Consider the following 57,671-nt stretch of genomic DNA (forward strand, 5'->3'; position numbering starts at 1 on the left):
ATTTCATTTTGAATGTGATTTAAATGCTTTTCTAAGCCTTTCGCTTGTTCTTCTGTTATTTTAGCAAGAGGAGAAATGCCTCCAATCGCCTTATATCGTTCTTTTAAATCTTCCAGACTTTCTGGATCAGGCTTTCTTCCATGGCGAATGTGGGTGTAATAGCGTTCAATATCCTCTTCTTTATATGGTGTACCATATGCCATCACTAACAAACCCATTTTTTTCTTCGACATTACGTGCACCTCCAAAATTCAAGTTGATCATTTATTTCGATCTATTTTTGCGTATAATCATGAATAAATTCCGTTAATTTTTTTAATGTTTCCGGTTTTACTTGTGGAAAGACGCCATGTCCAAGATTAAAAATAAAACCTGGCTGTTTCATTCCTTCATCTAAAATAGCCTCTACCCGTTCTTTTACAAAATCCCACGGCGCAAGCAAAACTGCCGGATCAAGATTTCCCTGCAATGTTTTGGAAATCCCCATTTCTCTGGCAGCAGAAATCGACAGACGCCAATCTAAACCGATCACGTCTAAAGGCAAATCATTCCATTCTTCTACTAAATGTCCTGCACCCACTCCAAACATAATAAGCGGCGCCTCTTTTTCCTTTAATTCCGAAAAGATGCGGTTCATCACCGGCTTAATATAATATCGATAATCAGAAGCATTTAATGCTCCGACCCATGAATCAAAAATTTGCACCGCTTTAACCCCTGCGTCAATTTGCGCTTTCACGTAAGCAATGGTCATATCGGCAAGCTTTTCCATTAAAAGAAACCAAGCTTCTGGTTCAGCATACATGAATGCCTTTGTTTTGTTATAATTTTTGGAAGGGCCTCCCTCAATCATGTAGCTGGCAAGTGTGAATGGTGCTCCGGCAAATCCAATCAACGGAACGTTCAGTTGCTCATTGACTAAAAGCTTAATCGTATCTAAAACATATGGAACATCTTCCTCAGGATGAATTTCACCAAGTTTTTTTACATCCTCCAGCGACCTGATCGGATTTTCAATAACAGGCCCTGTTCCCGCTTTAATTTCAACTTGAACTCCAATGGCAGGCAGCGGCGTCATAATATCTTTATATAAAATTGCGGCATCAACCCCGTACTGCTCGACAGGAAGTCTAGTGACATATGCACAAAGCTCTGGTTGATGAGTAATTTCAAATAAGCTGTATTTTTCTTTTAACGCCCGGTATTCAGGCTGGGATCTCCCGGCTTGTCTCATATACCAAACAGGAACATAGTCCGTCGCTTCGCCTCTGCACGCTTTTAAAAAAGTATCATTAAAGCTTTTCTTCCTATCCATGTAAATCCCCCTTTAAAAACGATTCCTTTCTAATACTCTTTTTAAACTATACCTCTTCCCGTGCCCGATTGTATAGGAATATAAGGGAAATGTCATAAAATCGACGAAAGATCTTTCCAGCATTTTGTTATTCCCAGCGCGGGCTGACAAAATCAGTACCTTCCCCTTCCTGATGGGTTTGCGGATTATAAGGGACAACTTGATAAAAATGCTCTGAAAAAATGTTAATATACGGTATTTCATATTCTCCTTTTCCCTTTACAGATCCGACCAATTTCTTGCTTTCTCCGCTTCGTTCATAAATTCGGTATACGACCCGGTCATCATCTTGGGCAGGCCATTTTAATGTCACTTTAAATAATTGAAGTGCGTGAAATTGATATGTGGCGGAAAGCGAAGGGATTCGTGAAAGCCTGATTGGTTTTTCTAAATCTTTCACTTTTTTCGGAATCGTAAAGGATGTTTTTTCCTCAAATTTCAAACCGCTTAAAATATTTTTAAACATTTTCGTTGGATAATCGCTCCCACCCTTTAAAAAATGTTCTTCATCTGTCTGGTCATATCCGATCCACACTGCCCCCGTCACGTCAGGAGTATATCCGACAAACCATGCATCCATCACGGCGCCCTTTTTTCCAGGAAATGATGTCGTACCCGTTTTTCCAGCTAAAGCTCCTTCATATTGTCCCGCTTTGGCAGTTCCTTCTTTAACAACCTGCTCCAGCATCCTCGTCATATTCCACGAGGTTTGCGGAGAAAAAACTTGATATTTTTGTTTTTTTACTTCTGCCACTACATCGCCGTTGGCATTCACAATTTTTTGTATGAAATACGGCTTGCTGTATTGACCATTATTGGCAAAAGTTCTGTATGCATTTGCCAAATCAAACGGCGACACGCCGTACTTTAGTCCTCCTAAAGCAATCGCCAGTCCTTTATCCTCAATATAAATCCCGTTTTTCTCTAAATACTCTTTGCTTTTATCGATTCCAAGCTTATCGAGCACCCATACAGAAGGAGCATTTTTTGAATGAATGAGCGCATCAAACATGGTTACATGTCCATCATAACGTCCATCGTAATTGCTTGGAGAGTATCCTTTATAATCCAATTTCTCATCTTTTAGAAGAGAATAAGGCTGAAAAAGTCCTTCCTCCATTGCCGGAGCATATACAGCTATCGGCTTAAACGTTGACCCCGGCTGGCGCTTCGCTGTCAATCGATTAAATCCTTTGGAAACATAATTTCGCCCGCCGATCGCAGCAAGCACACCGCCTGTTTTATTATCTAATAAAATAAAAGCGCCTTGAGCATCATCTTTCGTACCTTGAAAATAAGCCTTTTCTTTAAAAACTTTGAATGCTTTTTCCTGAACATCGATATTGATCGGAACGGTAATTTTATATCCGCCTTTTAGGAGTTCTTCATTTGAAAGATGATACTTATTTTCCGCTTCCTCAAATACCATGTCAATATAGGCGGACAGCCAAGGCTTATCTTCCGTTTTATGAATATTCAGACCTAATGTTTTCCCCTGGCTTCTGACAGCTTGCTCCGGAGAAATATAGTTTTCGCGCTCCATTAAGGTTAATATCGCATTTCTTCTTTCTAAGCTTTTTTCTGGGTGCAAAATCGGAGAATAGGCTGCTGGAGCCTTCGGCAGGCCGGCTAGCAGCGCCCCTTCTTCAATAGTCAGTTCAGAGGCATCTTTATTGAAAAAAAATTTTGATGCAGACTGGATGCCGTATACGCCATGTCCAAAATAGATTTGATTCAAATACATCTCTAAAATTTTTCTTTTGCTATATTTCTGTTCAAGATAAATGGCAATGATAGCTTCTGTCATTTTTCTCAAAACCGTTTTATCGTTTGTTAAAAAAACATTTTTGGCGAGCTGTTGGGTGATTGTACTGCCGCCCTCTACTTTTTTGAAAGCAGCAATGTCCTTGAACAGCGCCCTTGAAATTGCCCGAAAATCAATGCCGTGATGCTCATAAAACCTTTTATCTTCAACAGCGATGAAAGCATTTTGTACATGCTTCGGAACTTTATCAATATCGATGATCTCTCTGTTTTCTAAATATAATTTCGTAATGGGCCGTCCTTCTTGATCGATCAAAGAGGTCGCAGAATGCAAAACAAGCTTTTTTTCATCCACAACGATAGCGCCTATCCAAATCATGGCAAAGTATGCGATAATACTTAACACAGCAGCAGATAAAACGATTCCCGAGATCATCTTTATTTTTTTCAACAATGTTTTCACCTCTGTTTAACTCCCATAATTAGTATTGTATAATTTTGGATACAGTATGTAACATGTTTAACTTTTTTCGCAAATTGTCAAGTGATTTTCGTGCGAGGTGACTGTTATGAATGTTTATATAGCTTTCGGCACTATTGAATATTTAAGCAAAATCAAAAAAAATAATCTAGCAGAATGCATGTTATTCATGCATGACGGTGAAAGCGCCGTCCTTATGCATGAAACAAAAGGAACAACAATTTTTAAAGAACCCAAAAAATATGAAATTATTGATAAAAGAGGAAGCATCTGCAGCGATGAAGGGTTTGCCGTGTTTACCTATATATCTGTTACAGATGAAGGAAAACCTCTATTTGAACAGCAATTTAAAGAGCTATCTCGATTCATTGAAAGCCATTCGGGCTTTGTTGCCTTAAGAGTTCTCCGCCCTCTTTTCAAAAACACTTATATCATTTTCACTTTATGGGAGACAGAACAAGATTTTAACAAATGGGATCAAAACGAAGCTTTTGCTAACCACTTTAAAAAAGCTTTAGGGATGAGCGATAAACTCATTTTTCCTTCTCCACCCCGAGTAAAGAAATATTATATTGTAAAAGATGAGAAGGAATGATTTAAAATGGAAAGAGAGAAGAATGGATCAAAACATGCAAAAATCGTTGAAACGGCTAAATACATCAAGCCTCATTTAATTTTAAAAAAATAAAGGGGAGAGGCGGAAAATATGACTTTATTATCAGTAGATCAGATTACCGGCGGGTACACAAATAAGTCTGTTTTAAAAAATGTTTCATTCACTGTAAACGAAAATGAAATGGTCGGTTTAATTGGATTAAACGGTGCGGGGAAAAGCACAACGATCAAGCATATCATCGGTTTGATGGAGCCAAGTGACGGGACTATTAAAATTAACGGCAAAACATTTCAGGAAGATCCGGTGCAATATCGAAAGCAATTTAGTTTTGTTCCTGAAACCCCTATTTTATACGAAGAAATGACGTTATTTGAGCATTTGCAATTGATGGCTATGGCGCACGGGATCAGTGAAGAGACATTTAACGAGCGGCTCGATCCTCTTTTAAAAACATTTCGAATGGAAAAGCAGTTGAAATGGTTTCCGGCACATTTTTCTAAAGGGATGAAACAAAAGGTCATGATTATGTGCGCTTTTTTAGTTCAGCCATCCCTTTACATAATTGATGAACCGTTTGTCGGGCTGGATCCGTTAGCCATTCACGCCCTGCTTGATCTCATGAATCAGGCGAAAAAACAAGGTGCTGGCATTTTAATGTCAACCCACATTTTAGCAAATGCAGAACGGTTTTGTGACACTTTTGTGATTTTGCACAACGGAACCGTCCGGGCTCAAGGAACTAAACTTGAGCTGCAGGAGCAATTCAATATGCCTGGTGCAACATTGGACGATCTTTATATTCGGCTGACAAAGGAGCAAGACGATGAGATCAATCAATGATATTTGGCCTGCCCGTTTGGCAGCACATATAAAAGAAACACAAACATACTTGCGTTATATGCTGAACGATCATCTGCTTTTAGTGATTATGTTTTTATTAGGCGGAGGAGCCTATGCGTATCAGCAATGGCTTGATCAACTCCCACCTCATTTTCCATCAGCATTCTTAATGGCACTCTTGTTAGCATTAACGGTAACTTTTTCGCAAGTACGCACGTTGTTAAAAGAACCTGACATCATCTTTTTACTGCCTATGGAAAAAGGATTAAACCATTATTTTCAGCGTGCTTTTATATACAGCTATATCCTTCAGACTGTCCAAATGATCGTATGCCTAATCATTCTTGCACCTTTATATTTTCAAAGCGGTGAAGGTGAAGGCATCAACTATTTATTCCTTATCTTCCAGCTTACGGTTATTAAATATTGGAATTTGTGGATTCAATGGAAAATGACGCATTTTCCAGAGCGGTTATCCCAGATAATGGATAAGTTTGTCCGATATGCTGTCAATTTCACGGTAATTTATTTGGCTGTTAAGGAAAGCATGCTGTCCCTGTTTATTTACGGCATGATGGCATTGGTAACCATTTATTTCTTCAAGATAACGAGGAACAAAACGCTGCAGTGGGAATTTTTAATTTTGCAGGAAAATCGCAAATTGCAATCATTTTATAGATTGGCCAATATGTTTACTGATGTGCCGAAACTGAAGGCTGAAGCAAAAAGACGGAAATGGATGGACTGGATTTTGTCTTTCATCCCTTACAAGCAATCAAATGTATTTTTATATATGTTTTCCAGATCCTTCATTCGTTCAGGAGATTATTTCGGATTGTTTATCCGCTTATTGATGATCGGCGTTATTGTCAGCATCTTTTTGCCTTTGTCACTTGTATCTTGCATCATTTTGCCGGCAGCTGTTCTCTTCCTAACCGGAATTCAATTAACGAGCTTATACAAGCATTATGATGCTCTTTTTATCGCTGACTTATATCCAGTTCCACAAAATGTAAAGAAAAAAAGCTTTTTACGCCTTCTTTTTACCATTCTTTTCATTGAGCTAGCCGTTCTTACCATTGTTTTATTAACGCAAACGAATATTTTATTTGTCGGCGTCCAGCTGGCAGTCAATGCGTTATTTGCATATATTTTTGTTTATATGTACTTTTCGGGAAAGTTTTTGGCACGATAAAGGAATGGATCGGAACGGAAGAACCTTCTTGGACATCTGTTTTTTATCGTTTTTCATGGACGGTTTGAATAAACTTTATGACATTTAAGGAAGCGTCCTAATTTATTTTCAACAGGAAGCTCTTTTTCATTTGGACCGTGAGGAAAAGCGTTCATTTTCCAAGCAACCTGTTTTGGCAGATGGCTGCGAATGCTAAAAACATTTCACAAAGCCAAATTTCTCTTACGGCGCCGGATTGTTTTTTTAAGAGCGAGCGGTTTTTTGGACTTAACGCTTTTTGCTTATGTCGCCAATTTTTTTCCCGAGGCGTTAAACGCCTTTTGATATTTATCATCAAAAAACGCTCAATTTTTTTATTTTACACAACATAAAAAATAAATTAGTGGGTATGCTATTGACTGAAGAGGGTGACAACACACTTAAACAGATGTTTGTCATTAAAATTTTTTCATGTCGTGTTCTAACAAAAGTTTAAAGTGTCAAAAAGGAATACCATTCATTATTTGAAAATGGGGTGTTGACGAAAGACACTTTTAAATCGCTTTTTTAACATGTGCATTGAAACCCCTCTTCAAAGGAACGGACTTATGTTCGTTCCTTTTTATGTTTTCTTTCATTTTCAACACGTGGTAAAATAAAGAAAAAAATTGCGGGGAGTGTCATTATGAGCGATTGCATTTTTTGTAAAATTATTAACGGAGAAATTCCTTGTGCAAAAGTATACGAGGATGAACACGTTTTAGCTTTTATGGATATTATGCAGGTAACGAAAGGACATACACTCGTCATCCCAAAAGTACATAAAGAAAACGTTTTCGAGCTCACACCTGACATCTCAAGAAACTTTTTTGAAGCTGTTACGAAGGTTGCAAAGGCGGTAAAAAAACAATTGAATCCAAAAGGATTAAATTTAATCAATAACAATGGCGAAGAAGCCGGTCAAACAGTGTTTCATTACCATATGCACATAATTCCTCGACACGGAAAAGAAGATGGTTTAGGCATAGTATGGAAATCCCATCAAAATGATTATACTCCAGAAGATCTTGCACAGCTTGCTGAAACAATAAAAGGCGGATTGCAATAAAAAATAAACGGCTAAAGGATCCTAACAACAGGATCCTTACTGTTTTCTAACCGACACAAAATTTTTTATTTCCCCTCTCCTTTTTTCATGATAGGATGTTTTTATAAATGTGTTAAAAGGAGGACGAATCGTGGATCGAGTATACAATTTTAATGCAGGACCAGCAGCTATACCAGTCGAAGTATTACAAAAAGCTCAAGGCGAGCTGTTGAATTTCAATCATACAGGCATGTCCGTCATGGAGCTGAGCCATCGGAGCCAGGCGTATGATGAGGTTCACAATAATGCCAAAAGCTTATTGAAAGAATTGCTTAATATCCCTGATTCGTATGATGTGTTATTTTTACAAGGCGGGGCAAGTCTGCAATTTGCCATGATCCCGATGAATTTTTTGAATAATGAAAATATCGCCTATTATATTTTAAGCGGAGCATGGTCTGAAAAAGCGTTAAGCGAAGCAAAAAAATTTGGTGAAACAAATGTGTTGGCATCAAGCAAAGAGTCAAATTACACACACATCCCAAAACAATTCGAGGCAAATTCGCTCCAAAATGCTGCGTATTTGCATATTACGTCAAACAACACAATTTTTGGGACGCAATGGCATGAGTTCCCAAGCACGAATGCACCGCTGATTGCGGATATGTCCAGCGATATTTTGAGCAGAGAGCTGAATATCGAACAGTTCGATCTCATTTACGCAGGGGCGCAAAAAAATCTAGGACCTTCCGGAGTCACTGTTGTCATCATTAAAAAAGATCTAATTGAAAAAGCAAATAAAAATGTACCAACTATTTTGAGCTATCAAACACATGCAAGCAAAAACTCTTTATATAACACTCCACCGACCTTTGCCATTTACATGCTTTCACTAGTGTTGGAATGGGTAAAAGAACAAGGCGGAGTAGCTGAAATTGAACGCAGAAACAAACAAAAAGCTCAAATATTATATAACGCTATAGACGAAAGCGATGGCTTTTACAAAGGACATGCAGAAAAAGAAAGCCGCTCATTCATGAACGTAACATTTACGCTGCCGTCTGATGAATTGACAAAAGCGTTTGTTCAAGAGGCAAAAGAAAATCGATTAATAGGTCTATCCGGTCATCGTTCTGTCGGTGGCTGCCGTGCATCCATTTATAATGCGGTAACGATTGAAGCATGTGAAAAGCTCGCCCAGTTTATGAAAGAATTCAGAAAAAAACATTAAAAGCCTATCCTAACTTTAACGATCATACGCTATAATAGTGGAAAGTTTATTAAAGATGAGAACAGAAGAGGAGAGTTTAGAGATGAGAACGAAAGAATTAGTCATTTTATCTTTATTTGTCGCCATCGGCGTTGCTCTTCATGCGATTGTGCCGCCCATATTTAACGGGATGAAGCCGGATATGATGCTGTTGATGATGTTTTTAGGAATTTTCTTGTTTCCTGGGATGACAAACGCCGGTCTGCTGGGCATTGCAACTGGCATATTATCCGGATTGACAACCAGTTTTCCCGGCGGACTCGTTCCGAATATTATTGATAAAATTTTGACGGCATTTTTAATATATTTTCTATTTCTAGCCTTAAAACCACTCAAACAAGCAATAGCAAGGGCGGGAATTTTAACAGTCATAGGAACATTAATTTCCGGCACAGTGTTTCTTTTAGCAGCGCTCTTACTTGTAGGTCTCCCAGGAGGCGCCGGATTTACTGCATTGTTCCTTGCGGTTGTATTGCCGGCAACAGTTATCAATACAATTGCAATGGTGATTATTTATCCCATTGTTGAAAGCATTCTTAAACGTTCTAACGTTCTATCAGAAAATAAATAAAACAGATTGACCCGATCTATGATCGGGTTTTATTATTGTATATAATAAAGAAGAAAAGCTATTAAAAGTGACGTTAATCCGCCAATCGCTAAAACTGACGCCCTCTTTTTCAGAAGATGTTTTGGAGGATATGAACTCGCAGAATTGGCTAACTTCAAATTATAAAAAGCTCCTACAAGAAACAACATGCTAATGATAAAAAATAAAAAAATAACACCCGCCATAATTTCCCTCCCTTACTTTTAGTTTATGCATCTTCAACTAAGGCTATGTTTTTATTGACGGATTTTGAAAACAAGGAACTATAGGAGTGGTAAAAATGTCAAAAGGCAAATCTTTTCTATATGGATTTTTCGTCGGCGGTGTTGTTGCCGGAGCAGCTGCACTGATTACGGCTCAAGCGAGGAACGGCAATGTTTTAAAAAAGACCAGATGCAATTTGCATAAGCTTGAAAACATATTTGGAGACTTGAAATCTGATGGGAAATCGTTAAAAAAGCAAATCGCACAATCAGCGAAAGAAGGCTTGCAAATTGCTAAAGAAGTCGCTGCAGATGTCAATCGGTCCATTCAAGCATGGCAGATGGAAATTGATCCGAATAAAAAAAATTTGGAGCTGCATGTAAAAGAGATTAAAGATAAATTAACAGAGCTAGAAGATCAAATCAAAAAAGAAAGAAACTGACGCTTCAAGTTTGCGGAAGCCTTTTACAATTAAAAATATTAAGCATGTCAAAGAATTGGCAGGGTGTCAATTCTTTTTTGCTATAATTTATAATCATGAAAAATTGTTACAGTATAGAAAATCTTGATCGTTCTCATCATTCTTCGCAAAATTTATTACCGCTTCTATGTGTACTATTTTTAGTGTTTCACTATTTATTTAAAAATTTCGTAAATTACATCTTTATAAATCTTTATTTTATTGGCATAATAGAAGATATTAAAAATGTTAGTATTATACAAAGTAGGTGGAAAAATTGAAGAGATCGCTCGACAGCTATACGATAAAAGATGCACTTCTGTTCAGCCAGCGTGTCGCTCAGCTAAGCAAAGCGCTTTGGAAATCCATTGAAAAGGATTGGCAGCGCTGGATTAAACCATATGATTTAAACATCAATGAACATCATATATTATGGATCGCCTATCATTTAAAAGGAGCCTCGATCTCAGAAATCGCAAAATTTGGGGTCATGCACGTATCGACGGCATTCAACTTTTCGAAAAAGTTAGAAGAACGCGGTTATTTAAAATTTTCCAAAAAAGAAAATGATAAAAGAAATACTTACATACAATTAACAGAAAAAGGAGAGGAAGTGCTGCTTAAGCTTCTTGAAGATTATGATCCATCCAAAAACACCGTTCTGAAAGGCGCACTTCCGCTGCAAAATCTATACGGAAAATTTCCTGAAATGATCGAAATTACAGCAATTATCCGAAACATTTACGGAGACGATTTCATGACAATTTTTGAACGCTCATTCAATAATATCGAAAATGACTTTGTCATTGAAGACGGAAAAATCAAGAAAAAGAAAGATGTGGAGGAACATTCTTATTTAAAAACTACAGTGAATCAATAGTTCGTTTTAAGTCTTTCATTAATTCAGTATACAGCCCTTGTAAATAAAGGGCATCGATCGTTTCATTGACATCCAGCTTTGGCGTCAGCTGTCCGGCAAAAAGCGTAAGAAGATTTTCAAAATATACAAATCCTTGCGCTTTTTGCTCCTTATGCTCCTTTGCTAATTCATCGCATATGCGAAAAACCTCTTCTATTTCCTCCTTCATAAGCCCTTTTTCCATCACGAGCTTGTAGAAAGGATACATTTCAATATTCATCATTTTCATAAACAAAGACATATAATATTCTAGAGTTTCCAGTCTTCTTTCTAAATCTTTCATTCCATCACATCTTTCTTCGGTTCATAATGGGGGCTGAAAACTCCCCAAAAATTTCCCATAACCCTATCTTTTTTGTCATTATTTTGATATTGTAATAGGTATGAATGGAAGGGGGGATTTCAAATGCTATTATATTTTATCATTTTTGCCGTCTTCATTCTATTTTATATAAACAAACTGACAACTGCTCTTTGTTCCATTCGTGAACTCCCTGAAGAAAAACAGTCAAACGTATTCCGCACCATTAATGTCTTAATTACCATTTTACTAATTTCATCATACATAGAAATTTCCTTTACTTAAAAGTTTTTTTACTTCATTAAAAAAGCCGGCAGAAAACCTCTTCTGCCGACTTTTTTGAAACCATTAATAGATCCAAGCAGCACCAACAATAATTAGTAAGATGAACAATACAACGATTAACGCAAAGCCTCCACCATATCCTCCGCTCATCACGACACCCCCTTTTTGTGTCTTTACGTTATCGTATGCACTGTTCTTTTTTTCGCATAGGCATTTGTCCTTTTTACTGGAATTTTCTTAACCCAAATTCAAAATTCGAAACGATTTTTCCATTGCTTGGACAAACAGTTGCAAATCATATAGTTTCATGTCAAAATGTGAGTATATTTGTTTTAGATAGACAAAAAAAGGTAGGAGTTGTAAATTATGAAAAAATTTGCATTAGCGGTTGTCGCAACGGCCAGCTTATTCGCTTTGAATGCATGTTCAAACGGTGCAAATGATGCGGTCGTTGAAACAAAAGCCGGAGATATTACGAAGGACGAATTTTATGAAGCATTGAAAAACCGTTTTGGTAAAGATGTTTTACAAGAACTTGTGCATGAAAAAGTATTAAGCGAAAAATTTAAAGTCTCCGACAAAGAAATTGATGAAGAGCTCGAAAAAATGAAACAGCAGTACGGCCCCCAATACGATTTAATTGCTCAGCAATACGGAGACAAGGTTTTGAGACAAATCGTGAAGGTCGACTTGCTCCGCAAGAAGGCAACAGAAGCGAATATTAAAATTACAGATAAAGATTTAAAAGAATATTATGATTCATTGAAAGGAAAAGTACGCGCCAGCCACATTTTAGTGGAAGATGAAAAAACAGCGAAAGAAGTAAAAGAAAAACTTGATAAAGGCGAAAAATTTGAGGATTTAGCAAAAGAATATTCGATCGACGGATCTGCCTCCAACGGCGGAGATCTTGGATGGTTTGGCAAAGACCAGATGGTGAAAGAATTTGAAAATGTGGCATTTAAATTAAAAGAAGGAGAAATCAGCGACCCTGTTAAAACAGAATACGGGTACCACATTATTAAAATCACTCAGACAGTAAAACCATTCGAAGAAATGAAAGACAGCCTGAAAGAAGATGTCAAAAAACAGAAAATATCTGATCCGTCTTTGATGCAGGAAGCTATTGACAAAGTAATTAAAAACGCAGATGTAAAAGTAAACGACAAAGATCTAAAAGATTTGTTTGAAACCCAAAATTAACATATGGCATATAGAAGAAAGGGGGACTCAAAGCAAAGCTTCGTCCCCCCTTTTTAGCATTCAAAACATGTGAGCGTATATAAATGTTTTTTTATCAACCTGCACCAGCTTTGCCGGGTTGACAATGGATCTTTTTATCCGGATTAAAGCGGCTCACGTTTTGTCTGATGTCTTTTGAATGTTTGATGATGTTTTTCCGAAAATCGTCGCGCTCCCGCTGGTCGGATAGATGAAATTGAAAGCATAGTAGAAAAGCCGACACAATTTAGTTTCTAATTTGCAGATGTCATCTTTTCTTTCGCTCGCTTTTCTTTTTCTTTTTTCATTCTTTCGATATATACATTTCCTTCCCGCTCAATAAAAATTTCTTCTATTTCTTTGTCTTTTTTAGCTGTTTTATATGCCATATATGCACTAAAAATAATTCCAACAATACATAAATATACCCACCACGGCAGAAACGTCATTCCATCTCCTCCTTGCATAGACAAGCTTTTTTTATTTCATTTTATGCAAGGGGCTCTATATTATGATTCTCTATCGATGAAATGACGGTTTATAGAATGAGCGATTGTCCAGAGCGAAAATCCGTTCCGTAAATTCTCCCGGCTTGACTCGTTCAAGCGCCCGGTCCAGCATGTTCATTTTAGCATCGATATTATCAATATGATGGAGAATTTCCGCTTCCTTAACCATCGGCATTTTCGGACTTCCCCATTCCGGTTTCCCGTGATGACTCAATACCATATGCTGCAAAATGACGACCTCTTCGCCGGAAATCCCAAGTTCCTTCGCAGCTTCTCCAATTTCGTTTACCATGATGGAAATATGCCCAAGCAAATTCCCTTCAACTGTATAAGAAGTGGAAATGGGGCCCGACAGCTCAATTACTTTGCCAAGATCATGAAGTATGACCCCGGCATATAATAAATCCTTGTCTAAACTCGGATAAAACTCAGCAATCGCTTTGGCAAGATCAAGCATGGAAACAACATGATAGGCAAGGCCTGATACATATTCATGATGGTTTTTCGTCGCCGCCGGATATAAGAGAAAAGCACTTTGATGCTTGTTCATCAAGAATCTTGTTATCCGTTGAATGTTTGGATTTTTCATTTCAAATATGTATTTCGTAATTTTTTCAACCATTTCTTCTTGAGATAATGGCGCTCTTTCTACAAAATCCTGTACATTTAAATTTTCATGCGGCTCTGCCAATCGGATGTTGCGGATTTTCAGTTGATTTCTTCCCCTGTAATGATGGATATCGCCAAATATTTTAACAATCTGTTGAGGCAGATAATTTTCTTCATCTTCTTTGCTCACATCCCATAGTTTTGCTTCAATTTCCCCGGAACGGTCTTGCAAAATTAACGTTAAAAAAGGTTTTCCATTGCTTGCAATACCTTTTGTTACTGATTTTATCAGCAAAAAAAGATCTACCTGCTCCCCAACATTGTAATGAATAATTCCTTTAGCCATCGTATTCTCCTTCCACTTTCCGCCTCGTAACTTATAGTATAGCATACGAACCAAATGTGCGACGGTCTGACAAATATATTTTATAAGTAAATGATTTCTTCGTCTTGAAAGTAAGATAATATATGCTGATGGCAAGTAAACAGCAGCATTTGATGATGATCCGACAGCTGTCTCATGATACTCACAATATTTTTTATGCGCAAATGATCAAAATTCACAAAGCTGTCATCGATCATTAATGGAAGATGAATTCTCTTTTGCATGCTTTCTGCCAGCGCAAACCGGATCGCCGTGTACAGTTGTTCAGCTGTTCCTTGACTCAGTTCTTCAGCCGTAAAAACAAGCCCGTCTTTCCTTTTCACTGAGAAAGAAGGCGAACCCTCCGCCAGATAAATGTTTTCGTATTCCCCAGACGTTGCTATTCGGAAAAAATATTCCATTTTATGCAACAACTTCGGCATTTTTTCATTTCGAACATAATTCGTCGTATGTTTCAGCATCTCTCTTGCCACTGCCATTGCCGCCCATTTTTTCGCAAGCTTTTTTGCTACAGAACGCTTCATTTCAAACGAATATTTCAACTCAGAATATAGACCTGATAGTTCTATTTTTCTAATCTCTATTTCTGTTTCCGCTAATTTCTTCCGGATAGAATCCTCCATTTTTTCGAGTTCTTCTTCTTTTTCCTCAAGAAATGTTTCTCGCTCTTTCAAAGCCCTCTCATTTTGATAATCGTTCATATCGCTTGATGTCAATAATCCTTTCGTTCGCAGCTGCCCTTCAATCCAGTTTAATTCGGTTTCGATTTTTTCTCTCTCTTTTTTGAGCATTCCTATTTTTCTATATTCTTCCTCGCTTGCTGCTCCGACTGACTGAAACAGCTTCTCTAATTCTCTTTCAATGCTTTGAAAGGTCAAACGAAATTTTGTTTTTTCCTCTTGAACCTCTTTTAGCTGCTTCATCAATGCCTCTTTTTGCGATCGTTTCTTTATATTTTCTTCCATTATTCTTCTCAGTTCTGAATAGCGTTTCTCAATTGAGTCGGCACGAATGTTATAATATTCACACAAAGGATCAAACTTTTTTCTAAACTGATTTAAGTTTTCTTCATACAAACGAACTTTTTCCTCTAACATTCTTTTTTCTCTTATCAGCTTTTGACAGCTTGCGATGCGTTCAAACTGCTCAAGCAATTGTGATCCTTCGGCTTCTTTCGGAAGATGAAAATGTTCATAAAACGGGAAAATTAAATGTTGCAATTGATACTTTTCATGTTCCCATTCGTCATATAACGAAAGAATCCGTTCATAAGCTTGTTCTTTACCTTTATAATTCATCTTCTCGATCTCAATTTTTTGGCGGACTTGCTGATCCTTCCATAATATTTCCTTAATATGCTTCAAACGCGACGTTCTTTCCAAGATTCGGGAATCATTTTGTTTATCAAGTTTTTTCACAAGCTGTTCATGCTCATTTTGTAAATGCTTTAACAGCTCATCATCCTGTGGACGGAAGAAAAAGAAAACAATGATGAATGGAAGAAACGCTGTTAAAAACAGCCAATTCTTATAAACAAACGAAAGAACAATGGCAAACGCAAAAACAGATAGCAAAGATACAGTGAGAATTTTCCATTTTTTTAATTTTTCCCGATTCTTTTTTTCTCTTTCATTGATTTTTGCTTTTAACTGGGCAATCTGCTCTTTTAAATAATGTTTGTCGGCCGTTTGCGCCATTTCTTGTTCTATGGCTGACTGCTCCTCTATTAATCTTTCCCTTTCAGATGGATCAAGCAGAAAAGATTCGTATTCTTTTATGCGGCGCTCACATTCTTCCAGCGAATATTGGGCACGCTCATATTGTTCATCGAGAAGCTTTTTTCTTTGAAATAATTGTTCATATTTCTTCGCAGCATCCTTTATTTTTTCCTTCATGCGAACAGATGTGTCGATTTTTTTTATAGCATTTTCATCTTGATGGCCGAAAATATAGATGAGCTCCTCATGAATCTGTCCTTCCAGCATTTGTTGTTGAACAATGAAAAGTTTTTGTTCTTCTAATTGTTTTTGGATGAGGGGAAATTGACTTTTTAATTCCTCAAATATTGTCTCGTCAGCTGGACGGCCGTCGATCTTCAAGGCTGATAAGGAATCCTCGATCCCCTTTTCTTTTTCCTGCACCCTTCCCAGCTGTTCTAAAACTTCGTCTCTTCTTGCCGAAAGCTTTTCCAGCCGAACAAACCCGTCCTCCGGGAATTGAATGCCGTCAGGAAAATCTTTTAGCAGCTGCAAGCATTCTTTCCGTCTTTCCAAAAGGGGAAGAACTGCTATTTGTTTTTCCACTTTTTTCCGTTCTGTTTTCAGCATCACCTTCTCGTTCTGGCAGTCCTTCAGCTGCTTCTCTAAGCTGTCCCTTTCTTTGATCAAAAAATTGTAAGCGCGCTGCTGTTCTTTTGCATGTTGCAGTTCTGCAAAGTCCTCCTTCAGTTCATTTAACGATCTGTTCAGCAACGGTTTTCGTCCGTTCGGTTTATACAAATCCTCCTGCTCTCTCTGCAGTTTCTCCTCTAAACGATATAACTGATCAGATCCGAATACACTTGTTAAAAATAAATATTTTCCCAGCTTCTCACGATTCAGCTCATACACTTTTTGCAGCCCGAATAAATCAAAGGAAAAAATCGCTTGATATGTTGGTCTGTCGGTTCCTTTTAAAATTTCAGCCAGCTCTTTATCCCCTCCTGTCCGTCCATCCTGGAAATAAAGAGTTACATCCCCCGCTGCGGCTCTCCCTTTTACGCGCTCCACTTTTACTGTTCCGAAATTTTCACATTCGATGATTAATGCCCCGCCGTATTTTCCGCCCGCTTTCGGTTCGAACCGTTTATCCGGATGCTGTTTAACGGGAAATCCGAACAGCATGCTATGGATAAAAGACATCAGCGTCGATTTTCCGGCTTCATTTAAACCGTAAATGACTTGTATGCCATGATCCGAAAATGAAATTTTTTTATCTGCAAATTTTCCGTAGCCATAAATATGCAGTTCTTTTATTTTCATCTTATCACCTTTTTTACGACCGCTTCCATTCTTGCTTAAACAGCTCATAATAAATCATTGTTTTCGCTTCTTTTATCAATTCTTCTTTTTCATTTTCTGTGAAAGATTGAAAGAAACGCCGAAATAAACGATTTTTATACAAAGGCTCCATCGCTTCGTCAAATTGATGAAAATGATCCAAAATTTGTTCAAAATCTTTCGAAATGTAAGAGGAGGAGAAAAAGTCGTCGCTCGGCACGATTTGATGCTGAATGGAAACAATCCAAACGAATTCGTTCTTTCCTTCTTCCTCTTCATTCAATATTTGCGCAAGCTCATCCAAATGATCCTGATCCATAAGATCCCAAAACAATGATGAAGCTCCATCTAGCATAATTGTCAAAAGAGCCGAGCCATTTCGTCTCTGCTGTTCCTTTACCGCTCGAATATGATCATATAGCTCGCCAACAGCAGCTATTTCATTTACAGAGAGCTTGATTTCATTCCAAAGTATGTCAAATACCGGCACAAATCGGTACGAGCTTTTCCCGCCTTCTGCTAATTCTACAAGATACACTCCCTTTTCTCCCGTTTCTTTTTTATGGCGGCCTTGGATATTTCCCGGATAAATAATCGGAGGGTCGGAATGATGTAAAATTTGCCGTTTATGTATATGTCCTAAAGCCCAATAATCAAAATCTTTTTCCAATAAATTTTGAATCGTAAAAGGACAATACGGCTCATGTCCTTCCGTCCCTGACGCGGTGCCGTGAAGAAGACCGATATGAAGCGGCGCTTCGTTTCTTTTTTGAAATTTATAGACAATATTTTCTGTAACCGAACGAGTCGGATAGCTGTAGCCGTAAATGTTGGCTAAAACCTTTCCGTCGCGGACAAACGGTATACATTCTACATCACGATCGGAAAAAATATGAACGTTTTCAGGCCATTGAATATGAACCCAATTACCTCCTGTATGATCATGATTTCCAAAAATAATAAAAACTTGGATGCCTTCTTCATTGAGCCGTTCAAACTGTTTCTTTAATCTCAACTGGGCTTTCAAACTGCGATCTTCGTCATCATACAAATCTCCTGCGATCAGTATAAAATCGACTTTTTCTTTTGCCGCCAGTTCAATTACACGTTCAAATGCCGTAAAAGTACTTTCTTGAATTCTTTTAAAGATGCTTTCCGGCAAATGCTCAAGCCCTGTGAACGGACTATCTAAATGCAAATCTGCCGTATGTATAAATGTTATGCGGCGAGTCATAGTCTCCCTCTTTCCACTTGTTTCCGGAACGTACGTTTGCTTTTCCATATTATATCATTTTAATGTGAAAAAATACATCCCGGTACCCGGGCCCCCTGCCAAAAAATTTTAAAAAAAGCTGAAAGGATTTTTTTTCAGGAAAAAGAAATATATTTCAGTAGATGAGCAAAATCACTAACATAAATTTACATCGAAACAAAAAAGGAGACATGAACCCGATTCCTTGGTTAGAATAGATGTGCCAACAAACCATTCACACAAGGAGGTTCATGTCTCATGAATAGATTAGCACATCATCAAGGAATCCACAAGTTTTTCACGATGTTGGGGTTGGCACTTTATTTTTCAAAACCTGTCATGAAGCATCTCGTTCATATCGTGGATGCGATGATCACGAAAGGCTTTTCTGGAACGTTGACCGATCTTCATCATTGGAGCTTTCACCCCAATCATCGAACGACACTCAGCCATTTTTTCACGAAAAGCCCTTGGGATGAAGAGACGCTGCTTGGCAAACTCCAGCAATGGATGCTTCATCGTGTCGAACGGATCGCCAAACAGAAAAATCAACCCCTTTTTGTTTCGATCGATGATACGATTTGCCAAAAAATCAAGCCTTCGTCACGGGCAACGCACGCCATTCAAGGGTGTGATTGGCACTATTCTCACACAGAGAAAAAGTCGATCTGGGGACATTCTCTTGTTTGGCTCATGGTTCATACGATGACCCAGGCTTTTCCCTTTGCGTTCCGCCTCTACGACAAGGCGGCTGGGAAAAGCAAGGGGGAACTCGCGATCGAGATGCTTTCTTCTTTGGATGTACGCCGTCCCGTTTATGTGCTGATGGATTCGTGGTATCCATCGCAAGCGCTCGTGGAAGCCTGTCTGAAAAAAGGATTTCACGTCATCGCGATGCTCAAAACGAACCGGATTCTCTATCCGAAAGGCATCGCCATCCAAGCCAAACAGTTTGCCCGCTATATCGAACCGAACGACACCCATCTCGTCACGGTGGGAGAAGAGCGTTATCGCGTGTATCGCTACGAGGGATCGCTGAAAGGTCTCGATGATGCCGTTGTGTTGTTGGCTTGGAAAGCCGATCAGCCGATGACACCCGAACATCTTCACTGCGTCTTGAGCACCGACCGGGAGCTAAGCGATGAAGAGATCTTGCGCTACTATGCCCAACGTTGGTCGATCGAATGCTTTTTTCGACAAGCGAAAGACCAGCTGAAGCTCGATGGGTACCGTGTTCGTCATCGTCGGGCGGTGAAACGGTATTGGATCTTGGTGCAACTCGCTTATGTGTACAGTATGGTCGAGTCCAACCGGGATTTCTCTACTGGGCTTGATCTTCTCCGAACGAAGAAAGGGCATAGTCTCGTCGAGTTCATTTACCATGCAGCGAAGCAAGATATTCCCATTGATGTTGTCAAAAAACAGCTCCATGTGGCATAAGGGGTACCCTGTTTGTCTCTTTTGGTATGGTAATTATTGTTATGAAAATTGCTCATCTACAGTATATTTTTTAAAAAAGGATGTTTGAAATGCCGACATATTTTTTAACTGCGTTTACAAACAAAGGAGAACTGCTTTTAAATGAAAAGTTTGAAGCAAATTCAGAACAAGAGGCAAAAGAAATCGGTTCAAAAATATTGAAGGAGCATCAATGTTTAAATACCGCGCATCGCTTAGTTACTTCTTCTGGCCGGCTTGTTTTATTTCATCGCTAAAACTTATCAGGATTGACAGTCCACAAAACAATGACAGGGGAAGTCTTTCACAACAAAAATACTGCGCGGCATAAGCCGCCCGCTATATTCATCCTGCTCCCAAAATTTTATGAGGCTAATTTAAAATATCTAAATGGATATGACGCTTTTTAGCCATTTACCCGTGTGGAAAAATTGTAGTGGGCATCTAAAATCAGTTTTTTCCTAGTCCCCAGCATTTTGTGGGGGGCATTTTTCTTTCCAAAACTGACTCCCAAAAATTAGGATGATTTTGGTTCTGGAGCTTACTAAAATCCCGATCACAACAATGCTAATAATGGTCGCGACGACATCATATTTAAGAACTAAATTTGAAAAAGTAATAGCTAAAAGACCGACTATTCCAATTATGATAAACATCTTATTATCTCCCATTTTGTTCACAGAGCCCCCTTCAATATCATCCCATTAATTTAAAAAATCATTATGGCTAACATGATGAAACAGATTTATCAGAGGCTGTGCAAGAAGTCCTAAAAATAAAAGCAAGTAGAGAAAGAGCTCGTATTTCTCTACTTGCTTTTGTATGTTTTGTCTGAAGTCTGCCGGCTACGTTTGTTGCAGGCTAATGGCGCAATCGCTTTTATGATTAAGTCTCGCGATCTCATCTATTAAAATTTATTCTAAAGTGTTTTTAGGGAAATACGGAAATCGTTCTCCATTTTCGACGTTCCCAAGCTCTTGTTTTCTATCGGGCCCTCCTTTCAACACGACCCGATACGTATGTGGAGCGTAAAATTATCAATTTTCGCCATAAAGAGCGTTTAGCAATTTGATTTTTTCGTTTGTATAATGTTTAAAGCCATCGTTATACGATTTCGGATCTTTCGGATTGGCGAAATGAGTGATGTCCCGGGAAACCGGGTCGATCAATTTGCTTGATGCCCCGCAGCCTAATCCGATAATCGTTTGCATTTCTTCCATGATGATTATATTGTATATACTCTCATAACCCTTCCGGGAATATCCGACATTTTCTAAATTTCCTAAAATATTTTTTTGCCGGTACAAATAATAAGGCTCATAATGATTTGCCTTTGTCCATTCAACCGCTTTATTCATCATTTTTTCTACTTCGCTTCGTTCAGCTACTTTATATTTTTCTTTGTTTTTTGTCATTTCCGATGCCCGCTTAAAGGAAAGCGTGTGGACAGTCAATGATTCAGGCATCAATTTGGCTGTCTCCTCAAGGGTGAACTCAAATTCTTTTAACCCTTCCCCCGGCAGTCCAATAATTAAATCCATGTTGATGTTGTTGATGCCCATTTCCCTAGCTAAATGAAATTTTTCAATCGTCTCCTCAACTGTATGATGTCTTCCGATTGCTTTCAATGTTTCCTGTATATATGATTGAGGATTAATGCTGATTCTGTCTATGTTCCATTTTTTTAAAACATTCAGCTTCTCTCTTGTAATTGTATCCGGCCTGCCGGCTTCTACTGTGATTTCCCGAATGCGATCAACATTTGGAAAAGATGTATACATTTCTTCATAAAGCATATCCATTTCTTCTGCCGTAATGCTTGTCGGTGTCCCTCCGCCGTAATAAACGGTCGTAATATTGATGCCTCGTTCTTTTAACCATTCGCCGATCATTCTCATTTCATAATGCAGACCGCCGAGAAAAGAATCAACTTTTCCTTGCTTGCCACCAATAGCATAGGCAGGAAAGGTACAATATGCACATTTTGTCGGGCAAAAAGGAATGCCGATATAAATGCTTACTTCTTTTGTCAAATTGTAAAGATCAGGAACAACAGTTAATTGTTTTTCTACAATTTGTTCCATGATGCGAATTTTTTCATTTGATACGAGCAAATCTTCTTTTAATTGTTTATAAATTTCTTCATTTTTTCTTCCTTCAAGCTTCTTTTTATGAAAAAGCTTAGTGGGTCGGACACCTGTTAAAATCCCCCATTTTTGCGTAATTCCCGTATACTGTTGAAGAGCTGTTACATAAACATTCAATACCGCCTGCTTCATTTGTTTGAATTGTTCTTTTTCATCTGTTGCGGTAAAGCTTTTTTCTAAAAAAGCTTCATACGTTTTTCCTTCTGCTTTTAGCTCGCAAGCCAACCGAAAATCACTTTGTCTGAATTCGAAATTGAATAATGCTTCGATATCATGTTCAGAAGGTTTTAAAAAAATTTCGGCTTCTTCAAAAAACAAATTAGATATTAACTGAAGAGGCCGCATAAAACGTTCATCATTTATGCCGCTGATTTGAATGCGCATGTGATCACCTTGTCGAATAGAATAAAACTCCTTATAGTGTACTAAAGGGGATTTTTTCAGTCAATACGAAAAAAACATCCTAAGAAGCGGATGTTTTTTATCTGTTTTTAATTTTATTTAAAAATTTAATTGGGTATTGTTTTCGGAAATGCTCTTTTACCATATATGAAACGCCTTGTTCATCATTCGACCTCGTGATCCAGTCTGCTGCCCGTTTTACTTCAAACGGAGCATTCCCCATCGCAACCCCCAAACCTGCCTGCTGGATCATATCCAAGTCGTCAAGGCCGTCGCCGATTGCGACCATTTCATCCAGCTTAATGCCTAAATGATTGCCAAGTACCTGCAAGCCATTCAGTTTAGATATTCCCTTTGGAACAATTTCAATTTTTCCGTCATGAATCTCGATCACATCTACATCATAAAAAGAATCAAGTATCGTTTTTTCCGCCTCTTTCAATTCCTCCTTCGTATCAAAATATACATCAATTTTTGGGGCAGCTACTGGCTCATCAATTAACGCATCAGCAAGAGATTCTACAAATTGAATTGGATAAAAAAGCGGATCTGACGAATTCAATAGCATTTTGCTTACAAGATTTGAAGAGATTTTTTTCCGGTTGCCGATCGAAAAACGCTCATGAATGATTCGAATATTACAATTAAAATATTCGAGCACTTGCACAATATTAAATGTTTTTTCTTCTGAAATTCGCTTCACATAAAGAGGTTCATCTAAACGGTTTCCGATGAACGCTCCCCCATGAGTAATTAAGTGGCTGTCTATTTTGAGCGCCTTTGCAACTTTTTTTGCCGATTGAAAATGGCGGTTCGTCACCAAAGTAATATATACATCCTTTTTTTGAACAAATTCTATCGCATCCTTCGTAGAATGCTGAAGGCGTCCATTTGAACGGAGGAGCGTTCCGTCGATATTTAAGGCAAGCAAGCGGTAGAGCATGTGTTGTCCCCCTTCTCTTGTTGTTAAATTCTATTATGAAAATATGTCCTTGTGAGACAAATTAGAACTTTTGTGTACTAAAGGAAGGGGAAACATTATGACACCGATTCATATTGAACAGAAAACATTTCATTTAGCACTAGGGCAACAGCGCCAATGACCGTCGCTTGATCTCCCAGCTTTGACAACACAATTTCTGTTTTTTTCGCTTGCTCTGTCAAAGCTCTTTGTTCAACCACTTCTTGAATCGGAGTTAAAATAAAATTCTTTGCCTTTGCTAATCCGCCCCCAATAATAATACGCTCTGGATTGAATAAATGGATAATGTTCATGATGGCAATTCCTAAATACCTGCCAGTCCCCTCTAAAATGTCTTTAGCAAGCAGGTCTCCTTCTAATGCAGCCTCATAAATCAGTTCTCCGTTCACATTTTCTATCATTCCGTTTGTCCGTTCTATTAATTTCGTTTTATACCCAAGCGATATTTTGTTTAATGTACGCTGTTTTATCCCTTCAGACCCAACAAGCGCCTCTAAACATCCGTCTTTCCCACACGAACATTTCAAACCGCTGCTTTCTATAAACATATGGCCGATTTCACCCGCTAGTCCGTTCGTTCCATGAAACAGCTTCTTATTTAAAATCAAACCTGCCCCAACTCCATGACTGATCTTAATGCATACAAGATTGCTAATTCCCACCCCGCTGCCAAACCAGTTTTCGCCTATTGCCATGGCACGAACATCATTTTCAATTTTGACAGGAAGACGAAATTCTTTTTCAAGCTCTTTTTTTAACGGTACATTTCGATGCTGCAATTGGGGAGCAAAACCGCTTGAACCTTCATCTGCGTCAATCCTGCCATGAATACCGATGCCAATTCCTACAAATTTTTTTAATTCTATACAAGCTTCATCCATCATAATGTAAAGCTGTTTAGCAATCATTTGGAACAAACGTGAACTCGTCATCTCTTCTTTCATCGTGATTGTTTTATATAAAAGTGTTTGAGCGTTTAAATCCGTGATGGCAAATCGGATTTCCCTCGGGCTGATATCAATACCGAAAACATAAAAATTTGATGAGTTGATTTTCAGCAAAATGGGTTTTCTTCCCCCGCTGGAAGATCCGGTCTGCCACTCTTTTACCAATCCTTCTTCCAACAATTCATTTACAATATTTGTGACTGTCGGAGGTGTTAATTTTGTTTCTTTCGCAATGTCAGATCTTGAAATCGATCCGTGTGTCCGAATTGTATTAAGAATTAAAGATTTATTCAATGATTTCATTAATTGGAAACTGCCGACAATTTTTTCATCTTTCATGACAACCACCCCGAAATATACAGAGGCTCGTAATGTAAACCCTTACATTTTAGTATCTCAATGAATCAAGGTTTTCGCAAGTAATATTTTATTAGAAATTCCTACAGCTCGACGCTGAAAGAGGAAATGAATAGAGTATGAAAGGGGATTTCTCCCCTTTCATTTTTCATAATTTATTTTTCTAATAATGGATTTCAGAAATTTTAACAGCTGTTTTTCCTCCAGGTATGTCTAAATCAATCGAATTTCCTCTCATTTCAAGCAGCAGCTGATTACCGATGGGAGATAAAAATGAAATTTTCCCTTGGTCAGGATCAGCTTCTTCAGGAAAACAGATTGTATATGTTTCTTCATCCTCTTCTTCCAAATATACAATTTTCACTGTCGCCCCAATAAAAACTTTTGTGAAAATGTCTTCATCTTCTTGATTAAAAAGCTGTTCCAATTCCCTTACATATTGCAAAAACTTTTTTTGATTATTCATATAAAATCGGCCGATTGGAGAAGTTCTGTCATTTTGTTGTTTCTGAAAAAGCGTTAATTGTTCTCGCAATGCCGTTTTTAAGCTGGATAGCGTACTATGGCTCATAAAATATGCCACCTCCTTTTTCTTTAATAAAAAAATGGAAAATGAGTCTTTGATTCATGATCTGTTCCCTCCAATTTTGAAAATGAAAAAAGAGATGCACAAAAAGTACATCTCACTCTAGACTACCAAATATTTTACTTTTTTCAATAAAATCCTTGATTTGATATTCTTTTCTTTTACTATTCACTTTTTTTATAAAGCTCATCAAGCGGCTCCAAAATAATGCTGGTTATCCTCTGTAAAAGCATATTCATGCTTTCCTCTGCTTTCAACAATGCAGCAATCTTGCCGTTTTGCTGTACTAATTGAACGCATTTTTCTGCATGAATAATTTCTTCTTCAGTAATTTCTTTTCCGGTTACTTGTTTTTCATGCAGGTTTAATTGAGTGCTGCGAAAGTTGTGGAAAATGTTTTTCGCTGATTCATCGTGTTGGACATCATCATACAATTTTTTTAATTGAATATATTCCTTGCTTTGTTCTAATGCTTTTTTCAAATCGTACGCGGAATTATATAAAATATTAGACACTCCTAATCCCTCCTCGCTCCGCGAGCCCTTTTAGCTAATATAAAGGATGACAAGGCCGCCTGTCAAAAAAGTTTTAAAATTCCCTTACACCCTGAGGAATTTTTTTTTGGAAGTTCGGGAAGCTACGGTTTCATTTCATGAAGAGGAGAGTTATTAATTGTGCCGATTCTCCTTAGCTTTACGTCAACATCCACATGAACCGGTATATCTTTAAAATGAGAGTGCCAATCTTTTTTAACTTTATGCCAAATCGACGGATGGCTGCGATGAAGGGCTTCTCCAAATCCAAAAATATCTACTTCATATTTTTTCTGGGAAGCTTGAATAGCTGTCAGAATATCTTTTTTAACCTTTTCCTCAGCTTTTTTCTGCAAAAGGTTTATCGTTTCTATTTTCTCCAAATCCATTCGTTCGCATTGAACCTCGGCTACCGCCCCATCTATATGCAGCTGAACGGTGCCTTTAAACTGATGACCGTCAACTTTTGTTTGAATCTTGCTGTTTGTTCGGATCGTTTCAATTGCCACCTTCTTCTCTTTGCATGGCACATTAATGACTGCTCTTTGCACTTTTCCTAATGCATAATGGAGACCATTGCTTTCCTTCTCCGTTAACCAGTCAACTAACTTATCTTTCCTCATGATAGCTACACTACCAAATTTGAGATACGCATCAGCTTTTGTTTTTTCAACATTTTCTATTTTTTCTCCAGCTTCAGGATTGCCTATTATTTCTACACCTATCACATGAGGTTCAATGCCTTTATAAACTAACTCGTTGACAAATTGATTGATTTCTATTGTTTCGATAGGCCCCCATGATTTTTCAGATAACTTTAATGAAGAACTTAATTTATGTGCAGGAATTGTCTCCAGCTGGCTAAGTACTTTTAAAATGTTTTCAGCTCTAGTGTTTTTAGCGATAGAGAGATAAAAATCTGTCCGAAATTCTTTCCCCCTTACTACATAATCAATAATTTCCCCCATTCCTTCTTTTGCTAAATCCTCTCCAATAATCAACATGCGGAGATGACTTGAATAAACGGCTCTTGGCGAGAAAGTTGTCACTTTTCTCATCGCCTCAGACAATGTACGCGCTTTCGACTGGAATGTTCTAACAGGAGCTTTTGTTATTCCCCCTTGTTTTACAGTTGCTACCTGTCCCGGGTTGATCACTTGTATCGTTACAAGTAATTCATCATCTACTTTGTCTATTCCTAATGCTGAAACGATTGCGATGTCATTTAACTCCCTCCGATCCCAGCAGCCTGCCAGCAACATGATGGACGCCAATATGAATAAAAGACTTGTCAACCGCTTATTCATCTATTTCCCCTCACATGACGCTGACGTTTTTTCATTAGAGCTGTACCCAACAGGATGAGAGGAAAAAGAAACCCGATCGTTAAAGAGTACAAAGGCCAAATATTATGTACAAACTCAAAAAAGTGAACGATGTTCGGATGGAAGGCGATCGCATACACAATCAGCATCATAGAAATAGGAAGAGTAATCGAACGATAATCTTTTATTTTAAATAGTTGAGAGAGACCTAAAACAAAAGCATAAAAACTGATGGTTAGCTTATAAAAAATAGATAAAAACCAAATTCCCGCCATAATAACCTCTACGCGTTGAAAAAATTTTCCTATTTCAATTTTTCTTGCCAGGGCATAGCTCGGATATATTTGTCTGGCTGTATTTTCGACACCTAAAACAAGAATAGAAAACATGACAACAAATGTAAGCAGGATTCCTCCAATTATAACGCCTACTAAAAATCCTTTTTCTGCTCCTTTTTGATGATTGACAAAGGGAGCAATCATTAAAAAAACGATTAATTCTAAATACGGCAGACTAATAAAATGATAAAACCCAAATAAAATCGGTTTCATTCCTTCTCCCAATATCGGTTGCAGGTTTCCTATTTTGATTTGAGGCAAAATCGCGATGAAATAGATTGCTAAAAGGATGAATAGCCATAATGAAATGATTTCTGAAGAACGTCCAATCACTTCTAATCCTAAAAGGGTTGCCATAACAACGACTCCCATAAAAACAATATGGATAGCATCGATCGGTGTATCAGGCATCATTTGAGTAGTTGTAAAATCGCCGATTTCCCTGAGCAATTCACCGGATAAAATAAAAGCATACATGAGAAATAATGCAACCGCGAATTTTCCAATCCATTTTCCGAGCAAAAGCTCGCATATTTCTACAAGAGTCATATTTGGAAAAATTGAATATATTTTAATGTACATAAGCACTAAAAGAATGGAGATAATGACCGTAAAAATGGTTGCTATCCAAGCATCCTGTTTCGCATCATTCACTAATGCAGTAGGAGCAACGAGAATTGAACTTCCAATCGTAAATAATAAAACTAACATTTTATATTGATTTGCTGTTATTTTCCCGTTGTCTAACATACCTTCACCAACCTCTTATTGAAATATTTTGTTCACTGCTTCGCTTAGCGGCTGGTAGATCCATGTGAGCAATTCAATCGGATTTGGAATAGGAAAATTAATGCATCTGGCAATACTTAATCCTGTTCCTAAAAAAAGAAAAATGATAAACACAATAAAATCCTTCCAGAGCTTATGTTTTAATAGCAGCAGAGCTTCGATTATAAAAATACATGCAGAAACGAAAAGAATGCCGATTATGTTCCACATTCATTTAATACCCCTTTAGGTAATCTATTTCTTCTTTCGTTGATTTTCGTTTTGAAAAAGTGATTTCTCTCTTTTCGTATTTTGCTGTGAACTAAAAACTCGTGGTCGAAAAATAAGCAGACGGCGGGGCAGACGAATAAAAACGTCCTTTTGATCTGCCAGCGTAAACGGAGCCATTGGACTTAAATAAGGGACGCCAAATGAACGAAGACTGCTCAAATGAAGAACTAGCGCCACCAATCCAAGGATAATTCCGAACAAACCGAAAGATGCGGCAAGCCCCATAAAAACAAATCGTAACATCCGCACGGTGATCGCTAGGTCATACGAGCTGACCATAAAACTTGAGATAGCTGTAAATGCTACAACAATTACCATTGCGGCGGAAACAATTCCCGCGTCTACTGCTGCCGTCCCGACAACTAATGTTCCAACAATTGAAACGGCTTGTCCGATAGCTCTTGGCATTCGAAGTCCTGCTTCCCTTAAAATTTCAAGCATAATTTCCATTAGAAATGCTTCAATAAATGCGGGAAACGGAACGCCTTCCCTTTGGGCGGCAAGACTGATCAAAAGCTGTGTCGGCAGCATTTCCTGATGAAAAGTTGTAATAGCAACATAAAGAGACGGTGCAAGGAGCGCAGTGAAAAAACCGAAAAAACGGAGAAAACGAATTAATGAACTTATATCTGCGCGTTGATAATAATCTTCAGGGGATTGCAGAAATTGCACAAAAATTGACGGTACAGTTAAAACGAAAGGAGTGCCGTCCACTAAAATGGCTACGCGGCCTTCGAGAAGATGTCCTGCCACGATATCAGGACGTTCCGTATTATAAATAGTTGGAAATGGCGTGTATGAGTCATCTTGAATCAGCTCTTCGATATAACCGCTCTCTAATATTCCATCAATATCAATTTGTTCAATTCTGCTTCTGACCTCCTGCACCACTTCTTCTCTCACAATCCCTTTAATATACATAATGCTGACTTCCGTTTTTGTTACTTTTCCGACTTTTTTTGATTCAATCCATAAACGATGGTCTTTTATCTTTCTGCGAATAAGGGAAGTATTGACACGCAAATTTTCCGTAAATCCTTCCCGAGGACCGCGAATAGTTGTTTCAGTTGTTGTCTCTTGGACTCCCCTCTCCTTTCCGCCTTTCATTTCAACGGCAAAGCCTTGTTCGTATCCATCGAATAATAAAACAACTTTTCCAGACAGAACAGCATTCGTGATAACGTTGAAATCATGCACATCTTCAATCGAACCGACGGTCAAGACCATTTCTTTTATATAATTGAGCAGCGTCAAACCTGCCAGATCTTTCAGATCCACTTCATTTCTTCTCAATTCAAACATTAACGATTCCATAACAAAATTATGATTCGCTTCACTGTTAATCAAACCGTCCGTATAAATAATCCCGACGCGGATTTCCCCTTGTCTTCCTATTCTTATTTCCCTTGTAACAATGTCGCTGCTGTTGCCAAATGCTTCTCTAATTTTTTTTAAGTTTTCATGCAAGCTGCGTTTGAGCGTTTCATTGCTTTGCGGTTGCTTGCTGCTATCTTGCTTTTCCTTGTCTGCTAATAGCTGTTCAAATGACTTTTTATCGATCGATTTCTTAAAAAATTTTAAAAAGCTCATGCCGAATCCCCCTAACGGTTTTTGAACCTTTTACTTGTAAAGTGCCCAATTGTTCTTTTAATATGTAAAAAATCCCATGAAGCAGGCGGTTTGCCTGTTTTCATGGGATTAAATAAACAGAATGATAATCGATTGTACGAACCCGATTATACCACCAAGGAGAGCGCCTAAGTAGGTAATCATTTTAAATTCCCTTTTGGAAATAGTCAGTACAACTTCTTCGAGACGTTCAACCGAGAAGGATTCTACCTGTGCCGTCACAATTTCATCGATATCGAAAGCTTTCATAATCTGTTCCACACTGTTTTGCAAATAAAGAACAGAGCTGGAAATGACGGCTGGCAGCATTTTTTCCATAATTGCTTGTTTATACGGCTGGATAAGCTCTGAAATTGGTTTATCCAATGTTTCGTAGATACGTATTTTTTCCGAAATAAGTTTTGCAATGGACAAGCTTGTCTTTTCTTTGTCCATCCTGCTTGTAAACTCAGAAACCGGCATATCAAGCAATCGGCTCCATTCTTTAAAAAGAATGGAAGAAATCAGATCAATCGTCCCTTGATGACGAAAAAACTTTGCTGCTTCTAATTGAATTTTATCTGCGATATTCAAGTTTCCTAAAAACATTTGAATCATGCCGCCAAACGTTCCTTTTTGTTGAAGAAAGTCATCGATCATTCTTTGCAGCGCTTGTTTCCCTTCATCACTTTCAACATATTGAACGCCTTTCATTGCAATCCATTCTGCAAGACTAGGAATTTGCAATTCGATGTTCTTCTTCCATTCTTGCGGCAAAAAATGACTGACTTTTTGATCTGTATTGAAAAAATGAAGTATGCTTTTTTCAATCGCTCGTTCAAGTCGGGTGGCAATCATTTCCTTGCTGTTGGATACTCCATACTCTTCCAGTAATTCCGTTAAAGTTTTTTGTTTGGCAAGCCAAGCATCTATCGATTGAAGCAGGAATGATTGTATTTTCTGCTGGAAGGAGACCTCCTCCATTTTCTTTTTGATTCCTTCTGGTGTAACTAAATGCTCGATCACCATTTTTCCTAGCTGCCTAGCCAGCTCATCCCGGCGTTTCGGAATAAGGCCTGGCGTAAAGGGAAGCTTTTTTCCAAACAAATAGATTGGTCTATATGGGCGAAAAAGCATTTTAATGGCAATGTAATTCGTAACACCGCCAATAAATGCACTAATTACGACCATCATAGCTGATGTTAATATAAATTCCATTTGCATCTTCCTCACTGTTTATTCACAAGATCAACTGCCAGACATACGATATCATAGCATGATTTACCTAAGTTAATATTATAAATCGGTTAACATTTGTAAGCAAACGGGGTAATTCAAATGGCAGAAACAAAAATTTTAATGATTCCACTCGAAGAAAAAAACGGTTTCTATATGGAAATAAGCGATTCTTTGCAAAAAGCTTTGACCCTTCCACTGATCCAAACGTTTTCCTTACATTGCGGCCAAGAAACAGTTAAAACAAAAGCCTCCTTCATCCGAAACGAAAAAATCGTTCTTTATGCCAGTGAAGAGATTTACAACGCTCTTCATCTTCCTATAAAATCTTTAACGCTTCGTCTTCAGTATGATAAATTCACCAACACCTTCAAACTTGGACCGGTCATTTGTGTATTGATTGATTCTATTCAGGACGATGAAAAAATCCAGTTTGGAAATATTGATGATTTTTGTAAAGAGATGGCGAATTACTGTGCGGAAATTGGCGCATTTTTTTGTATTTCAACATTAACTGATCTGCAGCAAAATCAGAAGAAAGGGTTTCATTTATCTCATCAAAATTGGAAAAAGGAAACCATTCCTTGTCCTGACGTGATTTATAATCGGATTCGATCAAGAAAATTAGAGTATTCTCAAAAATATTTGAAGTTTTTGCAATTTGCAGCTGCAAACGATATACCGGTGTTTAACCACCGCTACTTAAACAAATGGGAAATTCATAAAATTTTTGCGTCCAACCAGCATCTTCTTCCCTACCTTCCAAAAACGATGCTTTTAACAAAAAAATCAGATTTGCAAGTGTTTGTAAATGATTTTCAAGACGTATTTATTAAACCGATTAACGGCAGTCAAGGGAGAAGAATTATTCGCTTGAAAAATAGAAACGATCTTTTCGAAATATACTTTACCCATCCCGGTAAAAGCGAGCAGCCAATTATTTTTCATTCCTTTCAGGAAATGTATAAACATCTCTTTCCATATCTCAAAAGAGAACCGCATATTATTCAGCAGACAATCGACACAATCAAATTGGATAATCGACCGCTTGATTTCAGGTTTCTATGTCATAAAATCAATCATCAGGACTGGAAAATAACCTCTTCTGTCGCCCGCCTTTCCGCTAAAGATCAATTTGTTAGCAATTTAGCTAAAGGCGGTGAGCTGTATAAAATAAAAAAAATCTTATCTGACATTTTTGACAAAAGCACTTGTTTACATCTTTGCAGCATTCTTTCTGAAATAGCACTGGAAGCCGCCAAAACAGTTGAAATGAACGTGGAGGGAGAATACGGGGAATTTGGAATTGATATGGCTGTAAGTGAGGATCAGAAACCATGGATTTTAGAAGTCAATACAAAGCCATCCAAAAATATTGAATACTCTCTCAATCCTTCCATTCGTCCGTCTGCCAAAGCAATCATCCGTTATTGTTTCTTGATAAGCGGTTATGATGTTTCATAACGATTCATATAATAATTGGGTAAATATAGATAAACGGAGGCAGGCGGATATTTGTGGCAGAACCTCTTTTGTCTTTCGGATTTTTAGTCAATAAATATTTTCATGAAGCAGCCTATTTTAAAAATATTTCAAAAGCGGCAAAAAAATTGAATATGAAATGTATTATGTTTCGCCCGTTGGACGTACAATTCGCAAATGGTACGTTAACGGGATTTACATTCAATTTAACATCTAATAAATGGGAGCGAAGTACTTTTCAACTTCCACATTATATTTATGACCGCTGTTTTTATGGCAAAGATGCTGCTTCCGTTCAAAACAAAAAAGCCGTTCAAAAATTAAAAATACAACAAAATGTTTCTTTTCTAGGCTACGGATTCCCAGATAAATGGAAACAATATAAAACATTAAAAACTGATCCATTCATTTATCAATATCTTCCTGAAACAGAATATTTCCAACATCCCGATCAAGTTTATACATTTTTGCAATCATATGAGGAATGTATCTTAAAACCAATTCACGGCAGTTCAGGAAAAGGAGTGCTTGTAATTAAAAAAGAAAAGGAAACGCTATTTCTATACTTTTTCATTGGAGCAAATCAAAGGATCGTCCGTTTGAAACATTTCAATCAATTAAAACCATTTCTTGCGAAGAGACAAGTTGACTCATACATTCTTCAACGATTGCTCCCTTTAAAGGACAAACAGCAGCGTCCATTTGACTTGCGCATTTTATTTCAAAAAAACGAGTTCGGTCAATGGATTATGCAAGGAAAAGGAATTCGAATCGGTCAAAAACATACGTATGTATCCAACTTGTCAAAAGGCGGTTCTGTCGTTTCCCTTGAACAATGGGAAAAAGATATTCCAAGGCAGCGATTGAACCATATTTATAACCAAATCGAACAGCTTGCTCACCATCTTCCGCAAAAAATTGAAAAAAATTTTGCTCCTTTATTTGAGCTTGGTGTGGACATCGGCATTGATTTGCAAAATGAAACGATATGGATTCTAGATATTAATTCTAAACCAGGGAGAAATGTCGTTTTAAAAACAGATCCTGCGAGAAAAACAGTTCTGTACGAAGCTCCTGTCCGCTATGCCCGCTACTTGCAACACTCTCTACAAACCGGGGTGGAAATAAATGATTTATCAAATTAAACAGGCAGACCACCTAAACCAAACCGTTTTGCTTCCTAGCTCTTTTTCCCATGTAACGATCGAATCGATCTCTTTCGGCAAACGGAAAATAGCGTGCCGTTCTATTCTCCATCACGAAGACAGCCAAAGCATTTATATTTCAAAAGATATTGCCGAATCTCTGCTTTTACCTAAAAATATTAGGATCAAAGCTTTAGTCCATAGTGAAACGCTATTTTTAGGCCCCGTTGTCGGCATTTTCACAGCAGGTTTTTATAAATCCCTTTTACGCCCATTAGGCGACAGATCGATATTTTTTTCAAAATTAGTGGTCAACGGCTGTTCAACAGGCGCTTTTTGTTTTGTATTTGGGATACATCAAATTCATTGGGATTTAGAGATGATTGAAGGCTATTCATTCAATGAATCCGGATGGGTAAAAATAACCGTTCCATTTCCAAATGTCATCTATGATCGTCTTCCAAATCGGAAGGTAGAAAACTCAGACTACTTTCAGTCTGCGAAAAAAAACTTATTTATGCGCTCAATTCCGCTTTTCAACTCAGGCTTTTTCAACAAATGGGATGTCCATCATATTTTATCCAAAGATGGGACAGTAAGGCATTACTTGCCGGAGACATATCATGCTCCGTCTATAAAAACAATTGAACAGCTGATTAACCGCTTTCAAACGATTTATTTAAAACCTGAAAACGGAAGCCTTGGCCTAGGAATATTTAAGCTGGTGAAAAATCGGAAAAATGGATCAATTCTTTGCTGCTATTATGATGAGAACGGAAAAGGCCAGTTGAAGCTGTTCTCTTCTATTGAAGGCTTTTTGCAGCGTTTTTTTGCACAGCGATCATTAGATCAATATATTGCTCAACAAGGCATTTCCCTTCTTCAATCGAGTGGAAATCCTGTCGATTTCCGCGTGCACACAAACAAGAACGAAAACGGAATCTGGCTTGTCAGTGCAATCGCTGCGAAATTGGCCGGAAAGGGAAATCCTACAACACACGTAAAAAACGGAGGAACAATAAAATCTTTGCATGAATTATCATTGCCGCTGAATAAAGAGGACATTTACCGTTCACTTTCCACCGCGGCTCTTTCTATTAGCAAGGCAATTGATCGCAAAATGGACGGTGAAATCGGAGAAATCGGTTTTGATTTCGGCATCGACAATAACGGGAACATATGGCTATTTGAAGCGAACTCGAAGCCTGGCCGCTCCATTTTTATGCATAAAGATTTGCAGCAAGAAGACCGGCTAACATTGCGCTTTCCATTCCAATATGCCGAATATTTAATGAAAAAAACAATTTCAACTGAGGAGATCTATGATGCCCCATGAAATGCTCGTCGGAATTTTAGCTGGTGATAACGATCGAAGCGGTTCTTTTTATGGAAACATTTCGTTATTTAAAGCTATACAAAGACATTTGGCTGAGCAGAACAGTTCAAGCTTTGTTTTTACACCTTCTGGCATGAAAGAAAAATCGATCGTCGGCTATATATATGAACCGAACGAAAATCGCTGGTTGAAAAAAAAGTTTCTATATCCAGATGTTGTCTATAATCGCTATCCGTTTCGCGATACAGTTCAAAAAACAGATTTCGTTTTCCGCTCTTTAAACAAAAAAAACATCCCTTATTTCAACAGACATTTTTTTAATAAATGGGATGTCATTACTTGTTTGCAAAAAAATAAGCACCTTCTTCCTGTCATACCTGAATCGCAATTAGTAACATCGAAACAAGATTTTTATACATTTTTTGAAAAATACCCCTCCGTTTATTTAAAGCCTGTTGGACAAAGCCAAGGGAAAGGAATCATTAAAATAACAGCCGAATCCAAACATAACTACATTATCAAAACGGTAAATTCTATAAAAAATGAATCTTCATTGGAAAATATTTGGAAAGAAATAAAACACATTCTAAACGAGCCGTATATGATGCAGCAGGAGATCGTTTCCGATCAGATTAACAGTCAGAAATACGACTTGCGCATTCTCGTTCATTACAGTCAAAACAAATATGTTATTTCAGGAATTGGCGTGCGCGCATCTAAAAACATTACAACACATGTAGTACATGGAGGCACTATCCTTCCCTTCTCCTTTGTCAAAAACCGTGTCGATACAAAAAAACTGGAAATTATTTGCCATGAAATTGGCAGCACACTCTCTCAATGTTTTCAATTCATTGGGGAATTTTCTATTGATGCTGGAATTGATACAAAAGGAAATATTTTTATTTATGAGGTTAATTCGAAACCGATGGTGTTCGATGAAAAAGACATATTCCAAAACGGAATTGTCCAGCTAAGCAAATTGTTCCATCATTTAGCAAAAAATCAAATCGATTCCAAAAAAACTTGATAAAAACGGATGCACAAGCCACAAATTTTTGTAATCATCCATGATATCATACATTCTTTTTATAATTTTACCTTTTCCTGAGCAACCTAATGAATAATTCCAGTGAATAAGGAGGGTAATACGGTTATGGATAAGGATAAGGAAGTAAAAGATTCGCTATATGAAGGTCGTGATCAATCGTTTATGGACATTGACAGAATGATTAATGAAGGTCTTTCAGGAGGATCTGTTCACTACCGTTACAATGCGACCAATATTGAAGAAGCAAGGGACCTCGAGGAAGAAGAACCGCCTTTTGACATAGAGAAAAATAACGGAAAGTAAGCCTGATGTTTGAAAAACACATCAGGCTTTTTAAATTTTAGCTGTAAAAGAATTCAGAGCTTAAAGCTTAAAAGGCCCCTTTCTTTATGTTTCCTGAATGATTGCATGCTCTTCTTCATGGCATTGGCTGCAATATAAAAGATGTATGCATTGATGATTTTTTAGTGAATCTCTTTTTCCATCTAAAAGCTTCATCAAGTCCATTTCCATATAAGCACTGTAGTCATCTAAATAGTCAGTAATTTTCCCTGCATCTAATAAAATGCCTCCGCATTTGGAACAATACTTATGAAGTTGCTGAAATCCATTGCATAACGGACAGGCTCGCATGTGAAAACTCCTTTATTTGTTATTGATTTATGTATAATGTTCCCTTTCTAGTCTGATTTACAGAGTAACGACACAAAACAGAAATTACCATTTCTCATTTCGAATAGATTTTTACATCCTACTCATACTACTTAATGAACAGCATACATCCCGGTGGGTTAAGCCGAGTTTGGCAGTGAATCTTTTGATTCACGCTGGTGCAACTCCAGCTAACCCAGCCAAAAAAAAAATTCACAAGGAGTTGAAAATTATGGCTCAACAAAACCGCAGCAACAACTCTAACCAACTTTTAGTTCCTGGTGCACAACAAGCGCTTGAACAAATGAAATACGAAATCGCAACAGAATTCGGTGTAAATCTCGGACCAGACACAACTTCCCGTGCCAATGGATCTGTTGGTGGAGAAATCACAAAGCGTTTAGTTGCACTTGCTCAACAACAAATTGGCGGTTTCCAACAACAATAACTAAAAAATTTATATTCATGGCTATGGAGGCACTACCCGTGTCTCCTTTTATTTGAGAATAAGGAGGTTTTTCAAATGACAGTTGGCACAAAATTGATGGAAACTATTTCAAGCTGTGAAAGTGCGGTTGCGAACTTACATAGCTTCGCACTGGAAACAGAAGATCAACAAGCTAAGCAGTTATACCAAAACCTTGCAAAACAACAACAGGAAGTGCTTGACCATTTAAAAGCGAGGCTAAATTACATTCAAAACGAAGAGCCGCAATTTAAACAGCTATAAATCAGGAGGGGACCATTCACTCTCCTGATATTTCCCATTTTGTTCTTGAACCCTTCCAATTCAGCTTCCTTAATTCTAATCCTTCCAAGCTTCATTCCATTACAGGAAAATCGCACCTCTCTTCAACTTTCAAATCCACTCACGAAGTGTCGTGTTTCCCCCTTTCGTTCGAGCAGTTGTTATAAGCATTTAAAATCTGATCTTTCTAAAAACAATTGCAGTAATAAATCGTCTATAAAAACCTTAGATATCCGTTAGATCATCACACTGTGATAGACTGCCAAACAATCGAATTAATATTCAAAAAACAAAAAAATTATGGTAGATATTCCATCTTTTTGCTAAAATATCTAAATATTGGGGGGAAGGGAATAAAAACTGAAGATCATTTTGTTAAAGAAAGCGTCATCATGGAAGTCTTGACTGCACGCGCATTTTGTCGATTATAAAAAAATTCTTGATTCATGCCGCCAGTTGCAACATCATCTACAGGTTATTTGCTCGGAATGTGCTTTTCGGCGAATATGAGTTTTACACCATACTAAAATCTTCGCCTTTATAAAACATCATTCATTTTTGAATATAAAATTTAACAAATTAGAATAAAAATTAACTCAACTTTCGCAGCTCAATTTTGGTAAATAAGCCTTGATATAATTAGGCAAAACTACAATCCATTTACGTAATTGACTTTCGATGAATTTTTTAATCTTTTGATTTACATTTTGAAGTGCATCTTCAAGAATTTCAATGAGTAGTTGAAGTGCAAAGGCCCAATCTAGTTCATCGATTTCATCACAAAGTTCATAAAAAATGCCGCCTAATGTTCGATAATCTGTACTTACTCGGTTTTGCCAAGACAAAACAATGTACCTTGTAAACACAATAGTGGTATGGCTGATCATGGAATCATAAGATCTTCCTTGGAACTCTTTTTGGAGTTTCAATAAGGATTTGACTGTTTTGAAGAATACTTCAATATCCCAACGTATCCCATAAATACGAATGATTTCTTGATCCGATAAAGTACAGTCTGTACTCAAAATAGCTAGCCACTGTCTCTTTTTATTACGATTACGGACAAATACCACTTTAACAGGTACGCCATTTGCCATCGTTGTGTGAATAGAGCGCAAAATACCCTTTTGATGTTGTGATGGTTTAGCTGTTTGGTATAGTTTTTTTAGGCTCACCCATTCACCGTTCACTTGATATCTTTGTTTTGTATCCTTCACCATTCCAATAACATCCAACCCTTGATCCACAATGGACTTGATCAAAGGCTGTTGGGTAAACCATGTATCCATTAAAACGTATGAGGCATCGATTCCTTGAGAAAGTGCCCGTTTAATCATATTGGGAATAACTTCCGGCGCTTTTTGTAAAGCTTCGACACGCCGCTTATAACCGGATGTACGCTTATCGATTCGGTTATCAATCCCATTGATTTGGGAATTCGTAGAGCTTAATAAAGCAAAATCAATAGGCAAAAATGTAGCACCATCTGACCAGCCGAGTGTAAGCATACGAAATCCTTTGTAATAACGCATTTTTTGAGAAGAATGATCGAAACAGCGAGCAAGCAGTTCAACCTTTTTACTGCGATTTCGTTCATAAGATGAGTCGTCCACGATCAGCACTTTCGGACGGTCGTGTCTCGTTAAACTACTTACCTTCATAATGGTGAAAGTACTCAAAACAAGTAAAAACCTGCGCCAATTGTATTGAGGGTTATTTAAGAAGCGATAAATAGCGTTTTTTTCCGGCAAATCTTTAGCTTTTTTACTTTGAAGAAGTCGAAACAAATTTTTGCCTTCAAAAACTAAACTAAAAACTAGCTGGAATAAATAGGCGCAGGAATAACCGAAACCCTTGTTAATTCCCACTTTCCTTAAATATTTTAAGATTTCAAGTTCATCAAATATAGCTTTTACTTCTTTTGGTAGTTGATTGTTCAGTCTGTTATTCGTTATCATAATAAGAGACACCTCACCTGCTTTTGGTAATGTTTTTTCTGGACAATTAAACTATACCAAAAGTTGAGGTGTTTTTTTTGCAAATTTTTATGTCAAGAAGTATTCGAAACAACCAACAAACCCATTAACCGTAAGGCTTAGAAATCCAATTTACTGTGAGAAAGTTGAGAAATTAAAAAATAATCGAAAAAATTATTATTTAGCTGCCGATATATACAGTGGACACTAATAATGAATTTTGAAGGGGAAATCAACCAATGTTTAAAAAAAGAAAACAAGTTCCATCACTTTTTGAAAAACAAGTAGATCTTCAACAAGTAAAACTTGAAGTGACTGATGAAAAATATCAAAGACAATTAGCGATGGTTGGCCTAACAAAGGATGATCTTATTTGTACTCTTATATTAAAAGATGCGATTGAAGAAAACATAAAGTTTATTATCGATGCATTTTATGATGCTCTCCATCAAGAACAATTTTTGATTGACTTAATTAATAAATACAGCTCGATCGAAAAACAGAAGGAAAGATTGAAAAAACATGTGCTGCTTATGTTTAGCGGATCCTTAACAGATGAAGATATAACAAGAATGAAGCGGATTGCTGTAGCCCACGTCCGCATTGGATTAGATACGATCTGGTACATGAGTTCATTCCAGCAATTACAGAAATCAATTTTTTCCGTTGTTGCGAAAGCGTGTCCATCGAAGGAAGATTATCATAAAGCGGTGGTCACCATTGCAAAAATGTTAAACTTTGAACAGCAAATTGTGTTGGAAGCATATAATGAAGAGTATTTAAAAAGACGGCAAAAAATCGAAAAGGAAAAACAGGAGCTTCATGAAAACATCGCCCAAACCTCCATTCGTCTTGCTGATCTTATTGAATCAGCCAATTCAGCTATACAAAAAATTAACGAACGATCCAAACAATTTGCCTTAATTGCAGTTGATCGTTTTGAAACAGCGGCATCAACCGAAGCAGAAGTCAGTTCAAGGAGAGAAGACTTGAATTTTCACTCCGGTTTAATGGTCAATATAAAAGAACGGACAGATGATATTGCTTTAAAAATAAAGTCGCTTGAACAAACTTCTGAAAAAATTAATCATGTCGTCTCGATTGTTACTTCTATTGCTGAACAAACTAACTTGCTGGCTCTAAATGCCGCAATTGAATCAGCGCGTGCAGGGGAATACGGGAAAGGATTCGCTGTTGTTGCTAGTGAAGTGAGAAAGCTGGCGGAAGAAACAAAAAATTCCGTGCTTGGCGTTTCCAATTTAATTGAGGAAATCAGAGCGAAAATTAACGATATCGCTTCATCTATTGTGGAAGTAACAGAGCTTACAGGCAATGGTTCGCAAAGAATGAAAGAGATGAACCAATTCTTCGACAATATTTTGTATGCCTTCGACAAAAATAAAGAACAAACTGAAAAGACGAAAAATGAACTCGAAAACTTTGCTGAAATCATTGATGATATAACAAATTTCATTGCGCAAATCAATGAGACTTCAGAACATTTAAAAAAGCTGGCCAATCATATATAAAGGTCCTTTTTCAAGCTGGCGACAAAACCCATTTTTCCCATTCAGGAAAAATGGGTTGATTATTTATTTGTGGATGAATCTTCAAAAAGCTGAACAACCTTTATCCGCTAAAATAGTTGAGTCGTAAAAGGAGATCCAATTGGTCGCTTGAAGGTTAAAAAATGAGGACATATGTTCATATATTGAACATAGTATCCCAACAAATAGTATGTGTTGATTTTTTTATACCCCAAGATATTTATGCTGGATATCAGCATTATTCAGTGATTTCTTTTTTGTAAGAAAATACTATCTGCGGTAACTTCTGTTCCTGCGTTCTTAAATGCGTTATTAGGAAGTCGAATTGCACCTATTAAATCAGCTCTTTGTGCAATATATTTGCGTACTTCTTCATTCTCTTTATCCATTGTACCTTTCGAGGTAATGAGAGCAATAATACCACCAGGACGTACTTTATCTAATGTTTTGGCAAAGAAATAATCATGAATAAGAAAACCATATTTATCATAACGAGAATCAGCTACTTGATATTGACCAAAAGGTACATTACCTATGGCAACATCAAAGAAGTAATCAGGAAAATCAGTATTTTCAAATCCGTCAATAGTAATATTAGCTTTTTGATATAACTGTTTAGCGATCCGACCGGATAAATCATCTAATTCAACACCATAAAAAACACTGTCTGATAAAGTTTCCGGTAAAAGGCCCATGAAATTTCCAATCCCGCAAGAAGGTTCCAAAATATTTCCTTTTTTAAATCCCATATTTTCAAGAGCCTGATACATAGCTTTAATAATAACCGGAGAAGTATAATGCGAGTTTAAAGTAGATTCTCTAGCACTTGCATATTCTGCATCAGTTAACAATTCCTTTAATTCAATATATTCATTTGCCCATGCTTCATTATCTTTATCAAAAGCCGAAGATAGCCCTCCCCATCCAACATAACGCGATAATACTTCTTGTTCTTCAGGAGTGGCTAATCTATTTTCTGCTTCTATCTTCTTCAAAGTCTTAATAGCTTCTATATTCCAATTAAATTTGGTTTTAGGACCTGCAGCACCTAATTCATTATTGGTAATGTGAAAATTTTTAGAAATAGAAACAGCAGTGGCATTTTGTTCCACTGCTGTTTTATTGATTTCTTTTTCCGTAATAGAAAAAGCAGTGGGATTTTCCTCCACTGCTACTGGGAATAAACTCAATTGTTCTTCTTCTTTTTCATCTATACGTAAATCATTTCCCGTAAGATGACTTCTTCTGCCATCGCCCGGATATTGTTCACTTCTTGGATCCATTTCATCTGATCTTCGGCTTTGAGTTCCTCTGTCACTCCGTATTGTTCCATCAACTTTTTCGTCATTATTTCCATTCGCTTGTTCGCTTGCTCGTTGATGTCGACTAGATGTTGATGAAGCTGACCTTGAATCGATAGACTCTCGTAGAGTATCATGTTGTTTTCCATCAGATGTTTTCTCCTTAGGCTGCCATACTTTCCTATCGGCTTTTCGTTCATTGTTAACTCCAAGTTAGGAATTAGATATTCCCCCTCTCCCTCTAAGCGATAAGTCCCGCCCTCTTTCTCGAAACTCGATTCCTTCACTACTGGAGTGTATATCCCGTTCTCCACGTAATATTCCTTTTCTCCCAGAGTCACTTTTTTCATTTTCTTCATTACCCCTCTCTTTAATATGCCTTTTAGAGGCTTCATTTTCGCTTCTAAGCCGTTCTTTTTCTGTGCTTGTATTATAACTTGCGGCAACATTTTCCCGCAAGCTTTTATTTGTTCTTTCTAGGGACTGTTTTTCAAATTCTTGAATCTTAGTTGAAATGTTGGTGTAATTACTCATGGTTTCAGCAACTAATAGATGATGTATAAAATTTTGTGTAAAGTATTTTGCTAGACCAAAAGAAAAAAGGTAGGGTATCTCTGATTTGACCAACAACACATTCCAGAGAAAGGAGAACCCTACCTATGTCTAAAAGTATATCGAATGTAGACTGGGTCAATCAACTGGAAAGTGCGATTCGCCAATTAGAACTCATCATGCGTGAAGAAATAAAACATTTCCTCGAAATGGAACAGGCTGGAACGTCGAATATGAGAAACGGTTACTATCAACGAAATCTAGATACGCAATATGGCCGGATTGAAGGTCTTTTGGTCCCAAGAGACTGAAACGGGGAATTCAAACGCAGCTGTTTGCCCCTTACCAACGTCATACCGGCTGGCTCGGAGAAGCTGTCATCAAGATGTATCAAAGTGGCATGAGTACGCGGGAGATTGGCAAGTTTATTGAACGAATTTTTGGAATGCTTATTCTCCTGCAACGATCAGTCGTATGACCGATGTCGTGAAGGAATACATCGAGAAATGGCACACTCGTCCTCTACATAAGCGTTATTCCGTCTTATATTTGGATGGGTTGTACGTAAAACTTCGTCGAGATACGGTAGAAAAAGAGGTCATGTATGTGTTGTTAGGTGTAAACGAAGAAGGATATCGGGAAATTCTTGATTTTTTCGTAGGAGGAAAGGAAAGCGCCTATGGATGGCAGGAGATTCTCCAACAACTATATAACAGAGGCGTAAAGGAAGTGCTTCTGAGCGTATTCGATGAACTAACGGGGCTGGAAGAAGCCTTTAAAGCTATTTATCCGAAAGCCGATGTGCAGCGTTGTGTCGTTCACAAAGTCCGTAACACACTCAGTCGTGTACGGAAAAAAGACCAATTCGAAATGGTGGAAGATTTGAAACTCATTTATCGATCTCCGAATAAAAAAATTGCACTGGAGATGTTTCACCAGTTTGAGTCAAAATGGTCGAGCAAGTATCCGAGAGTGCAATCGTGGGGAAATGAGTTGGATGTCCTTCTTACCTTTATGAATGATCCAAGCAGTATCCGACCAATGCCATCGAACGAACGATCAAGGAGATTCGGAAACGTCTAAAGCCGATGAACAGTTTGAGCAGTTTAGAAGCCGCGGAAAAAGTCATGTATTTGACCATCCAAGACTTTAATGAGAAATGGGCAGGGCGAAAGTTGCGAGGATTTTCCGAAACTCATGAAGCCCTCCAGCGAATGTTTGAAGAACGTTATGATTAACCAAATAATGTAAATTGATGATGGGATCTCCCTTTCCACACAGGAGACTGAATATTCAGTCTCCTGTGTGGAAGAAACAGGCCCTCTCTATTCTAAATCCATTTCAGAGATGCCCTATCTATCTTACATTACACAAAATTCTTGACAGTACCATCATTACTTACTTCAATTTCTGGGTGAATGTATTTTGGAAAAATTGTTGTAGATAATACAATGAATCCTTCCGGAATATTTTTCACAAATACAACTAAATAATTATCATCTACTCTAATTATTTTTGTTTTAAGTTTTTTACCACTATCAGTAACATATGCAACAAAGAATAATTTTTAAATTTATAAAGTTGTCCAACAGCAGTTTTCAATCATTGTGAATTTATCCAGCTTGATCTGTTAATTCCCAGCATGGCTGCAATTAAGCAGCTTACTTAATTTTCTTCGTATGTAAACTCTTGTCTAATAACAACAATATGCTGTCCATTCGTTCACCAAGTTTTGCTAGGTTGTGCTTTTAAAAGCAACAAACACGAAACGATTTGGATGCAGCGGACTTATTTATATTTTTATGATTAAAAACAGTAATTTAAACTTTGCTATATGTATATTTCTCTTCTCAACACAAATAATATTTTCTGTAAAAAAATCAAAGGAGGAACAATCATATGGCTCTCATTCCTTACGATCCTTTTTCTGAGATCAACCAATTTAGACGAAACATGAATCGCGTTTTTTCTGAAAGCTTCCCGCATTTTTTTGAAAACTTTGAGACTATGAATACCCCCCGGCTTGATATTCATGAAACTGCTAATGAAGTAATTGTTACTTGTGATTTGCCCGGCCTTGAAAAAAAGGAAGACGTTGACATTCATCTTGATCGCAACGTTCTTACGATCAGCGGCACAATTCAAAGAAGCAAAGAAGTAAAGGAAGAAGAAATGCATAGACGCGAACGGTTTGTAGGGCGGTTTCACCGCGCTGTTGCATTGCCGGCAAATGTAAAAGAAGAAGAAGTGAGCGCGACATATAAAAATGGCGTTTTGGAAATCCGTATTCCAAAACAAACCGAAAACAACAAAAAGAAAATTGATATTCAGTTTCATTAATTGTTTCGTGAGGTTGCAAAATTTCAATCAGCCTCACTTTTTTATTGCAATTTTCGCCAAGTACGATTATGATGAATATATAACATCAAAAATCTATATATTGTGTAATCAAAAACAATTAAATACTATATATTGAAAACCTAACGACAAAGGTGCTGTTTTCAGCTTAAAAGGGAATCCGGTGAGAATCCGGAACTGTCCCCGCAACTGTGAGTGCTACGAAATGAATAATCCACTGTACGTTTCGTATGGGAAGGATTCAAAGTAGGATGAAGCACGAGTCAGGAGACCTGCCTTTGTCCGAACGTTTCTAATTCTTCGGGGGTTGGGAAGATGAAACGATGGTTTGAATGGAGTAGTTTCGCCTTGTAAACTGCCTCCTTTTTAATCATCGTTTGATCCGCTCAGCTTCCTGAGCGGTTTTTTATTTTGATAAGGAGGATGTTTGATGAATATTACGAAAGCATTAAATCTATACGAGGTTTTTCAAAATCATTTTAACAGGAGCGATTTGGAACTTTATCTAAGGCAGCTTGAAGAAAAGTTTCCGTCCCTTTCCTTTCATGAATACAGCGAAAGAGTGCTGACAACCTTACAATACCAGCAGATTGATGATCTTGAAAAATTTACAAACCTGCTGATTATTGAAGCTTTAGCAAACATTTCGGAAAGTGAGCCGGATTGGACTTTTTTAGCTGCACACGTATTTCTTGAAAAAATTTACCATGAAGCGAGCCAAAACAGAAATTACAACCAACCGGGCTACGGCGATTTTTATTTGTTAATCGAAACATTAACCGATCTTGGAATCTACAGCCCTCTTTTGCTAGAGCATTATTCAAAAGAGGAAATTATGGAGCTGGGAAATGCCATTGATCCTGAGAAGGACAAGCTGTTTACATACATCGGATTAAGGACCCTTTACGACCGGTATTTAGCTAAAGATTTTCATAAACGAACATTTGAGCTTCCACAGGAACGTTTTATGATCATCGCTATGACGTTAATGATGAAAGAGCATCCATCCAAACGTTTGCATCTTGTAAAGGAAGCGTATTGGGCATTGAGCCATTTATATATGACGGTTGCAACACCGACATTGGCTAATGCAGGAAAATCAGTCGGTCAGCTTTCAAGCTGCTTTATTGATACGGTAGACGACAGCCTTCAAGGCATTTATGATTCGAACACTGATATTGCCAATGTTTCTAAAAGCGGCGGAGGCATTGGAGTGTATTTGGGGAAAATCAGAAGCCGCGGAAGCGATATCCGGGGGTTCAAAGGAGTTTCATCAGGTGTCATTCCTTGGATGAAGCAATTAAATAATACGGCGGTGAGCGTCGACCAGCTCGGCCAAAGAAAAGGAGCAATTGCCGTTTATTTGGATGTTTGGCATAAAGATATTTTCGCTTTCCTTGATGCAAAATTAAATAACGGAGATGAACGGCTGCGCACCCATGATTTATTTACAGGTGTATGCATTCCTGATCTATTTATGGAACAAGTTGAAAAGCGCGGAGACTGGTATTTGTTCGATCCCCACGAAGTTCGCAAAGTCATGGGATTCAATCTGGAAGATTTTTATGATGAAGAAAAAGGTAACGGCAGCTTTCGGGAAAAATATTTTGAGTGTGTGAATCATCCATCCTTATCTAAAGAAAAAGTGCCTGCGATTGAAATAATGAAACGGATTATGATCAGCCAGCTTGAAACGGGAACGCCTTTTATGTTTTATCGTGATGAAGTGAATCGGAAAAACGCAAACAAGCATGCCGGCATGATTTATTGCAGCAATTTATGCACAGAGATTGCGCAAAATCAAAGCTCAACAACTGTTGAAGAACAATATGTCGAAGATGGAAAAATTGTCATTGTGAAAAAGCCCGGCGATTTCGTCGTCTGCAACCTTTCTTCCATCAATTTGGCACGGGCTGTCACTGATAATGTTCTGGAACGATTAATCCCTATTCAAGTGCGGATGCTGGACAACGTCATCGATTTAAACAGCATTCCGGTATTACAGGCGAAGCTTACAAATGAAAAATACCGTGCAATCGGTCTTGGAACGTTTGGCATGCATCATTTATTTGCACTAAAGGAAATTGCATGGGAAAGTAACGAGGCAGTCCAATTTGTCGATCAATTATATGAAAAAATTGCGTATTTAACCATTCAGTCGAGTATGGAGCTCGCAAAAGAAAAAGGCGCATACCCTCTCTTTAAAGGCTCGGAGTGGGATACGGGCCGATATTTTGAGATCCGCGGTTATACGTCAAAAAAATGGCAGGAATTAAAGGAAAAGGTGCAGACTTTTGGCATCCGCAACAGCTATTTAATGGCGGTCGCACCGAACGCATCGACCTCCATTATAGCCGGAAGCACAGCAAGCATCGATCCAATTTTCCAAAAAGTTTATTCAGAGGAAAAGAAAGACTACAAAATTCCAGTTACTGTTCCGGACTTAAATGCAAAAACGACTTGGTATTATAAATCCGCTTATTTGATCGACCAAACATGGAGCATTAAACAAAATGCGGTGCGCCAGAAACATATTGACCAGTCCATTTCGTTCAACTTTTACGTTCTAAACACGATCAAAGCGAAAGAATTGCTGGAGCTTCATTTGACTGCTTGGAAATCCGGATTGAAAACAACGTATTATGTCCGTTCGACATCAAGCGACATTTATGAATGTGAATCATGTGCAAGTTAAGGAGGAATTAATATGGAGCAAACATTAACAAAACGAATTATTATGGATCCTGATGCACCAAACCGTTCAACAGCAATAGTGAACGGAAAATGTTCCAACGTGCTCAATTGGGATGATGTCGCCTACCCGTGGGCATATCCAAAATATAAGCGGATGCTCGCAAACTTTTGGACACCTTTTGAAATTAATATGGCTCAAGATGTGAAGCAATTTCCTGAGCTTTCAGAAAGAGAACAGGACGCATTTTTAAAAATTATCGGCCTCTTAGCTTTATTAGACAGCATTCAAACCGATTATGCCGGAAAAGTTGCCGATTATATTACAGACTCGAGCATAAACGCCTTAATGATTTTGCTCGCCCAGCAGGAAGTGATTCATAACCATTCATATTCGTATATTCTCTCAAGCATCGTGCCTAAAAACGTACAGGATGAAGTATTTGAATATTGGCGGAACGAACCGGTTTTAAGGAAGCGAAATGAATTTGTCACCAACGGTTATAAAGCATTTGCAGAAAATCCGAATGTGGAGAATTTGTTGAAATCGATCGTCTTTGATGTCATACTGGAAGGTTTATTTTTCTATTCCGGTTTCGCATTCTTTTATAATTTAGCCAGAAACCAAAAGATGGTAGCCACTAGCACGATGATTAACTACATTAACCGTGATGAACAAATACACGTAGGTTTGTTTGAAAAAATTTTCAAAGCGGTGCTGAAGCAATATCCTGAATATGATACAGATGAACTGAAACAATTCGTTTCGAAAACATTTCTGAAAGCAGCCGAGCTGGAAATCGAATGGGCCGGTGTAATTATCGGCAATGACATTGAAGGCCTGCATTTAAAAGATGTGGAGAGCTATATTAAATTTTATGCGAATTTCCGTGCCAATCAGTTGGGATTCGAACGTCCTTTTGAAGGCTATCGGACGAATCCTTTGAAATGGATACGGGCTTACGAAGAAGTGGACTTAGGAAAATCAGACTTCTTTGAACAAAAATCGAGACAATATACAAAAGTCAACACGATTGATAACGGCTTTGATGAGCTGTAAAAATTTACGTTCTCATGATAACGGGCAGCAGAGACTGCCCTTTTTTTTATCTGCTGCCAAACCAAAAGGAATGCTATGAAAGAATTTTTCGCAAATACTTTCTCTTAAAAGAGCTTATCCTTTTGGGGACCTAAGCATCCCATTTTTCCATACCATGGTATAATATGTGCGGAGGGGATCTATGTTAAAATCAACCTTGATCATAATGTCAATTTTGTTAGTAACAATTCATTTCGCTGTTCTATATTTTTGGATGTTTGATTGGCCAAAATTAGCTACGAAAACAGGCTTTATAAGTTGGTTTGCCTCGATTCTATTAGGCATCTTTGTATATTTTGCTTTTCAAACTTTCAGCAGATGTGACAAAGCTGCTGTCGTCATCAGAAACATATTGTTATGTTCAACTTTACTGACCATCTTTTTAGCTTGTATTGCGTTCATTATAGAAGCAATTACAAAGGCGATGCCCTAAAAAAAGAAATATAGTTTTCACGATATTGGCTAAAAAGAAATATGTTGTTTCCCACCATTGCGAGGTGAAGATAATGATTTATTTATTAGTCGGTTTGGGCGGGATAGCAGGTGCCTGTCTTCGATACAGTGTCGGCCTATGGACTTCCAGCTTTTGGACAGGATCTTTCCCAACAGCGACACTTTTAGCCAATTTGGCTGGAAGTTTTCTTTTAGGATGGTTGACTGAATATGTATTTAAAATAAAAGGATTTCCTCCCCATTTTGCCGCAGCGATCGGTACTGGCTTAATCGGGTCATTCACAACATTTTCAACCTTCAGTTTTGAGAACATTCAATTGATGATTGCCGATAAATGGGAAACAGCCATTATGTATACATTGTCAAGCTTAATAGGCGGTTATTTATTTGTTTCGTCTGGTTATCATCTTGGCCGAAAAATGCTTTCCCAGCACAACGCACGAACGGCCGAACATGAATAGGAGTGAAGAGTAATGCTTTTCAACTTTATCGTTGTAGGAATCGGAGGTTTTTTAGGAGCTAATGCCCGCTTGATCGTCACCAATTGGATTAAAAAGAAAAGCAATATGAAGTTCCCTGTCGCGACATTTATTATCAATGTCAGCGGATCTTTCCTGCTCGGCCTTTTGATCGGCATGAATATTTCAGAAGCATATCTACTGTTATTTGGAACGGGATGTTTAGGAGCCTTTACCACCTTTTCTACGTTTCAGCTTGAAAATAAACAGCTGTTAACAGAAAAACAAAAAACAGTGTCCATTTGCTATTTTCTTTCAAGCTATGCGTTCGGTCTTTTGTTTGCCTTTCTCGGCTTCCAACTAGGCGCTATATTTTAAAAACTTATTTGAATCATATTGTCATGGTTTGATTTTTTCTTTATAATACAGATTGTCCAGCGGGATGTAGCTCAGCTTGGTAGAGCACCAGCATGGGGTGCTGGGGGTCGCAGGTTCGAATCCTGTCATCCCGACTCTGTAAATCTCCTAAATCATCATTTAAAATCAAAAACGCCGCTTGAGCTTTTTCAAGCGGCGTATATTTTGAATTACGTCTTTTTAATCCCTTTCCTCAGTTTAATTAATTTATATAAGTTAATCACAACCGTTTTGGTTACAGCATATGTTGGAACAGCCAAAATCATCCCCAAAATTCCCGCGATATTTCCTGCAACAAGCAACAAAATAATAATGGTCAACGGATGTGTATCAAGCCTCTTGCCGATAATAAACGGAGAAATCACATTCCCATCAATTTGCTGAACAATTGTCACGACAATAATCGCAAGAAGTGCTTTAAAAGGTGAATCGAGCAAGCCGACAATAACGGCCGGAGCAGCCCCAATAAACGGACCTAAATACGGAATAATATTGGTGATTGCCACAGTTATTCCAAGCAGCAAAGCATACGGCAGATCAATGATTAAGTATCCGATAAACGTAAAGAGCCCGACAAACATGGAAACAAGCATTTGTCCTTGAATATAGGTAGATAAGGTTTCGCCTGTTTCCTTTAAGATAATCATAACTTCATCGCGGAAATCACTCGGAAAAAACTTTACGACCTGATGCGGCAGCTTATGTCCGTCCTTGATCATATAAAATAAAATGAACGGCACCGTGACAATAATGAGTGTTATATTTGTGATAACGCTGAAAACGGACTGAACGCCATTCGTAATATTATTTGTAATTCTCGATGCATATTGCGTAATGGTGCTCTCAATTTTTTCAATGGAAAAATAATCTTGCGTCAATACCCATTGGAACCAGCTTGTTTGATACAGGTTTTCAATGATTTCTCTCGTTTTTGTTATATAAAAAGGAATGTTTCGAATTAAATCATTAAACTGCTTAACAATCGTAGGCCCTACCAATCCGATGGCGATCGAAATTCCGCCGATAAACACGATATACAAAATCAAAATGGCCAGCACTCTTGGAATTTTTCGCTTTTCAAGAAAGCCAATAATCGGAGCAAACAAAAAGTAAAGAAAACCGGAAATAATTATGGGAAAAAACAAAGTAGTTATAAAGATCACAATGGGCTCAAAAAGAAAAGATATTTTTGTGCTGAAATATAAGATCAAAATGATCAAAAGTATTTCTAACGTCCAAAAATGAAGTTTTGATTTAAACAAAATGCTTGCCTCCCGCATCCAATTTTGCAACATTCATTCCAATATTTAGAATATCATGTATTTACATATTCTAAGCAATTTTTTTCATCCTCCTATTGCTTCTAATCCAAATTTTCCGCTCAAATTTAAGGAAAACCTTTTTAAATTTTTATGTTAAGCTTTATGATGTTTGCTCTTCGCAATGTTTCAAACAAAATCACAACAACTGGACCTAAAAATAAACCTAATATACCGAGCATCTTTAGTCCAATGAACATGCTGATCAAGGCGGCTAGAGGGCTTATTCCCATGTTGGTTGACATAATTTTCGGTTCGACAGCACGTCTGACGACAGTGATCACAAGAAATAAGACGACTAATCCTATTCCGAGATTGGTTTGCCCCTGGCTAAATGCATAAATAGCCCAAGGAACCAGCACCGATCCTGTTCCCAATATTGGAAGGATGTCAACAACCACGATAATGATCGCCAAAATCAAGCTATAATCCACACGAAGCAGCACCAACCCAATATAAGCTAGTATAAATGTCAGTAAACTTAAAATAACTTGCGCCTTAATAAAGCCGAAGCCTGCTTTATAAAGATCATTCACAACATATTTTATTTTATTTCTCGTTTTTTCTGTCAGCATGGTCTCGAGCGAAGCCCATATTTTCGGCAGATCCAAACTGATTAAATAAAGAGCAATCAAGTAAATCAGCGCTTCAATGAAAAAGCCGGGAATGCCGGAAACAAATAATATGAGCGATTCCATCAATTGCTTCACAAGACCGTCAACTGCATTGACAGAATTATTAATGGAAATTTCAATAGACGTCATGACACCTTCTGGAAGGGAAGCGGAATAATTTTCCCACGTATCAAGAAGAGGATTAATAAAATCATGATTGAATTTTCTAACATATAAAGGGATATTTTCTATAAAACTCACAAAGTTTGTATATATAAAGTTTATCAAACCAAAGCCTAGAATACATAATAAGAGTAAAAAAACAACAAAAATGAGCAAAACTGCATAAGGTCTTTTTATTTTAAATCGATTTTGGAGAATGCTGATAGGCTTTTCAAGTACAAGAGCTGTAAGCAGCGCAAGCAATATCGGGATGCTGAACGGTATTAGTATAAGAATGGCAATACCAATGATGATAAGCGGCAGATACTTTTTCATTTTCAATACATCATTCTCCTATCTATTCTATACTCAAAATCATCATGTTATCCTTATTATATCGCGGATTTTCCATTTGAACTATTGAAATTCCTTATTATTTTTATAAATTGTTATTTGTTCCGACATTTTGCAAAACACATTTACTTCAGTAAAAAAATACTAGACAAAATGCAAATTGACCAATATAATCAAATTAGAAAAACGGAATAAAGTAAAAATTCCCAAAGGGGAGTAGCTTAACAATAAAGTCGTCATTTCGTGGAGCTATCCACCGGCTTTATTGAACAACTGGATGTTGTTAGCGAGACCTTTGCCATAAAAATGGCAAAGGTCTTTTTGTATCTTAAAACAATTTTTGGGAGGATGATTTGAGTTGCTGCTTAGAAAATATATGTCCAAAATCGGAATAGGCTCTGCAACAGTCGATCTCGTACTGGATAAAGAAACGTATTCTCCAGGAGAAAAAGTAACAGGCACGCTCTACATTAAAGGAGGCACTATAACCCAAAAGATTAAGCAGCTGCAATGTGATCTTATGAAAACAAACAATCAGGCTGATCAGCAATCAATCGCCTCCATTACGTTATTCGCTCCTGACATAATCGATCCAGCTGATTGCGCAAAAATTCCTTTTGAATTTGTTTTACCAAAGCATCTTCCCGCAACAACAGACAGTTTAACATACCGTTTTAAAACAACATTAGTGTTTGAAGAAGGAATCGATAGTCTGGATCATGACACAATACAAATTTTAAAAAATAAACCTAGTGGAGGGGAAAACGATGAGAAAAATATGGAAAAGAATTCGGTTCATTTATAACTTTCGTTCATTTTTCCCTTTTATATTTGAATTTTTCTTATCGAAGGAGGTGAATAGGAGAAAAAAGCTATTCTCGATCGCTTTCATAATTGGATATTTCCTGTTGCCGTTCGATGCAATCCCAGATTTCCTGTCCTTAATTGGAATTGTGGATGATGTCGTTATATTTACTTTTATCATGCAGCAAATGATCAAAATGGCTCCGAAGGAATTGCAGGAAAAATATTGTCTTGCATAACAAAGGATAAAAACATCGAAATGAGTATAAAATATTTGAGGAGTGATAAATATTGGAACTATTCTCACCTGAGTTTTTTTCAGCATTACTTTCGATTGTCATCATTGACCTTGTTTTAGCTGGTGATAATGCCATTCTAATCGGTTTAGCAGCTAGAAATGTGCCGAAGCATCAACAAACAAAGGTCATTATATGGGGGACATTTGGAGCGATTTTTATCCGGGCAATTGCGACGCTTGCGGTTGTTTGGCTATTAAAAATCCCTGGACTGCTATTAGTCGGCGGAATTCTTCTCCTTTGGATTGCCTATAAACTTCTCATCGATAAAAAAGAGCATAACGTCGATACCGGGAATAGCTTTTGGTCCGCTATGAAAACGATCATTGTAGCAGACGCTTTAATGGGGCTTGATAATGTTTTAGCGGTTGCCGGTGCCGCGCACGGATCGTTCCTTTTAGTCATAATCGGATTGTTAATTTCTATTCCAATCGTTGTGTGGGGCAGCACGCTCATCATCAAATGGATTGAACGGTTCCCAGTTATTGTGACAATTGGGGCTGCCGTTATTGCCTTTACAGCAGCCAAAATGATCGTAGATGAAAAATTTCTAAAAGGCTTCTTTGAAGAAAACCCGCTTCTAAAATGGGGCTTAACCATTATTCTTGTTGCAGGCGTTATTTTTGCCGGATATTTAAAAAAGAAAAAAGCTTCCCCTGTGGAAGCAAAAGAAGAAGCATCTTAAAAAATGATGCTGATACCGTTTTTCCTAAAGCCTAAAAACAAATTCCGTGGGGCTGTCTAATAAGTCGATTTTCCGGCTTATAGACGTCCCTTTAATGTTTTAGCAATGTTGATATATCAATGTTTATGATGTTTCGTTTTCAATGGATTTTGACTTTCTGGACAGCCCCATCATTACAAATATTTTCGATGGACATTCCGGCCGTCAAAATTAAATAAAACAGGTTTATCCTCAATAATCGTTTCTAAATGGACACCTCTCCCCCAAAGCTGATAAATGTATGGAAGCACCTTTTCAAGGTACTTAATATCAAGTTCAATCCCTTCATACCAATGTTTTAAATATAGTTCGCCGTTTTTCATATAATCCCCATCCATTACCGTAATGTACGGAAAACCGCCATTCACCCTCATGCTTACGAGCTGATCCCGCACTTTTTCCCAATCTTTATCAACAATTTTATAGTCTTTGCCTTGTTTTTGAAATAAGTACATGTCTTCCCGCATAACAAGATCTTTTGTTAAATAGTTGCGAAGAAATGAAATATCCGATTCAATTTCCCGCACCTCAAACAGCTTTTCCCTGCCCGAACCGGGTTGAATTCCCCGCTTTTTCATTTCCTCGGTCGGATTGTTATACCTTTCTTCGATATCCTCAAATATTTTTAAACCTAAATAATAAGGGTTAATGCTCGTTCTTGACGGCTGTACGACACCCGCATTTAATTTAGCATATTCAATTGCTTCATCAGAGGTCAAATCCAGCTCTCTCATGATCCGCTGGTGCCAATACGTCGCCCAGCCTTCATTCATTATTTTTGTTTCAAGCTGAGGCCAAAAGTAAAGCATTTCCTCTCTCATCATTGTTAAAATATCACGCTGCCAGTCTTCAAGCTCCCGGCTATACTCTTCGATAAACAAAAGCACGTCTTTCTCCGGTTTGGGAGGGAATTTTTTCTTTTTCTTGATTGTCTGTTCACTTTTTTCTTTTTTTTCTCCTAAAGACCAGAGATCATCATACGGTGTTTTGTATGTCTTAAGCTCTTCTTCCTCATCAACATCATCCAAGCTCCAAGAAAGTTTTGTCCGAACTAAAGACGGATCAATATGTTCTTGGATGGATAAAACCGCGTCTAAAAATTTTTCCACTTCTCTTTTTCCATATAAAAGTTCATATTTCTTGATTCTTTCCGCTGTTGCCGCCATGCTTTCGACCATATCCCGTTTCGTATTACTAAAGCGAATATTGTTTTTAAAAAAATCACAATGCGCGAGGACATGTGCAACAATTAGTTTATTTTGAATAAGAGAATTAGTATCAAGCAAAAAGGCATAACAAGGATTTGAGTTAATCACCAGTTCATAAATTTTACTAAGACCTAAATCATAATGGAGCTTCATTTTATAAAATTGCTTTCCAAAGCTCCAATGGGAGAAACGAGTCGGCATCCCATATGCACCAAATGTATAAATAATATCAGCTGGACAAATTTCATATCTCATCGGATAAAAATCAAGGCCAAACCCCTTTGCGATTTCTGTTATTTCTTCAATTGCATATTGAAGAACTTTATGATCCTCCTTGTTCATTGTTCATCCCCCTTCTTTTTCCTTACAACAATTTATGAAAACAAACGGGAGATGATGAAAAACATTTTGAACGTTGTGTCAGATTGCACTATTTCCATTTCACATCTTGAACTGCCTGTCACCAAACGAAAAGCTAAAAAGGGAGACATTCCTGTTCAAAAATACACAATCTTATAAAAAAATGGTGCCTTCTCACGGCACCAAATATTAAAAACTTTTTTGGAAAAACTACATTAAATGGTCGAACCTTCAGGCTGCGCAATTTGTAAAGCTGGGCCAAAAAATTCGTAATGAATATTTTCGGAAGCAACCCCCAGCTCCTTTAAATAATTAATGACTGCTTTCATAAATGGCACAGGGCCGCAAATAAAATAATCTGCATTTTCAGATAAGAATTGCTTAAGAATGTCTTTAGTCATATAACCTGTATGATTGGCGCTTTCTTGACGTGACGGCTCCGTATAACAAATAAAGGATGTTCCATTTGGCAACCTGTTCATTAACTCTTTTACTTCCAAACGAAAAGCATGAACATCTTCATTTTTAGCAGAGTGAACAAAACGAACCGGTCTAGAAGGATTTTCTTTTGCTATTGTATTCAGCATGCTCATAATTGGCGTTACTCCAACACCGCCGCTGATGAAAACAACCGGCGAGTTTTGCGTGACATCCAATGTAAAATCGCCAGCAGGCACGCTAATATTAAGCTCATCTCCAATTTGAACATCATCGTGCAGGTAATTCGATACGACCCCTTTTGGTTGATCCGGTTCTGCCTCACGTTTAACAGAAATTCGAAAATATTCTTTGCCAGGAGCGTCTGATAAGCTGTATTGACGATTCAGCAAATATTGATGGCCGTCTATTTTTACTTTTACGGTAACATATTGTCCGGGCAGGAATGATGGCAATACAGCATTATCTTTCGGTTTTAGGTAAAACGATGTAATAACAGAGCTTTCTTTTACTTTATCTACAACAACAAACGGCTTAAAGTCTTTCCAGCCACCTTCCATATTTTCAGCGTCAGCATACATTCGTTGCTCCAATTCGATAAATACGTTTGCAATTTCGTTATAAGCTTCTTCCCACGCAGAAATAATTTCATCTGTTGCTAAATCGCCTAACACTTCTTTCATAGCTGCTAATAAATTTTCGCCGACAATTGGATAGTGTTCTTTTTTAACCCCTAAGCTTCTGTGTTTATGAGCAATTTGCTTCACAGC

Annotated in this window: 58 protein-coding genes, 1 tRNA gene, 1 pseudogene and 1 riboswitch (2 of these 61 only partly in view); of the genes and pseudogenes, 31 read left to right on the top strand and 29 right to left on the bottom strand. The window is 37.6% G+C overall.

What is annotated here, in order from left to right; translation table 11 throughout:
- From hemH to NSU19_RS14945, 3 genes are all read right to left on the bottom strand, one after another.
- Positions 1-233, bottom strand: partial view of a ferrochelatase gene (gene hemH, locus NSU19_RS14935; protein ID WP_063387321.1) — the beginning only. Its footprint begins 706 nt before the window's first position; the window shows 233 of its 939 coding nt (coding positions 1-233); the start codon lies at positions 231-233; its stop codon lies beyond the left edge, outside the window.
- 41 nt (positions 234-274) lie between these two features.
- The gene (gene hemE / locus NSU19_RS14940) at positions 275-1,315 is read right to left on the bottom strand and encodes a uroporphyrinogen decarboxylase (RefSeq protein ID WP_339197138.1); all 1,041 of its coding nucleotides are present in this window, start codon (positions 1,313-1,315) and stop codon (positions 275-277) included.
- A 127-nt stretch (positions 1,316-1,442) separates the two neighbouring features.
- Complete coding sequence (locus tag NSU19_RS14945; RefSeq protein ID WP_144597138.1) at positions 1,443-3,554, bottom strand: PBP1A family penicillin-binding protein; 2,112 nt, start codon at positions 3,552-3,554, stop codon at positions 1,443-1,445.
- 133 nt (positions 3,555-3,687) lie between these two features.
- On the opposite strand from NSU19_RS14945, the gene NSU19_RS14950 reads away from it, so the two are divergent.
- The 8 genes from NSU19_RS14950 (at position 3,688) to NSU19_RS14985 (ending at position 10,740) form a co-directional block, all read left to right on the top strand.
- Positions 3,688-4,194, top strand: coding sequence for an antibiotic biosynthesis monooxygenase (locus NSU19_RS14950; RefSeq protein WP_339197141.1), 507 nt, complete (start codon positions 3,688-3,690; stop codon positions 4,192-4,194).
- A 111-nt stretch (positions 4,195-4,305) separates the two neighbouring features.
- A complete protein-coding gene (locus NSU19_RS14955) occupies positions 4,306-5,055 on the top strand; it encodes an ABC transporter ATP-binding protein (protein ID WP_339197144.1) in 750 nt (249 codons plus the stop codon).
- Entirely contained in the window at positions 5,039-6,250 is a 1,212-nt protein-coding gene (locus NSU19_RS14960; protein ID WP_066248913.1) for an ABC transporter permease, read from the top strand. The genes NSU19_RS14955 and NSU19_RS14960 overlap by 17 nt, the downstream gene beginning before the upstream one ends.
- A gap of 664 nt (positions 6,251-6,914) precedes the next feature.
- Positions 6,915-7,337: an HIT family protein gene (locus tag NSU19_RS14965; protein ID WP_063387316.1), complete on the top strand. Its 423-nt coding sequence runs from the start codon at positions 6,915-6,917 to the stop codon at positions 7,335-7,337.
- 130 nt (positions 7,338-7,467) lie between these two features.
- Positions 7,468-8,547: a 3-phosphoserine/phosphohydroxythreonine transaminase gene (serC, locus tag NSU19_RS14970; protein WP_063387315.1), complete on the top strand. Its 1,080-nt coding sequence runs from the start codon at positions 7,468-7,470 to the stop codon at positions 8,545-8,547.
- An 82-nt stretch (positions 8,548-8,629) separates the two neighbouring features.
- Entirely contained in the window at positions 8,630-9,157 is a 528-nt protein-coding gene (locus NSU19_RS14975) for a tryptophan transporter (protein WP_063387314.1), read from the top strand.
- A 319-nt stretch (positions 9,158-9,476) separates the two neighbouring features.
- Positions 9,477-9,842, top strand: coding sequence for a hypothetical protein (locus NSU19_RS14980; protein WP_063387312.1), 366 nt, complete (start codon positions 9,477-9,479; stop codon positions 9,840-9,842).
- Between the two features lie 295 nt (positions 9,843-10,137).
- Complete coding sequence (locus tag NSU19_RS14985; protein ID WP_066248920.1) at positions 10,138-10,740, top strand: HTH-type transcriptional regulator Hpr; 603 nt, start codon at positions 10,138-10,140, stop codon at positions 10,738-10,740.
- Here the strand turns inward: NSU19_RS14985 and NSU19_RS14990 are convergent.
- The gene (locus NSU19_RS14990; RefSeq protein ID WP_063387310.1) at positions 10,724-11,062 is read right to left on the bottom strand and encodes a DUF1878 family protein; all 339 of its coding nucleotides are present in this window, start codon (positions 11,060-11,062) and stop codon (positions 10,724-10,726) included. The genes NSU19_RS14985 and NSU19_RS14990 overlap by 17 nt on opposite strands.
- 123 nt (positions 11,063-11,185) lie before the next feature.
- On the opposite strand from NSU19_RS14990, the gene NSU19_RS14995 reads away from it, so the two are divergent.
- The gene (locus NSU19_RS14995) at positions 11,186-11,365 is read left to right on the top strand and encodes a hypothetical protein (protein WP_066248923.1); all 180 of its coding nucleotides are present in this window, start codon (positions 11,186-11,188) and stop codon (positions 11,363-11,365) included.
- A gap of 63 nt (positions 11,366-11,428) precedes the next feature.
- Here NSU19_RS14995 and NSU19_RS15000 read toward each other — a convergent pair whose 3' ends face one another.
- Positions 11,429-11,515 carry a YjcZ family sporulation protein gene (locus NSU19_RS15000; protein ID WP_063387309.1) on the bottom strand — a complete coding sequence of 29 codons (87 nt, stop codon included), beginning with the start codon at positions 11,513-11,515 and terminating at the stop codon, positions 11,429-11,431.
- 216 nt (positions 11,516-11,731) lie between these two features.
- Here NSU19_RS15000 and NSU19_RS15005 point away from each other — a divergent pair, with 216 nt between their 5' ends.
- Positions 11,732-12,568: a peptidylprolyl isomerase gene (locus NSU19_RS15005; RefSeq protein ID WP_339197146.1), complete on the top strand. Its 837-nt coding sequence runs from the start codon at positions 11,732-11,734 to the stop codon at positions 12,566-12,568.
- 272 nt (positions 12,569-12,840) lie between these two features.
- Here NSU19_RS15005 and NSU19_RS15010 read toward each other — a convergent pair whose 3' ends face one another.
- The 4 genes from NSU19_RS15010 to NSU19_RS15025 all read right to left on the bottom strand — a co-directional run bounded on the left by NSU19_RS15010 (position 12,841) and on the right by NSU19_RS15025 (position 18,361).
- On the bottom strand, positions 12,841-13,035 hold the full coding sequence (locus NSU19_RS15010; RefSeq protein WP_063387307.1) for a sporulation YhaL family protein: 195 nt from the start codon (positions 13,033-13,035) through the stop codon (positions 12,841-12,843).
- A gap of 70 nt (positions 13,036-13,105) precedes the next feature.
- Positions 13,106-14,050 carry a 3'-5' exoribonuclease YhaM gene (gene yhaM / locus NSU19_RS15015; RefSeq protein WP_339197149.1) on the bottom strand — a complete coding sequence of 315 codons (945 nt, stop codon included), beginning with the start codon at positions 14,048-14,050 and terminating at the stop codon, positions 13,106-13,108.
- Positions 14,051-14,130: 80 nt separating this feature from the next.
- Entirely contained in the window at positions 14,131-17,109 is a 2,979-nt protein-coding gene (locus tag NSU19_RS15020; protein WP_339197151.1) for an AAA family ATPase, read from the bottom strand.
- Between the two features lie 13 nt (positions 17,110-17,122).
- Positions 17,123-18,361, bottom strand: a complete 1,239-nt coding sequence (locus NSU19_RS15025; protein WP_339197153.1) for a DNA repair exonuclease — start codon at positions 18,359-18,361, stop codon at positions 17,123-17,125.
- 276 nt (positions 18,362-18,637) lie between these two features.
- Between NSU19_RS15025 and NSU19_RS15030 the strand changes: the two genes are divergently transcribed.
- Positions 18,638-19,819 (top strand): IS701 family transposase, encoded by a 1,182-nt coding sequence (locus NSU19_RS15030; RefSeq protein WP_339197155.1) that lies wholly within the window; start codon positions 18,638-18,640, stop codon positions 19,817-19,819.
- Positions 19,820-19,908: 89 nt separating this feature from the next.
- Entirely contained in the window at positions 19,909-20,094 is a 186-nt protein-coding gene (locus NSU19_RS15035; protein ID WP_339193242.1) for a YhzD family protein, read from the top strand.
- A gap of 204 nt (positions 20,095-20,298) precedes the next feature.
- On the opposite strand, the gene NSU19_RS15040 is transcribed toward NSU19_RS15035, so the two are convergent.
- The 11 genes from NSU19_RS15040 to NSU19_RS15090 all read right to left on the bottom strand — a co-directional run bounded on the left by NSU19_RS15040 (position 20,299) and on the right by NSU19_RS15090 (position 31,339).
- Positions 20,299-20,493: a hypothetical protein gene (locus tag NSU19_RS15040; protein ID WP_133309138.1), complete on the bottom strand. Its 195-nt coding sequence runs from the start codon at positions 20,491-20,493 to the stop codon at positions 20,299-20,301.
- A 381-nt stretch (positions 20,494-20,874) separates the two neighbouring features.
- Positions 20,875-22,368, bottom strand: a complete 1,494-nt coding sequence (locus NSU19_RS15045) for a coproporphyrinogen III oxidase (RefSeq protein WP_339197157.1) — start codon at positions 22,366-22,368, stop codon at positions 20,875-20,877.
- 97 nt (positions 22,369-22,465) lie between these two features.
- Positions 22,466-23,329: a Cof-type HAD-IIB family hydrolase gene (locus NSU19_RS15050; RefSeq protein ID WP_094244621.1), complete on the bottom strand. Its 864-nt coding sequence runs from the start codon at positions 23,327-23,329 to the stop codon at positions 22,466-22,468.
- 95 nt (positions 23,330-23,424) lie between these two features.
- Positions 23,425-24,654 carry an ROK family transcriptional regulator gene (locus tag NSU19_RS15055; protein WP_339197160.1) on the bottom strand — a complete coding sequence of 410 codons (1,230 nt, stop codon included), beginning with the start codon at positions 24,652-24,654 and terminating at the stop codon, positions 23,425-23,427.
- 181 nt (positions 24,655-24,835) lie between these two features.
- Positions 24,836-25,243 (bottom strand): GreA/GreB family elongation factor, encoded by a 408-nt coding sequence (locus NSU19_RS15060; protein ID WP_339197162.1) that lies wholly within the window; start codon positions 25,241-25,243, stop codon positions 24,836-24,838.
- A gap of 179 nt (positions 25,244-25,422) precedes the next feature.
- The gene (locus NSU19_RS15065; protein WP_066248950.1) at positions 25,423-25,773 is read right to left on the bottom strand and encodes a YlbF family regulator; all 351 of its coding nucleotides are present in this window, start codon (positions 25,771-25,773) and stop codon (positions 25,423-25,425) included.
- Positions 25,774-25,895: 122 nt separating this feature from the next.
- Positions 25,896-27,098, bottom strand: coding sequence for a Ger(x)C family spore germination protein (locus NSU19_RS15070; RefSeq protein ID WP_311066422.1), 1,203 nt, complete (start codon positions 27,096-27,098; stop codon positions 25,896-25,898).
- Positions 27,095-28,204, bottom strand: coding sequence for an endospore germination permease (locus tag NSU19_RS15075; RefSeq protein ID WP_311066423.1), 1,110 nt, complete (start codon positions 28,202-28,204; stop codon positions 27,095-27,097). The genes NSU19_RS15070 and NSU19_RS15075 overlap by 4 nt, the downstream gene beginning before the upstream one ends.
- A 15-nt stretch (positions 28,205-28,219) precedes the next feature.
- Positions 28,220-28,453 carry a hypothetical protein gene (locus NSU19_RS15080; RefSeq protein WP_066248956.1) on the bottom strand — a complete coding sequence of 78 codons (234 nt, stop codon included), beginning with the start codon at positions 28,451-28,453 and terminating at the stop codon, positions 28,220-28,222.
- A 24-nt stretch (positions 28,454-28,477) separates the two neighbouring features.
- The gene (locus tag NSU19_RS15085; RefSeq protein WP_311066424.1) at positions 28,478-30,103 is read right to left on the bottom strand and encodes a spore germination protein; all 1,626 of its coding nucleotides are present in this window, start codon (positions 30,101-30,103) and stop codon (positions 28,478-28,480) included.
- Positions 30,104-30,211: 108 nt separating this feature from the next.
- Positions 30,212-31,339 carry a DUF445 family protein gene (locus NSU19_RS15090; RefSeq protein ID WP_311066425.1) on the bottom strand — a complete coding sequence of 376 codons (1,128 nt, stop codon included), beginning with the start codon at positions 31,337-31,339 and terminating at the stop codon, positions 30,212-30,214.
- Positions 31,340-31,459: 120 nt separating this feature from the next.
- Here NSU19_RS15090 and NSU19_RS15095 point away from each other — a divergent pair, with 120 nt between their 5' ends.
- The 5 genes from NSU19_RS15095 to NSU19_RS15115 all read left to right on the top strand — a co-directional run bounded on the left by NSU19_RS15095 (position 31,460) and on the right by NSU19_RS15115 (position 36,674).
- Entirely contained in the window at positions 31,460-32,821 is a 1,362-nt protein-coding gene (locus NSU19_RS15095; protein WP_339197168.1) for a YheC/YheD family protein, read from the top strand.
- 53 nt (positions 32,822-32,874) lie between these two features.
- Positions 32,875-33,984 carry a YheC/YheD family protein gene (locus tag NSU19_RS15100; protein WP_339197170.1) on the top strand — a complete coding sequence of 370 codons (1,110 nt, stop codon included), beginning with the start codon at positions 32,875-32,877 and terminating at the stop codon, positions 33,982-33,984.
- Positions 33,968-35,320 carry a YheC/YheD family protein gene (locus NSU19_RS15105; RefSeq protein ID WP_339193250.1) on the top strand — a complete coding sequence of 451 codons (1,353 nt, stop codon included), beginning with the start codon at positions 33,968-33,970 and terminating at the stop codon, positions 35,318-35,320. Before NSU19_RS15100 ends, NSU19_RS15105 begins: the two co-directional genes overlap by 17 nt.
- On the top strand, positions 35,310-36,350 hold the full coding sequence (locus tag NSU19_RS15110; protein WP_339197173.1) for a YheC/YheD family protein: 1,041 nt from the start codon (positions 35,310-35,312) through the stop codon (positions 36,348-36,350). Before NSU19_RS15105 ends, NSU19_RS15110 begins: the two co-directional genes overlap by 11 nt.
- 126 nt (positions 36,351-36,476) lie before the next feature.
- Positions 36,477-36,674 (top strand): hypothetical protein, encoded by a 198-nt coding sequence (locus NSU19_RS15115; protein WP_063387287.1) that lies wholly within the window; start codon positions 36,477-36,479, stop codon positions 36,672-36,674.
- An 84-nt stretch (positions 36,675-36,758) separates the two neighbouring features.
- Here NSU19_RS15115 and NSU19_RS15120 read toward each other — a convergent pair whose 3' ends face one another.
- Positions 36,759-37,004, bottom strand: coding sequence for a hypothetical protein (locus NSU19_RS15120; protein WP_144597080.1), 246 nt, complete (start codon positions 37,002-37,004; stop codon positions 36,759-36,761).
- A 250-nt stretch (positions 37,005-37,254) separates the two neighbouring features.
- Here NSU19_RS15120 and NSU19_RS15125 point away from each other — a divergent pair, with 250 nt between their 5' ends.
- Together NSU19_RS15125 and NSU19_RS15130 are read left to right on the top strand one after the other, a co-directional pair.
- Positions 37,255-37,470, top strand: a complete 216-nt coding sequence (locus NSU19_RS15125; RefSeq protein WP_063387285.1) for an alpha/beta-type small acid-soluble spore protein — start codon at positions 37,255-37,257, stop codon at positions 37,468-37,470.
- A 75-nt stretch (positions 37,471-37,545) separates the two neighbouring features.
- Positions 37,546-37,752, top strand: a complete 207-nt coding sequence (locus NSU19_RS15130; RefSeq protein WP_063387284.1) for a DUF1657 domain-containing protein — start codon at positions 37,546-37,548, stop codon at positions 37,750-37,752.
- A 614-nt stretch (positions 37,753-38,366) separates the two neighbouring features.
- On the opposite strand, the gene NSU19_RS15135 is transcribed toward NSU19_RS15130, so the two are convergent.
- Positions 38,367-39,728, bottom strand: coding sequence for a transposase (locus NSU19_RS15135; protein WP_094245809.1), 1,362 nt, complete (start codon positions 39,726-39,728; stop codon positions 38,367-38,369).
- 257 nt (positions 39,729-39,985) lie between these two features.
- Here NSU19_RS15135 and NSU19_RS15140 point away from each other — a divergent pair, with 257 nt between their 5' ends.
- Positions 39,986-41,275: a globin-coupled sensor protein gene (locus tag NSU19_RS15140; protein WP_130158449.1), complete on the top strand. Its 1,290-nt coding sequence runs from the start codon at positions 39,986-39,988 to the stop codon at positions 41,273-41,275.
- Between the two features lie 260 nt (positions 41,276-41,535).
- Here NSU19_RS15140 and NSU19_RS15145 read toward each other — a convergent pair whose 3' ends face one another.
- Genes NSU19_RS15145 through NSU19_RS15155 form a run of 3 tightly spaced genes read right to left on the bottom strand, consistent with a single transcriptional unit; the run spans position 41,536 to position 43,221 of the window.
- Entirely contained in the window at positions 41,536-42,576 is a 1,041-nt protein-coding gene (locus NSU19_RS15145; protein WP_339197176.1) for an N-6 DNA methylase, read from the bottom strand.
- Positions 42,504-42,794, bottom strand: a complete 291-nt coding sequence (locus NSU19_RS15150; protein ID WP_339197179.1) for a TnpV protein — start codon at positions 42,792-42,794, stop codon at positions 42,504-42,506. The genes NSU19_RS15145 and NSU19_RS15150 overlap by 73 nt, the downstream gene beginning before the upstream one ends.
- A 13-nt stretch (positions 42,795-42,807) precedes the next feature.
- Positions 42,808-43,221: a DUF4856 domain-containing protein gene (locus tag NSU19_RS15155; protein ID WP_339197182.1), complete on the bottom strand. Its 414-nt coding sequence runs from the start codon at positions 43,219-43,221 to the stop codon at positions 42,808-42,810.
- Between the two features lie 32 nt (positions 43,222-43,253).
- Between NSU19_RS15155 and NSU19_RS15160 the strand changes: the two are divergent.
- The 8 genes and pseudogenes from NSU19_RS15160 to NSU19_RS15195 all read left to right on the top strand — a co-directional run bounded on the left by NSU19_RS15160 (position 43,254) and on the right by NSU19_RS15195 (position 50,717).
- Positions 43,254-44,384, top strand: a pseudogene (locus tag NSU19_RS15160) (IS256 family transposase).
- Positions 44,385-45,045: 661 nt separating this feature from the next.
- Entirely contained in the window at positions 45,046-45,486 is a 441-nt protein-coding gene (locus NSU19_RS15165) for an Hsp20/alpha crystallin family protein (protein WP_063387274.1), read from the top strand.
- 133 nt (positions 45,487-45,619) lie between these two features.
- Positions 45,620-45,799, top strand: a riboswitch (cobalamin riboswitch).
- A gap of 135 nt (positions 45,800-45,934) precedes the next feature.
- A complete protein-coding gene (locus tag NSU19_RS15170) occupies positions 45,935-48,199 on the top strand; it encodes a ribonucleoside-diphosphate reductase subunit alpha (RefSeq protein ID WP_311066431.1) in 2,265 nt (754 codons plus the stop codon).
- 12 nt (positions 48,200-48,211) lie between these two features.
- The gene (locus tag NSU19_RS15175; RefSeq protein WP_327848594.1) at positions 48,212-49,255 is read left to right on the top strand and encodes a ribonucleotide-diphosphate reductase subunit beta; all 1,044 of its coding nucleotides are present in this window, start codon (positions 48,212-48,214) and stop codon (positions 49,253-49,255) included.
- A 181-nt stretch (positions 49,256-49,436) separates the two neighbouring features.
- A complete protein-coding gene (locus tag NSU19_RS15180) occupies positions 49,437-49,727 on the top strand; it encodes a hypothetical protein (RefSeq protein ID WP_327848595.1) in 291 nt (96 codons plus the stop codon).
- Positions 49,728-49,800: 73 nt separating this feature from the next.
- Positions 49,801-50,208, top strand: a complete 408-nt coding sequence (gene crcB / locus NSU19_RS15185) for a fluoride efflux transporter CrcB (RefSeq protein WP_339197187.1) — start codon at positions 49,801-49,803, stop codon at positions 50,206-50,208.
- Between the two features lie 12 nt (positions 50,209-50,220).
- On the top strand, positions 50,221-50,583 hold the full coding sequence (crcB, locus tag NSU19_RS15190; RefSeq protein ID WP_063387269.1) for a fluoride efflux transporter CrcB: 363 nt from the start codon (positions 50,221-50,223) through the stop codon (positions 50,581-50,583).
- A gap of 60 nt (positions 50,584-50,643) precedes the next feature.
- Positions 50,644-50,717 (top strand) — tRNA-Pro (locus tag NSU19_RS15195).
- Positions 50,718-50,792: 75 nt separating this feature from the next.
- On the opposite strand, the gene NSU19_RS15200 is transcribed toward NSU19_RS15195, so the two are convergent.
- On the bottom strand, positions 50,793-51,884 hold the full coding sequence (locus NSU19_RS15200) for an AI-2E family transporter (RefSeq protein ID WP_066250881.1): 1,092 nt from the start codon (positions 51,882-51,884) through the stop codon (positions 50,793-50,795).
- Between the two features lie 140 nt (positions 51,885-52,024).
- Positions 52,025-53,053: a sporulation integral membrane protein YtvI gene (gene ytvI / locus NSU19_RS15205; RefSeq protein WP_063387477.1), complete on the bottom strand. Its 1,029-nt coding sequence runs from the start codon at positions 53,051-53,053 to the stop codon at positions 52,025-52,027.
- Between the two features lie 376 nt (positions 53,054-53,429).
- Here ytvI and NSU19_RS15210 point away from each other — a divergent pair, with 376 nt between their 5' ends.
- The 3 genes from NSU19_RS15210 to NSU19_RS15220 are packed head-to-tail and all read left to right on the top strand — an operon-like array spanning position 53,430 to position 54,856.
- Positions 53,430-53,876: a sporulation protein gene (locus NSU19_RS15210; protein ID WP_339197190.1), complete on the top strand. Its 447-nt coding sequence runs from the start codon at positions 53,430-53,432 to the stop codon at positions 53,874-53,876.
- Positions 53,839-54,114: a DUF1232 domain-containing protein gene (locus tag NSU19_RS15215; RefSeq protein ID WP_339197192.1), complete on the top strand. Its 276-nt coding sequence runs from the start codon at positions 53,839-53,841 to the stop codon at positions 54,112-54,114. The genes NSU19_RS15210 and NSU19_RS15215 overlap by 38 nt, the downstream gene beginning before the upstream one ends.
- A gap of 52 nt (positions 54,115-54,166) precedes the next feature.
- Positions 54,167-54,856 (top strand): TerC family protein, encoded by a 690-nt coding sequence (locus NSU19_RS15220; RefSeq protein ID WP_066250886.1) that lies wholly within the window; start codon positions 54,167-54,169, stop codon positions 54,854-54,856.
- A 173-nt stretch (positions 54,857-55,029) separates the two neighbouring features.
- Here NSU19_RS15220 and NSU19_RS15225 read toward each other — a convergent pair whose 3' ends face one another.
- Both NSU19_RS15225 and hmpA read right to left on the bottom strand, forming a co-directional pair.
- The gene (locus NSU19_RS15225) at positions 55,030-56,445 is read right to left on the bottom strand and encodes a SpoVR family protein (RefSeq protein ID WP_063387264.1); all 1,416 of its coding nucleotides are present in this window, start codon (positions 56,443-56,445) and stop codon (positions 55,030-55,032) included.
- Between the two features lie 233 nt (positions 56,446-56,678).
- Positions 56,679-57,671, bottom strand: partial view of an NO-inducible flavohemoprotein gene (hmpA, locus tag NSU19_RS15230; RefSeq protein WP_130156492.1) — the 3' portion only. The gene runs 228 nt beyond the window's last position; the window shows 993 of its 1,221 coding nt (coding positions 229-1,221); the start codon falls outside the window, past its right edge; it ends in the stop codon at positions 56,679-56,681.

The organism is Aeribacillus sp. FSL k6-2211 (genome assembly GCF_037966125.1).
GTDB lineage: Bacteria > Bacillota > Bacilli > Bacillales > Aeribacillaceae > Aeribacillus > Aeribacillus composti.

What these genes read in the sequence shown, in the direction of transcription:
- hemE (WP_339197138.1), bottom strand. Translation starts at nt 1,315, where the DNA reads ATGGATAGGAAGAAAAGCTTTAATGATACTTTTTTAAAAGCGTGCAGA.
- NSU19_RS14945 (WP_144597138.1), bottom strand. Translation starts at nt 3,554, where the DNA reads ATGATCTCGGGAATCGTTTTATCTGCTGCTGTGTTAAGTATTATCGCA.
- NSU19_RS14950 (WP_339197141.1), top strand. Translation starts at nt 3,688, where the DNA reads ATGAATGTTTATATAGCTTTCGGCACTATTGAATATTTAAGCAAAATC.
- NSU19_RS14955 (WP_339197144.1), top strand. Translation starts at nt 4,306, where the DNA reads ATGACTTTATTATCAGTAGATCAGATTACCGGCGGGTACACAAATAAG.
- NSU19_RS14960 (WP_066248913.1), top strand. Translation starts at nt 5,039, where the DNA reads ATGAGATCAATCAATGATATTTGGCCTGCCCGTTTGGCAGCACATATA.
- NSU19_RS14965 (WP_063387316.1), top strand. Translation starts at nt 6,915, where the DNA reads ATGAGCGATTGCATTTTTTGTAAAATTATTAACGGAGAAATTCCTTGT.
- NSU19_RS14975 (WP_063387314.1), top strand. Translation starts at nt 8,630, where the DNA reads ATGAGAACGAAAGAATTAGTCATTTTATCTTTATTTGTCGCCATCGGC.
- NSU19_RS14980 (WP_063387312.1), top strand. Translation starts at nt 9,477, where the DNA reads ATGTCAAAAGGCAAATCTTTTCTATATGGATTTTTCGTCGGCGGTGTT.
- NSU19_RS14990 (WP_063387310.1), bottom strand. Translation starts at nt 11,062, where the DNA reads ATGAAAGATTTAGAAAGAAGACTGGAAACTCTAGAATATTATATGTCT.
- NSU19_RS14995 (WP_066248923.1), top strand. Translation starts at nt 11,186, where the DNA reads ATGCTATTATATTTTATCATTTTTGCCGTCTTCATTCTATTTTATATA.
- NSU19_RS15000 (WP_063387309.1), bottom strand. Translation starts at nt 11,515, where the DNA reads ATGAGCGGAGGATATGGTGGAGGCTTTGCGTTAATCGTTGTATTGTTC.
- NSU19_RS15005 (WP_339197146.1), top strand. Translation starts at nt 11,732, where the DNA reads ATGAAAAAATTTGCATTAGCGGTTGTCGCAACGGCCAGCTTATTCGCT.
- NSU19_RS15010 (WP_063387307.1), bottom strand. Translation starts at nt 13,035, where the DNA reads ATGACGTTTCTGCCGTGGTGGGTATATTTATGTATTGTTGGAATTATT.
- yhaM (WP_339197149.1), bottom strand. Translation starts at nt 14,050, where the DNA reads ATGGCTAAAGGAATTATTCATTACAATGTTGGGGAGCAGGTAGATCTT.
- NSU19_RS15020 (WP_339197151.1), bottom strand. Translation starts at nt 17,109, where the DNA reads ATGAAAATAAAAGAACTGCATATTTATGGCTACGGAAAATTTGCAGAT.
- NSU19_RS15025 (WP_339197153.1), bottom strand. Translation starts at nt 18,361, where the DNA reads ATGACTCGCCGCATAACATTTATACATACGGCAGATTTGCATTTAGAT.
- NSU19_RS15030 (WP_339197155.1), top strand. Translation starts at nt 18,638, where the DNA reads ATGAATAGATTAGCACATCATCAAGGAATCCACAAGTTTTTCACGATG.
- NSU19_RS15035 (WP_339193242.1), top strand. Translation starts at nt 19,909, where the DNA reads ATGCCGACATATTTTTTAACTGCGTTTACAAACAAAGGAGAACTGCTT.
- NSU19_RS15040 (WP_133309138.1), bottom strand. Translation starts at nt 20,493, where the DNA reads ATGTTTATCATAATTGGAATAGTCGGTCTTTTAGCTATTACTTTTTCA.
- NSU19_RS15045 (WP_339197157.1), bottom strand. Translation starts at nt 22,368, where the DNA reads ATGCGCATTCAAATCAGCGGCATAAATGATGAACGTTTTATGCGGCCT.
- NSU19_RS15050 (WP_094244621.1), bottom strand. Translation starts at nt 23,329, where the DNA reads ATGCTCTACCGCTTGCTTGCCTTAAATATCGACGGAACGCTCCTCCGT.
- NSU19_RS15055 (WP_339197160.1), bottom strand. Translation starts at nt 24,654, where the DNA reads ATGAAAGATGAAAAAATTGTCGGCAGTTTCCAATTAATGAAATCATTG.
- NSU19_RS15060 (WP_339197162.1), bottom strand. Translation starts at nt 25,243, where the DNA reads ATGAGCCATAGTACGCTATCCAGCTTAAAAACGGCATTGCGAGAACAA.
- NSU19_RS15070 (WP_311066422.1), bottom strand. Translation starts at nt 27,098, where the DNA reads ATGAATAAGCGGTTGACAAGTCTTTTATTCATATTGGCGTCCATCATG.
- NSU19_RS15075 (WP_311066423.1), bottom strand. Translation starts at nt 28,204, where the DNA reads ATGTTAGACAACGGGAAAATAACAGCAAATCAATATAAAATGTTAGTT.
- NSU19_RS15080 (WP_066248956.1), bottom strand. Translation starts at nt 28,453, where the DNA reads ATGTGGAACATAATCGGCATTCTTTTCGTTTCTGCATGTATTTTTATA.
- NSU19_RS15085 (WP_311066424.1), bottom strand. Translation starts at nt 30,103, where the DNA reads ATGAGCTTTTTAAAATTTTTTAAGAAATCGATCGATAAAAAGTCATTT.
- NSU19_RS15090 (WP_311066425.1), bottom strand. Translation starts at nt 31,339, where the DNA reads ATGGAATTTATATTAACATCAGCTATGATGGTCGTAATTAGTGCATTT.
- NSU19_RS15095 (WP_339197168.1), top strand. Translation starts at nt 31,460, where the DNA reads ATGGCAGAAACAAAAATTTTAATGATTCCACTCGAAGAAAAAAACGGT.
- NSU19_RS15105 (WP_339193250.1), top strand. Translation starts at nt 33,968, where the DNA reads ATGATTTATCAAATTAAACAGGCAGACCACCTAAACCAAACCGTTTTG.
- NSU19_RS15110 (WP_339197173.1), top strand. Translation starts at nt 35,310, where the DNA reads ATGCCCCATGAAATGCTCGTCGGAATTTTAGCTGGTGATAACGATCGA.
- NSU19_RS15115 (WP_063387287.1), top strand. Translation starts at nt 36,477, where the DNA reads ATGGATAAGGATAAGGAAGTAAAAGATTCGCTATATGAAGGTCGTGAT.
- NSU19_RS15120 (WP_144597080.1), bottom strand. Translation starts at nt 37,004, where the DNA reads ATGCGAGCCTGTCCGTTATGCAATGGATTTCAGCAACTTCATAAGTAT.
- NSU19_RS15125 (WP_063387285.1), top strand. Translation starts at nt 37,255, where the DNA reads ATGGCTCAACAAAACCGCAGCAACAACTCTAACCAACTTTTAGTTCCT.
- NSU19_RS15130 (WP_063387284.1), top strand. Translation starts at nt 37,546, where the DNA reads ATGACAGTTGGCACAAAATTGATGGAAACTATTTCAAGCTGTGAAAGT.
- NSU19_RS15135 (WP_094245809.1), bottom strand. Translation starts at nt 39,728, where the DNA reads ATGATAACGAATAACAGACTGAACAATCAACTACCAAAAGAAGTAAAA.
- NSU19_RS15140 (WP_130158449.1), top strand. Translation starts at nt 39,986, where the DNA reads ATGTTTAAAAAAAGAAAACAAGTTCCATCACTTTTTGAAAAACAAGTA.
- NSU19_RS15145 (WP_339197176.1), bottom strand. Translation starts at nt 42,576, where the DNA reads ATGGATCCAAGAAGTGAACAATATCCGGGCGATGGCAGAAGAAGTCAT.
- NSU19_RS15150 (WP_339197179.1), bottom strand. Translation starts at nt 42,794, where the DNA reads ATGAACGAAAAGCCGATAGGAAAGTATGGCAGCCTAAGGAGAAAACAT.
- NSU19_RS15165 (WP_063387274.1), top strand. Translation starts at nt 45,046, where the DNA reads ATGGCTCTCATTCCTTACGATCCTTTTTCTGAGATCAACCAATTTAGA.
- NSU19_RS15170 (WP_311066431.1), top strand. Translation starts at nt 45,935, where the DNA reads ATGAATATTACGAAAGCATTAAATCTATACGAGGTTTTTCAAAATCAT.
- NSU19_RS15175 (WP_327848594.1), top strand. Translation starts at nt 48,212, where the DNA reads ATGGAGCAAACATTAACAAAACGAATTATTATGGATCCTGATGCACCA.
- NSU19_RS15180 (WP_327848595.1), top strand. Translation starts at nt 49,437, where the DNA reads ATGTTAAAATCAACCTTGATCATAATGTCAATTTTGTTAGTAACAATT.
- crcB (WP_339197187.1), top strand. Translation starts at nt 49,801, where the DNA reads ATGATTTATTTATTAGTCGGTTTGGGCGGGATAGCAGGTGCCTGTCTT.
- crcB (WP_063387269.1), top strand. Translation starts at nt 50,221, where the DNA reads ATGCTTTTCAACTTTATCGTTGTAGGAATCGGAGGTTTTTTAGGAGCT.
- ytvI (WP_063387477.1), bottom strand. Translation starts at nt 53,053, where the DNA reads ATGAAAAAGTATCTGCCGCTTATCATCATTGGTATTGCCATTCTTATA.
- NSU19_RS15215 (WP_339197192.1), top strand. Translation starts at nt 53,839, where the DNA reads ATGAGAAAAATATGGAAAAGAATTCGGTTCATTTATAACTTTCGTTCA.
- NSU19_RS15225 (WP_063387264.1), bottom strand. Translation starts at nt 56,445, where the DNA reads ATGAACAAGGAGGATCATAAAGTTCTTCAATATGCAATTGAAGAAATA.